The organism is Kitasatospora sp. GAS1066B, from assembly GCF_041262605.1.
In the GTDB taxonomy this organism is placed as follows: Bacteria; Actinomycetota; Actinomycetes; order Streptomycetales; family Streptomycetaceae; genus Kitasatospora.
Map to the genome: position 1 here is coordinate 1 of NZ_JBGCCO010000041.1, position 57,671 is coordinate 57,671.

General features: G+C 71.7%; 63 protein-coding genes (1 of these 63 running past the window's edge). 52 read left to right on the forward strand and 11 right to left on the reverse strand.

Annotated elements, in window-relative coordinates; genetic code table 11:
• The first annotated feature begins 237 nt into the window (after positions 1 to 237).
• Positions 238 to 783: a DUF5655 domain-containing protein gene (locus ABH937_RS33040; RefSeq protein ID WP_370220342.1), complete on the forward strand. Its 546-nt coding sequence runs from the start codon at positions 238 to 240 to the stop codon at positions 781 to 783.
• A 140-nt stretch (positions 784 to 923) separates the two neighbouring features.
• On the opposite strand, the gene ABH937_RS33045 is transcribed toward ABH937_RS33040, so the two are convergent.
• From ABH937_RS33045 to ABH937_RS33095, 11 genes are all read right to left on the reverse strand, one after another.
• The gene (locus ABH937_RS33045; RefSeq protein ID WP_370220343.1) at positions 924 to 1,799 is read right to left on the reverse strand and encodes a hypothetical protein; all 876 of its coding nucleotides are present in this window, start codon (positions 1,797 to 1,799) and stop codon (positions 924 to 926) included.
• Positions 1,800 to 1,995: 196 nt separating this feature from the next.
• Complete coding sequence (locus ABH937_RS33050; protein WP_370220344.1) at positions 1,996 to 2,694, reverse strand: hypothetical protein; 699 nt, start codon at positions 2,692 to 2,694, stop codon at positions 1,996 to 1,998.
• On the reverse strand, positions 2,691 to 3,146 hold the full coding sequence (locus tag ABH937_RS33055) for a hypothetical protein (protein ID WP_370220345.1): 456 nt from the start codon (positions 3,144 to 3,146) through the stop codon (positions 2,691 to 2,693). The genes ABH937_RS33050 and ABH937_RS33055 overlap by 4 nt, the downstream gene beginning before the upstream one ends.
• Before the next feature lie 53 nt (positions 3,147 to 3,199).
• Positions 3,200 to 3,481: a hypothetical protein gene (locus ABH937_RS33060; RefSeq protein ID WP_370220346.1), complete on the reverse strand. Its 282-nt coding sequence runs from the start codon at positions 3,479 to 3,481 to the stop codon at positions 3,200 to 3,202.
• Positions 3,478 to 4,149 carry a hypothetical protein gene (locus tag ABH937_RS33065; protein ID WP_370220347.1) on the reverse strand — a complete coding sequence of 224 codons (672 nt, stop codon included), beginning with the start codon at positions 4,147 to 4,149 and terminating at the stop codon, positions 3,478 to 3,480. Before ABH937_RS33065 ends, ABH937_RS33060 begins: the two co-directional genes overlap by 4 nt.
• Positions 4,146 to 4,871 (reverse strand): DUF317 domain-containing protein, encoded by a 726-nt coding sequence (locus tag ABH937_RS33070; protein WP_370220348.1) that lies wholly within the window; start codon positions 4,869 to 4,871, stop codon positions 4,146 to 4,148. The genes ABH937_RS33065 and ABH937_RS33070 overlap by 4 nt, the downstream gene beginning before the upstream one ends.
• Before the next feature lie 262 nt (positions 4,872 to 5,133).
• Positions 5,134 to 5,658 carry a hypothetical protein gene (locus ABH937_RS33075; RefSeq protein ID WP_280666984.1) on the reverse strand — a complete coding sequence of 175 codons (525 nt, stop codon included), beginning with the start codon at positions 5,656 to 5,658 and terminating at the stop codon, positions 5,134 to 5,136.
• A 243-nt stretch (positions 5,659 to 5,901) separates the two neighbouring features.
• Positions 5,902 to 7,305, reverse strand: a complete 1,404-nt coding sequence (locus ABH937_RS33080) for a DUF317 domain-containing protein (protein WP_370220349.1) — start codon at positions 7,303 to 7,305, stop codon at positions 5,902 to 5,904.
• Positions 7,306 to 7,549: 244 nt separating this feature from the next.
• Positions 7,550 to 8,410 (reverse strand): DUF317 domain-containing protein, encoded by an 861-nt coding sequence (locus tag ABH937_RS33085; protein WP_370220350.1) that lies wholly within the window; start codon positions 8,408 to 8,410, stop codon positions 7,550 to 7,552.
• A gap of 87 nt (positions 8,411 to 8,497) precedes the next feature.
• Complete coding sequence (locus ABH937_RS33090; RefSeq protein WP_370220351.1) at positions 8,498 to 9,259, reverse strand: hypothetical protein; 762 nt, start codon at positions 9,257 to 9,259, stop codon at positions 8,498 to 8,500.
• A 162-nt stretch (positions 9,260 to 9,421) separates the two neighbouring features.
• On the reverse strand, positions 9,422 to 10,210 hold the full coding sequence (locus ABH937_RS33095) for a site-specific DNA-methyltransferase (RefSeq protein WP_370220352.1): 789 nt from the start codon (positions 10,208 to 10,210) through the stop codon (positions 9,422 to 9,424).
• Between the two features lie 690 nt (positions 10,211 to 10,900).
• On the opposite strand from ABH937_RS33095, the gene ABH937_RS33100 reads away from it, so the two are divergent.
• From ABH937_RS33100 to ABH937_RS33350, 51 genes are all read left to right on the forward strand, one after another.
• Positions 10,901 to 12,070 (forward strand): C40 family peptidase, encoded by a 1,170-nt coding sequence (locus ABH937_RS33100; protein ID WP_370220353.1) that lies wholly within the window; start codon positions 10,901 to 10,903, stop codon positions 12,068 to 12,070.
• A gap of 89 nt (positions 12,071 to 12,159) precedes the next feature.
• The gene (locus ABH937_RS33105; RefSeq protein ID WP_370220354.1) at positions 12,160 to 12,468 is read left to right on the forward strand and encodes a DUF6112 family protein; all 309 of its coding nucleotides are present in this window, start codon (positions 12,160 to 12,162) and stop codon (positions 12,466 to 12,468) included.
• Positions 12,468 to 13,172 (forward strand): hypothetical protein, encoded by a 705-nt coding sequence (locus tag ABH937_RS33110; RefSeq protein WP_370220355.1) that lies wholly within the window; start codon positions 12,468 to 12,470, stop codon positions 13,170 to 13,172. Before ABH937_RS33105 ends, ABH937_RS33110 begins: the two co-directional genes overlap by 1 nt.
• Before the next feature lie 80 nt (positions 13,173 to 13,252).
• Complete coding sequence (locus tag ABH937_RS33115) at positions 13,253 to 14,638, forward strand: type IV secretion system protein (RefSeq protein ID WP_370220356.1); 1,386 nt, start codon at positions 13,253 to 13,255, stop codon at positions 14,636 to 14,638.
• Positions 14,639 to 14,788: 150 nt separating this feature from the next.
• Complete coding sequence (locus tag ABH937_RS33120; RefSeq protein ID WP_370220407.1) at positions 14,789 to 16,246, forward strand: SCO6880 family protein; 1,458 nt, start codon at positions 14,789 to 14,791, stop codon at positions 16,244 to 16,246.
• A gap of 15 nt (positions 16,247 to 16,261) precedes the next feature.
• Positions 16,262 to 16,705 (forward strand): DUF6238 family protein, encoded by a 444-nt coding sequence (locus tag ABH937_RS33125; RefSeq protein ID WP_370220357.1) that lies wholly within the window; start codon positions 16,262 to 16,264, stop codon positions 16,703 to 16,705.
• A gap of 39 nt (positions 16,706 to 16,744) precedes the next feature.
• Positions 16,745 to 18,232, forward strand: coding sequence for an ATP-binding protein (locus ABH937_RS33130; protein WP_370220358.1), 1,488 nt, complete (start codon positions 16,745 to 16,747; stop codon positions 18,230 to 18,232).
• A 110-nt stretch (positions 18,233 to 18,342) separates the two neighbouring features.
• A complete protein-coding gene (locus ABH937_RS33135; protein ID WP_370220359.1) occupies positions 18,343 to 19,020 on the forward strand; it encodes a hypothetical protein in 678 nt (225 codons plus the stop codon).
• A gap of 80 nt (positions 19,021 to 19,100) precedes the next feature.
• The gene (locus tag ABH937_RS33140; protein ID WP_370220360.1) at positions 19,101 to 19,547 is read left to right on the forward strand and encodes a hypothetical protein; all 447 of its coding nucleotides are present in this window, start codon (positions 19,101 to 19,103) and stop codon (positions 19,545 to 19,547) included.
• Between the two features lie 73 nt (positions 19,548 to 19,620).
• Positions 19,621 to 20,118, forward strand: a complete 498-nt coding sequence (locus tag ABH937_RS33145; RefSeq protein ID WP_370220361.1) for a hypothetical protein — start codon at positions 19,621 to 19,623, stop codon at positions 20,116 to 20,118.
• Positions 20,115 to 20,861, forward strand: coding sequence for a hypothetical protein (locus tag ABH937_RS33150; RefSeq protein ID WP_370220362.1), 747 nt, complete (start codon positions 20,115 to 20,117; stop codon positions 20,859 to 20,861). Before ABH937_RS33145 ends, ABH937_RS33150 begins: the two co-directional genes overlap by 4 nt.
• A gap of 111 nt (positions 20,862 to 20,972) precedes the next feature.
• Positions 20,973 to 21,350 (forward strand): hypothetical protein, encoded by a 378-nt coding sequence (locus ABH937_RS33155; protein WP_370220363.1) that lies wholly within the window; start codon positions 20,973 to 20,975, stop codon positions 21,348 to 21,350.
• Positions 21,351 to 21,476: 126 nt separating this feature from the next.
• Positions 21,477 to 22,559 (forward strand): hypothetical protein, encoded by a 1,083-nt coding sequence (locus ABH937_RS33160; protein ID WP_370220364.1) that lies wholly within the window; start codon positions 21,477 to 21,479, stop codon positions 22,557 to 22,559.
• Positions 22,560 to 22,589: 30 nt separating this feature from the next.
• Positions 22,590 to 23,090 carry a hypothetical protein gene (locus ABH937_RS33165; RefSeq protein WP_370220365.1) on the forward strand — a complete coding sequence of 167 codons (501 nt, stop codon included), beginning with the start codon at positions 22,590 to 22,592 and terminating at the stop codon, positions 23,088 to 23,090.
• A 340-nt stretch (positions 23,091 to 23,430) separates the two neighbouring features.
• On the forward strand, positions 23,431 to 24,294 hold the full coding sequence (locus ABH937_RS33170) for a hypothetical protein (RefSeq protein WP_370220366.1): 864 nt from the start codon (positions 23,431 to 23,433) through the stop codon (positions 24,292 to 24,294).
• Positions 24,295 to 24,310: 16 nt separating this feature from the next.
• Entirely contained in the window at positions 24,311 to 24,937 is a 627-nt protein-coding gene (locus ABH937_RS33175; RefSeq protein WP_370220367.1) for a hypothetical protein, read from the forward strand.
• Between the two features lie 31 nt (positions 24,938 to 24,968).
• Positions 24,969 to 25,412 carry a hypothetical protein gene (locus ABH937_RS33180; protein WP_370220368.1) on the forward strand — a complete coding sequence of 148 codons (444 nt, stop codon included), beginning with the start codon at positions 24,969 to 24,971 and terminating at the stop codon, positions 25,410 to 25,412.
• A 67-nt stretch (positions 25,413 to 25,479) separates the two neighbouring features.
• Positions 25,480 to 26,193: a hypothetical protein gene (locus ABH937_RS33185; RefSeq protein WP_370220369.1), complete on the forward strand. Its 714-nt coding sequence runs from the start codon at positions 25,480 to 25,482 to the stop codon at positions 26,191 to 26,193.
• A 172-nt stretch (positions 26,194 to 26,365) separates the two neighbouring features.
• On the forward strand, positions 26,366 to 28,135 hold the full coding sequence (locus tag ABH937_RS33190; RefSeq protein ID WP_370220408.1) for a type IV secretory system conjugative DNA transfer family protein: 1,770 nt from the start codon (positions 26,366 to 26,368) through the stop codon (positions 28,133 to 28,135).
• Between the two features lie 62 nt (positions 28,136 to 28,197).
• Positions 28,198 to 29,031: a hypothetical protein gene (locus ABH937_RS33195; protein ID WP_370220409.1), complete on the forward strand. Its 834-nt coding sequence runs from the start codon at positions 28,198 to 28,200 to the stop codon at positions 29,029 to 29,031.
• An 81-nt stretch (positions 29,032 to 29,112) separates the two neighbouring features.
• Positions 29,113 to 29,934: a hypothetical protein gene (locus ABH937_RS33200; protein ID WP_370220370.1), complete on the forward strand. Its 822-nt coding sequence runs from the start codon at positions 29,113 to 29,115 to the stop codon at positions 29,932 to 29,934.
• Complete coding sequence (locus tag ABH937_RS33205) at positions 29,931 to 30,116, forward strand: hypothetical protein (RefSeq protein ID WP_370220371.1); 186 nt, start codon at positions 29,931 to 29,933, stop codon at positions 30,114 to 30,116. The genes ABH937_RS33200 and ABH937_RS33205 overlap by 4 nt, the downstream gene beginning before the upstream one ends.
• Complete coding sequence (locus ABH937_RS33210; protein ID WP_370220372.1) at positions 30,113 to 31,306, forward strand: DnaB-like helicase N-terminal domain-containing protein; 1,194 nt, start codon at positions 30,113 to 30,115, stop codon at positions 31,304 to 31,306. The genes ABH937_RS33205 and ABH937_RS33210 overlap by 4 nt, the downstream gene beginning before the upstream one ends.
• A gap of 44 nt (positions 31,307 to 31,350) precedes the next feature.
• Positions 31,351 to 31,917 carry a hypothetical protein gene (locus tag ABH937_RS33215; protein ID WP_370220373.1) on the forward strand — a complete coding sequence of 189 codons (567 nt, stop codon included), beginning with the start codon at positions 31,351 to 31,353 and terminating at the stop codon, positions 31,915 to 31,917.
• Positions 31,918 to 32,022: 105 nt separating this feature from the next.
• Entirely contained in the window at positions 32,023 to 32,637 is a 615-nt protein-coding gene (locus ABH937_RS33220) for a hypothetical protein (protein WP_370220374.1), read from the forward strand.
• A gap of 64 nt (positions 32,638 to 32,701) precedes the next feature.
• On the forward strand, positions 32,702 to 33,271 hold the full coding sequence (locus tag ABH937_RS33225) for a hypothetical protein (RefSeq protein WP_370220375.1): 570 nt from the start codon (positions 32,702 to 32,704) through the stop codon (positions 33,269 to 33,271).
• The gene (locus tag ABH937_RS33230) at positions 33,271 to 33,744 is read left to right on the forward strand and encodes a hypothetical protein (RefSeq protein WP_370220376.1); all 474 of its coding nucleotides are present in this window, start codon (positions 33,271 to 33,273) and stop codon (positions 33,742 to 33,744) included. Before ABH937_RS33225 ends, ABH937_RS33230 begins: the two co-directional genes overlap by 1 nt.
• Before the next feature lie 8 nt (positions 33,745 to 33,752).
• Complete coding sequence (locus tag ABH937_RS33235; RefSeq protein ID WP_370220377.1) at positions 33,753 to 34,427, forward strand: hypothetical protein; 675 nt, start codon at positions 33,753 to 33,755, stop codon at positions 34,425 to 34,427.
• A 62-nt stretch (positions 34,428 to 34,489) separates the two neighbouring features.
• A complete protein-coding gene (locus ABH937_RS33240) occupies positions 34,490 to 35,110 on the forward strand; it encodes a hypothetical protein (protein ID WP_370220378.1) in 621 nt (206 codons plus the stop codon).
• A gap of 20 nt (positions 35,111 to 35,130) precedes the next feature.
• Positions 35,131 to 36,360 (forward strand): DNA cytosine methyltransferase, encoded by a 1,230-nt coding sequence (locus ABH937_RS33245; RefSeq protein ID WP_370220410.1) that lies wholly within the window; start codon positions 35,131 to 35,133, stop codon positions 36,358 to 36,360.
• Between the two features lie 93 nt (positions 36,361 to 36,453).
• On the forward strand, positions 36,454 to 37,092 hold the full coding sequence (locus ABH937_RS33250; RefSeq protein ID WP_370220379.1) for a DUF4913 domain-containing protein: 639 nt from the start codon (positions 36,454 to 36,456) through the stop codon (positions 37,090 to 37,092).
• Between the two features lie 29 nt (positions 37,093 to 37,121).
• Positions 37,122 to 37,874 (forward strand): hypothetical protein, encoded by a 753-nt coding sequence (locus ABH937_RS33255; protein WP_370220380.1) that lies wholly within the window; start codon positions 37,122 to 37,124, stop codon positions 37,872 to 37,874.
• Positions 37,871 to 38,368, forward strand: a complete 498-nt coding sequence (locus tag ABH937_RS33260; RefSeq protein WP_370220381.1) for a hypothetical protein — start codon at positions 37,871 to 37,873, stop codon at positions 38,366 to 38,368. The genes ABH937_RS33255 and ABH937_RS33260 overlap by 4 nt, the downstream gene beginning before the upstream one ends.
• Positions 38,369 to 38,418: 50 nt before the next feature.
• Positions 38,419 to 39,270 (forward strand): winged helix-turn-helix transcriptional regulator, encoded by an 852-nt coding sequence (locus tag ABH937_RS33265; RefSeq protein ID WP_370220382.1) that lies wholly within the window; start codon positions 38,419 to 38,421, stop codon positions 39,268 to 39,270.
• 111 nt (positions 39,271 to 39,381) lie between these two features.
• On the forward strand, positions 39,382 to 40,242 hold the full coding sequence (locus ABH937_RS33270) for a DUF317 domain-containing protein (RefSeq protein WP_370220383.1): 861 nt from the start codon (positions 39,382 to 39,384) through the stop codon (positions 40,240 to 40,242).
• Positions 40,243 to 40,286: 44 nt separating this feature from the next.
• The gene (locus tag ABH937_RS33275) at positions 40,287 to 40,811 is read left to right on the forward strand and encodes a hypothetical protein (protein ID WP_370220384.1); all 525 of its coding nucleotides are present in this window, start codon (positions 40,287 to 40,289) and stop codon (positions 40,809 to 40,811) included.
• Positions 40,812 to 40,934: 123 nt separating this feature from the next.
• The gene (locus ABH937_RS33280) at positions 40,935 to 42,074 is read left to right on the forward strand and encodes an MFS transporter (RefSeq protein ID WP_370220385.1); all 1,140 of its coding nucleotides are present in this window, start codon (positions 40,935 to 40,937) and stop codon (positions 42,072 to 42,074) included.
• 27 nt (positions 42,075 to 42,101) lie between these two features.
• Positions 42,102 to 42,800, forward strand: coding sequence for an HAD family hydrolase (locus tag ABH937_RS33285; protein ID WP_370220386.1), 699 nt, complete (start codon positions 42,102 to 42,104; stop codon positions 42,798 to 42,800).
• 66 nt (positions 42,801 to 42,866) lie between these two features.
• Positions 42,867 to 44,093 (forward strand): DUF4259 domain-containing protein, encoded by a 1,227-nt coding sequence (locus ABH937_RS33290; protein WP_370220411.1) that lies wholly within the window; start codon positions 42,867 to 42,869, stop codon positions 44,091 to 44,093.
• 41 nt (positions 44,094 to 44,134) lie between these two features.
• Positions 44,135 to 44,665 carry a hypothetical protein gene (locus tag ABH937_RS33295; RefSeq protein ID WP_370220387.1) on the forward strand — a complete coding sequence of 177 codons (531 nt, stop codon included), beginning with the start codon at positions 44,135 to 44,137 and terminating at the stop codon, positions 44,663 to 44,665.
• Positions 44,666 to 44,824: 159 nt separating this feature from the next.
• A complete protein-coding gene (locus ABH937_RS33300) occupies positions 44,825 to 45,520 on the forward strand; it encodes a hypothetical protein (RefSeq protein WP_370220388.1) in 696 nt (231 codons plus the stop codon).
• Entirely contained in the window at positions 45,459 to 46,325 is an 867-nt protein-coding gene (locus ABH937_RS33305; protein WP_370220389.1) for a glycosyl hydrolase, read from the forward strand. The genes ABH937_RS33300 and ABH937_RS33305 overlap by 62 nt, the downstream gene beginning before the upstream one ends.
• A gap of 461 nt (positions 46,326 to 46,786) precedes the next feature.
• Complete coding sequence (locus tag ABH937_RS33310; protein WP_370220390.1) at positions 46,787 to 47,626, forward strand: hypothetical protein; 840 nt, start codon at positions 46,787 to 46,789, stop codon at positions 47,624 to 47,626.
• Positions 47,627 to 47,722: 96 nt separating this feature from the next.
• Positions 47,723 to 48,607: a hypothetical protein gene (locus ABH937_RS33315; RefSeq protein WP_370220391.1), complete on the forward strand. Its 885-nt coding sequence runs from the start codon at positions 47,723 to 47,725 to the stop codon at positions 48,605 to 48,607.
• Positions 48,608 to 48,652: 45 nt separating this feature from the next.
• Positions 48,653 to 48,973: a DUF317 domain-containing protein gene (locus ABH937_RS33320; RefSeq protein WP_370220412.1), complete on the forward strand. Its 321-nt coding sequence runs from the start codon at positions 48,653 to 48,655 to the stop codon at positions 48,971 to 48,973.
• A 65-nt stretch (positions 48,974 to 49,038) separates the two neighbouring features.
• Positions 49,039 to 50,085 carry a hypothetical protein gene (locus ABH937_RS33325; protein ID WP_370220392.1) on the forward strand — a complete coding sequence of 349 codons (1,047 nt, stop codon included), beginning with the start codon at positions 49,039 to 49,041 and terminating at the stop codon, positions 50,083 to 50,085.
• 35 nt (positions 50,086 to 50,120) lie between these two features.
• Positions 50,121 to 51,635 carry a DUF317 domain-containing protein gene (locus ABH937_RS33330; protein ID WP_370220393.1) on the forward strand — a complete coding sequence of 505 codons (1,515 nt, stop codon included), beginning with the start codon at positions 50,121 to 50,123 and terminating at the stop codon, positions 51,633 to 51,635.
• A gap of 47 nt (positions 51,636 to 51,682) precedes the next feature.
• A complete protein-coding gene (locus ABH937_RS33335; RefSeq protein ID WP_370220394.1) occupies positions 51,683 to 53,158 on the forward strand; it encodes a DUF317 domain-containing protein in 1,476 nt (491 codons plus the stop codon).
• Between the two features lie 401 nt (positions 53,159 to 53,559).
• Complete coding sequence (locus ABH937_RS33340) at positions 53,560 to 54,972, forward strand: DUF317 domain-containing protein (protein ID WP_370220395.1); 1,413 nt, start codon at positions 53,560 to 53,562, stop codon at positions 54,970 to 54,972.
• 798 nt (positions 54,973 to 55,770) lie between these two features.
• Positions 55,771 to 55,992, forward strand: a complete 222-nt coding sequence (locus tag ABH937_RS33345) for a hypothetical protein (RefSeq protein WP_370220413.1) — start codon at positions 55,771 to 55,773, stop codon at positions 55,990 to 55,992.
• A gap of 548 nt (positions 55,993 to 56,540) precedes the next feature.
• On the forward strand, positions 56,541 to 57,671 hold the 5' portion of the coding sequence (locus tag ABH937_RS33350) for an AAA family ATPase (protein ID WP_280667035.1). The gene runs 96 nt beyond the window's last position; only the first 1,131 of its 1,227 coding nucleotides appear in the window; the start codon lies at positions 56,541 to 56,543; its stop codon lies beyond the right edge, outside the window.

Here is a 57,671-nt window from a genome sequence, read left to right on the forward strand (position 1 = left end):
GTGATGACAGACCGTCACGGACATGTAGTCTATGAATCGTCGCAGTTCAGAGCTGGTATCCGAGCTCCTGCGGTCGGTAAAGTCGAGTACAAGCGTGCCCGTGGTGAGAGCATCGTTACTCAAGGGCTCTATTATTTGGCCTGGTTGAGGGACCATAAGTCGGAGTTCGAGGCGCTCGTGGCGAAGAGGCTCGGTGCCGATGTCTCTGCCCGCGTTGATTGGAGTAGCCCTCGGGTCGTGTGCATCGCGGGCGACTTCACGCGCTACGACGCGCACGCTGTTCAGGAGATCGGCCGGCGAGTGGACCTGGTCCGGTACACGAGCTTCAACGACGGGATCCTCGCACTCGAGACGTTGGTCTCGGTCGCCGGGACGACCGATGCGTCGTCCAGCGTGCCCGGTTCGGCCGACAGCTCGCCTTCGGCCGGCAAGACGAAGACCGTGACGGAGGTCCTCGCACAGGCCCCACAGTCGCTCCAGGACCTGTATGCCGACCTGGACGCTCGGCTACTCGCGCTGGGCGATGTCCACAGCGTTCCCTTGCAGCTGTACTTCGCCTACCGGCGCTCGGGCAACATCGCCTGTGTGAAGGTGCTCCCGCGCGAGCACACGCTGCTGGTCTTCCTCAAGGTTGACCCGTCCACGGTGAAGCTGGTCGACGGCTGGACCCGCGACGTACGCGAGATCGGGCACCACGGCACGGGCGACCTGGAGGTGCGGATCAAGTCGGTGGAGGATCTCGCTCGCGCGGGCGAGCTGTTCGAGGCCAGTTACGCCGCGTAGCGCGAATTGCGAAGGCCGGCGGCGGACTCAGAAGCGTCCACCGCCGGCCTTCGTGTTGCCACCGCCGAGGGCCGAGTGGTGCCCACGCCGAGTGCTGGGCACCGACCGGCGGACTTCCGAGGTCGGCACCAGCCGCAGTGCTATCGGGGAAGAGACGTGATCAGGGTCCGCTCGCGCACGAGGTCTGCGTGGAACTCCGGCGCGTTCGGCGCGAGCGCCTCCATCGCGTTCTCGACCGTGGCCAGTGCCTCGTGGCGGCGCCCGAGCATGCGAAGCGCACTGGCGGCGCGGAAGAGCATCACCGGGTCGTCGTCGGCGAAGATGGATCGAGCGGCCAGCCGCAGGATCTGCTCGGCTTGGCCGGGCAGGGCGTCGCCGAGCCACAGACCATGCAGGAGCGCGTGGCAGACCTGCGGGTTGTCGCCGGCCTCGTCGAGGCTGTGCTGCATCACGTTCAGCCCATCCGGGTTGGACTGGCCGAGGAGGGCGAAGGCTCGCAGGGCTCGGGTGTACGGATCCCAGTGAGCGCGGCGTGATTCAGGAACCTGGTCGAGGAGCTGCTGGATGCTCCGGCAGCGGAAGTCGTAGCGCAGGGCCGCCAGTTGCAGGTGGACGAGGGCCTGTGCGTGGACATGGTCCGTTCCCGGCCTCGTCAGGTGGTCTGCGCTGGTGAGGTAGATGCTGGCGCTATTGCCGCGCCGACGGGCGTACCAGGCGAGGTCGTTGCAGAATCGGGCCGATGTGCGCCAGTCGGAGTCGGCCTTGCTGAGCCAGTCGGCAGCGGCGTGGGTCCACGGTTCACCGGCGTCGATGCGGCGCTCGACCAGGGCGCGGGCGACCTCCAGTGCTGCGGGGCGTAGATCAGACCTGGTGAGTGCGGGCGCGAGCGCGTTCTCGGTTCCTGGGGCGTCGAGCAGTCCTCGGATGATCAGCCGTGCGGTGGCGCTGGGATGTTGGCTGATGCGGGCGAGCTGGGCGAGGCCCAGCTCCAGCGTGTTGCCAGCCGGTGCGGTCACAGGGTCCTTGGGGTCGGGTTGCAGTCGTCGGTCCGTCGAGCGGTGGCGGCGGGCGGTGTGCTGGTTGGTGCCGTTGAACTGGCGGCGATGGCCGCCTGGCGGGGGGAGCCGCCGCCGCCTGTCGTGACGCCGGCGTCGGGAGAGCGGCGGATCGTGATGGTGCGAGCTGGCACGTAGGACGTCTCCTGGCAGGCATTCACACCGGGCGGCGGGTGGGAGCAGCAACTGCGTTCGTGGGAGTCGGGCCGGGGTAGGAGTGGGTGCTGGGCCGCCCGAGTGACGCATCAGCCCAGGGCGATGAGGCCGTTGCGGCGCGCCGGCGGTTACCGGCGTGGATGTCGATGGTGCGCAGGGCGGAGGACCACCGGGCGAGACCGGCGCTGCTCTCCCCGATGCGGCCCGCATCGGCAGTGATCCGGCCGATCAGGTCGTGCTGCCCGGGGTCGGTGGTCGTACGGACAGCCTGTGCGCAGGCGCGCAGCATCTGCTCCAGTGCGTCCATCGCGTTTCCCCGCCCCGTGGTGAGCTGGCCTAGGAGGTCGGCCAGCTCACCCGGATGCTCTGTCTCTTCGGCCAGTGCCTGCAGTTCGGCGAGTCTGGCGCTGATGCCGGCCAGCATCTCCATGGCGCGTTCACCGCGCTCTGAGGTGTGAAGCGCCGGGTGGAGGTCGACATGGTGGCCGGCCTCGCGCAGGCGGCGGGCGGCCTGGCCCGCGACGGCCTTCTGCTGCGCCGGCCCATCCAGCGAGTTCAGGCGTACCGGGCCTGGTCCTTTGAGCGGGGCTCGGAAGCCGAGCGGGGCGATCACCTCGAGGGCCGCCGGTCCGGCACCGGTAACCTGGACAACGCCGTGCAGGCCCGGATGGATGCTGATCTGGTCCTGTGCCGGGGTCACCGCGACAGCCCGGTAATGCGGGCCTGGGCGATGGCAGCCTCGGCTTCTGGGGGGCGCGTCGGGAACGTCGGCCATTCGGCGGTCCGTCGGTGTGCCGCCTCGACACGGGGCGCGCGGCCTACGGCGGCGGGCTCGGGGCGGGCGAGCTGTCGGGAGAGTCGCTCGACGTCGTCGCGTAGCTGGGCCGTTGTCGCCGTGGCGGCGCCGAAGCCCTTGGCGATGTCGTCGAGACTCAGACCAACGTCCTCTCCGACGGCCTGGTTGGCGAAGTCGAGCTGCTCCTCAAGTTCGTTGAGCATGGGAAGGAGCGCGTCGAGCGCCGCCGAGGTGGATGCGGCCGACCTGCTGCAGTGGAGGGAATAGCCGATCCGATGCACAGCGGCGGCGGCGATGATGCCGTCGCGCAGCTCGTGCGGACTGGTGGGCGTGGTAGGGACAGTGGGGGTGGGCAAGGGAGCTCCTGGTCTTGGCGGGGCGGGAGCCGACCTGACGTGCGTCAGGTGCGTCAGGTGCGGCTGGTCTCGGCAGTGCACGGGGGCACGATCGGCGCGGGCACCGGCGGGGACTCGGCGCGCAGGACCTGCACCATCAGCGACGAGGCCGCGGACAGGAGCCGGGGGCGCACGGCTGAATCGGCGTCGGCGGTCGACCGACCGGGGCCCGCCAGCCGACCGGGGCCCGCCAGCCGACGGGGTGCTGCCTGGACACCGGCGAGTGGGGGTGTGGTGATGTTCTCTCCTTCGGCTGTGGCCGGGTTGTCGCTGGCGGCCTGGGGCTGCGGCGTCATCGGGTGTGCTGGTTACTGGCTGCAGCCGGGGGCACGAGCGTGGTCTGCTGTGCGGCCAGTGGTGTGTTCGGCGCGTTGCGGGTGAGGGCGGGCAGGCGGTTGGAGCGGACAACTGCTGCTTGGCGCGGTCGGGAGGGTGGCGTGAGCATCTCGGTGGCCGTGCGCGCCAGGTCGTCGCCGATCTCCTCCAGCAGCTTCCTGGCCTCCGCGAACTTCGTGGCCCGGTCGTTGTCGTGGCGCTCCCACAGCCGGTTCTCGGCGTACTCCAGGAACCGGTGCAGCTGGGCGAGCGCACCGTCGTCGTGGTCGACGACCTGCGAGACGACGCCAGCGAACTCCACCGGCCCGTCAGTCCAAGACACCAAGGTGGCCCAGTTGTTGATGCTCTCACCGGAGGATGGGGGCGCCTGCTTGCCGTGGCGGGCGAGGACGGACGCGAGGCCGTACTCCATCAGGTCGTCCTCGGCGGCAGAGCGGGTCTGTTCGGCCAAGGCCACCTCGTCGGGCTCGTGCGGCTCAGTCGGCTCGATCTCCGGGTCGCCGAACCCCAGCTCGTCGATGCGGATGCCCAGGCGGCCCAGCGACGACAGGTCGTAGGAACAGGAATCGAGATCCTGGGCACGGGCGAGGGCCTCATCGAAACTGGGGGCATCCACGACCAGGGTCACGGCGCTGGGCAGGGCTGTGAAGGTGAATGCGGGGATGGCATCGTCCTCTCTAGGCGGCACTGTGACGGGGTGCCGGCCGAAACGGGGAGGCTGGTGCTTCGGCCGCGCGCGGCATCAGCGCGTTCCGTGCGGGCCCCGGCGGGGCGGTCCGGGTCGGAACCGGCTGTCAGGTGATGGCCGGGGGCGGGGATGACGGTGATCCTGGCCGCTTGGCGGGCGGCGTGGGTGAGTGAGGAGGAGCGTCGCTCGACCGGCTCCGAGGTGGCCATGGCCGTGGTGAGGGCGGCAAGGATCGGCACCGGTGTGACCCGCGACAGGTGCCCGTACCAGCGGTCACCGCCCGGTACCCCGGCCGCGAAGGTCCACGTCTCGTCGTTGCCGAGGTAGGTTCCTTGGCCGAGGGTGAGGGAGTGCTTCCAGTTGATCCTGGCGTCGCCTACGGGCGAACTCATCACGGCCAGATCGGCGAACCGTTCGGAGGTCCGCCGCCACCCGGCGGTGGTCAGGGGCTCGTACACGTCGTCCATGTCGTGGTCGTAGTCGTACTTCAGGGCGTCGGCGGTCCACAACTGAGCGAGTGTTGTCGCCAGCGAGGTCATGAACTCGCTAGGCGTCAGCGCGGTGAAGTGGCCCGACCACGTCACGTGGCCGGCGAACGGGTCCTGGGCCACCGCGACCTTCCAGCGCCGCAGGCCGCCCTCGGCGACGCTGGCCAGGCGCACTCGGTGGTCGGGGGTGGCGAGGTAGGAGTTTCCGGCGCCGTCGTTGGTCAGGACGGCGCCGACCTCCAGGAGGGGGTGCAGGGGGCTGAGGTAGTCCTCGGCGGGGCCGGCGAGGTAGGCCGGCGCGATCCGGACGAGGCCCTCGGCCTCTTCCCCGAGCTGCTGCTGGATGGGCGGGCTGGGCAGAGGTCCGTTCCTTACGGTTGGTGCTGCTGGGCTGGCTTCGCTGGAGGCGGGGCCTGACGTGAGCCGCTTTGAACGGTCAGGTCCTGCTGCCGCGCCGGGCGGCCGGCGGGAGCGAGGCGGCTGTGACTGCGGGTGTGATCGGGGCTGTCTGCGCGGTCGTGGACGTGGTGGCCGAGGAGGTCCGGGCGGACTGGGCCCGCGAGTTGATCCGCACGCGCGAGCGGGCGGCGGCCGGCTGCGGCGTTGTGTCCGCGAAGAGCGCGAGGTACTCGCCGATGGCCTCCCGGATCGGCCCGGGTTGCAGGCGCCCACTCCTGTTCAACTCGGCCAGACGGTCCAGGTCGCTGTGCATCTGTCCCGGGGATCGCTGCGGGATGGTGCGGTAGGAGTCGAAGTCGAAGGTGTTGGCGCCCAGTTCCACGCCGCTGGGTCGCAGCACGACCCGCACGTGGACGCCGCGGTAGGTCTCCGCGTGCCTGCCGTTGGCCAGCTGTGCGGTGATGAGCAGGTCGTCGCGGCGCGCGACCTGCTGGTGGCCGGCGGTGGTCCCATCGGCGAGCGGCGCGAGGATGCCGAGGACCGTCGTCTGGTCGGTGGCCATGGTGCTCCTGCGGGAAGGGAGAGGCGGTTAGCGGCTGCCGGGGCAGGCTCGGTTGGACTGCGGGCTCCTTGACCGGGGCGGCTAGGGTGCTGCGGGCGCAGGCTGCCGCGGACCGGTCAGCGTCCAGCAGTGGAACTCGAAGTCCGGCAGGGAGGTCTCCTCGCGTCGTCGGGCGCGGTGGTGATCGCGGTCTGCGGCTCGGTGCCGAGTCGCGTGTGTGGTCGTCAGCCGCCTGGGCTGCGGTCAGCGACCACGTCTGGCTGGTTCCGGCGGCCCGCTGTCGGCGTGGTGGAGCGGCTGCGCCGCAGAGGGCTGCGTGACTGCCGTGCGCAGGGCGGCGGCGCCAGCGCGGGTGGGCGCCAGAGCCTGCGTCTTGCCGACCGTGTTCAGTGGCTGGACGTCGAGATAGATGAGGTGCTCGTCGGTGAGGTCCCGGCCGAGCCGTTCCACAGGGGTGCGGTCGGCTACCGCTCCGGTGACTGCGGCAAGCAATTCGGCGGGTATGCGGGCGGAGAGCTGGGCGTACCAGCCTTCCTTGGGGCCAGGACCGAGGACTCCACCGCTGAGGACCCAGTCGTCACTCTTTCCGGCGGCGAGGCTGCCCGGGTCGGTGCACCGGCCGATCGTTGCGATCTCGGCGCTCGGTTCGGTCCAGGCGATGTAACCCGGGACGGTTTCGGCGAACCATCCGGCCGTGCGTAGCGGCGCCAGGCCGGCGTCCGGAGGTGTGGACGGGTCGAACAGCGCTCGCGGGGCAGTCGCCAACTGGGTGGCGATGGCGGTGTGGAGAGCGGCGACGATCTCCGGCGGGGTCTGGGGGTCGAACTGGGCGTGCCAGATTTCCCTGCCGGTGAGCAGGGCGTGGCAGCTGGTTGTCCAGGTCGTATCAGTGCCAGTGCTGGTGTCGGTCGTTCGGGCTTCGGCGCGCACGCGTCCGCACGGGCTGGTGTAGCGGGTAGCGCCCTCTCGTTCGGCTCGGATCCAGGCGGCGAGCTGCAGCGGCTGGCCGGGCAGCATCGGATTGTGGCCGGGACCGGCGAGGAACGGCGGCGCGACGTTCGCGATGGGGGCGGGTCGCGGCTCCGGGGCGAACAGGGTGCCGACGAGGTCGCGGGCTTCGTAGAGCAGCTCGTAGACGCGGACCTCGACTGGCTCCCGCTGATCCTGCGGCAGGGTGCTCCACTTGCGGGCGGTGACCGGGTTGCCGAGGGTGCTCTGGATGAACTGGCCGTCCATGGTGGCCCAGATGTCGGAGGCGTCGTCGCTGGCCCACGCGATCTGCTTGGCAGCCACGCGGACGGCCGCGGTGAGGATGTCGTCGCTGGTGAAGGGCAGTTCGGCCAGTGGCGTCAGGACGGGCGTCGTGGTGGGGCTGGCGACGCGCGGCGCGTCGGGGGCCGGTATGTGCCCGACGAGTTGTTCGGCGCGCCAGGCGGCGTCCAGGACCAGGTCGGTGGCCAGCTCGTAGGCGAGGTCTCGCTGTGCTTCGGGCAGGGAACCCCAGGTCCGGGGGTTGTACCCCTTCGAGCTGGGGATGACCTGGTCTTCGAGATGTTCGACGACATGCTCGGGCAGGTCAACGTGCTCCAGAGCAGCCGCGCAGTGCTCGGCTGCCGCTGCGCGAAGGTCATCGTCGGTGTACGGCACTGCGGTTGGGATGGTCTCTCCGTTGTGGGTTGCGGGTACGAAGGTTGGCGGGCGGGTGCGGCGCCTGGTCGCGGCGGTGGGTTCCGGGGTGTCGGCCGTTGCTGGCCCGGCGCGGTCCGGTCAGGCTGTGAATCGGGCGCCGCGGGCTCGAGTTCTCCGCTCCGTTGGAGGTCGTGGAACGAAGATCACGGGCGGGTCCTCGGCGGCGGCAGGTCGGCGGAGTTGTACGTCGGCACGGTCCTCCTCAACGGCGGTGGAAGATGGCGTGGGAATCGGCGGAGGGGACAGTGCTCAGCGGGGGGCCGCTGACGATGACTTTCGCCGCAGGGCCCGCTGCTGCCAGGGCCGGGCTCGCCCCGGCTGCCGCAGCTGCGCGCCGGACGGGGGCCGGGGCGAGCGGGGTCACGGTCAGCCGGGCCGTCATCTCCTGTCCGAGGTAGGTGCTGTTGCGCAGCAACGGTTCGGGGCTGGCGGCAGCGGCGGTGAAGGCAGTCAGGATCCGCAGCGGGGTGTTGGCGGTGAACCGGGCCTCCCAGCTCGTCAGGGATTCGCCCGTCGTGCAGCTGACGAGGAGGTAAGGGCTATGCCACGGGCCGTCCTGGTGCAGCGGGGGGTCGGTGAGGCGTAGGCGTGCAGTGGCGAGGCCGTCGGGCGAGGTGAAGGTGCACGTGCTGGCGGTGACGGTCTCCGTCCAGTCCTGCTGGGCGAAGGGGAACAGGACCCGCAACCCCGAGCCGCCGCAGGTAAACGCGCGCTCGTCGTCCTCGGCCAGGGCTGCGGCGACCTCGTCGAGAGCTGCGGCGACCAGCTCCGGCGGGGTCTGCCAGCCGAAGGCGATCTGCCAGTCGGCCAGGCCCCCGGAGTAGGCGTCGCTGCGGGCGACGAGCTGCCAGGGGTCGTCGTACTCGTTGCGGAAGCCCAGCCGGATCCGCTCGCACGGCGAGGCGAAGGCGGTGAAGTCGCGGTCCTCGCTGCTGTGGGTGTACCAGCCGTACGCCTTCGGGATCGCTTGCAGGACGGTGTCGATGCCGTGCTCGGCACCGGCCAGGTGGCGCGGGGTGACGTGGACCATGTGGTCCGCGTCGTACCAGTCCTGGGTGTGCACGATGTCGTCGGTGAAGATGCGCGGGGTCAGGGGCGGCCTTTCGCGAAGGTGTCTAGCTGCAGGGAGCGGCTGCCGCCGGCCGCCTGGTCAGCGCTCGCGTGGTCGGTGCGGCCCGGCGGCAGGCGGGTACGCGGGCTGGTCACCGAGACCGGCGGGCCCACGAGGAGCGCTCGGCCGGCGGTCGAGGCGGGCGGCGTCGGCGCGGGCTTCGCCGCGGCGGCCGGGCTTCGGCAGTGGGGCGTTGGGGTCGCGGGTCCAGGTGTAGGCGTCCTCGATGTTGTCGAAGTGCCCGAACCGGAGGGTGTACGTCTCGTTGTCGGCCTGCCTGCGCCCGACGAAGACGGCCACGGGCCGGGCGGGGTCGGGGGCCTCGCTGTCGGTGGCGATCACCCAGGTCACGTACGACGCGTCGGCTGATGACGCCGAGTCGTGGACGTCGAAGCGCGTGCCGGAGTGCCGCAGCAAGTCTTCCGCCGCCTCGGTTTCGGCGTCGGCGGCACCAAACTCGCTGCCCCGAATGCGCTCTCGCAGCCGGTCGGGGTCGGCGCCACGTGCGATGAGCCACGCCTCGGCAAGGACCGGCATCGCTTCCTCGCGCACGGCGGCGCGCACCAGCCGCGCGTTCACGTCGCACTCCAGGTGGACGCCGAGGAAGAACGGCTTGCCCTGCACCGCCATCTGTTCGTCGTGGGCGAGGTAGAAGTGGTCTGACCTGCCCGGCTGCTGGGGGCGAGGCTGGTCGTAGCTGGCCAGCGCGATGCAGGGGTCCTCCCAGTCGGCCAGCCGCGAGATGACGCGGGAGGTGTGCTCGTCGGCGGGGTCCAGTTCGTCGAGGTCCAGGTCGGACACGATGTCGGTGAACGGGGCGTAGTACAGCAGGGTCTCCGGGTCGAGGTGCCGGCGTCCGGGGTGGAGGTGGAGGCCGTTCGGTGGGCTGTTGTGAGGGTCCGTGCCGGTGAGTCCGGGGTGGGCCGGGCCACCCGTGGCGGGCGGCCCGGCGCGGGGGCGGATTCAGGAGGCGTCCGGCCGTTCGTCCTCGGCGGCCGGGTCGGCGGTGCCGTCGGCGATCTGCTGCGCGGCGAGTTGGGCCTCGCGCAGCCGCTGCTCGGCGACCGCCGCATAGTGAGGGGTCATTTCGATCCCGACGAAGGAACGGTTCTCCAGGAGCGCCGCCACACCCGTGGAGCCCGAGCCCGCGCAGAAGTCCAGGATGGTGCCGCCCGGCGGGCAGATCTTGACCAGCTCACGCATCACCTCGACCGGCTTCTGCGTGATGTGCTGCCGCTTCGACCCTGACGGCTGGCTGGCGGAGAGCAGGCCCGGCAGGTACACGGGGTTGCGCGAGCCGTCGATCGCACCCTTGCTGCCCCACAGAATGTACTCACAGTTCTGGGTGAACCTGCCCTTCTGCGGCCGGGCCTGGGGCTTGTGCCAGCTGATCGCGCCGCGCCAGATCCAGCCGCCAGCCTGCAGCGCATCGCTCGTGATCGGGAACTGGCGCCAATCCGTGAACAGCAGGGCCATGCCGCCGGGCTTGGCGACGCGGTACGCCTCCGTCATCAGCTGCGTCACCCAAAAACCGTACGACCTTTGGTCCTTGTTCTCGCCGGGGAAGTCGGCGAGGTCGTGCTGGGATCCCGCGGTGGTGTACTTCTCGCGAGCCGAGCGGGTAGTGCGCTCCTTGGCGGTCGTACCGCCCGAGTTGTAGGGCGGGTCGGTGATGACGGTGTCCACGCTCGCGGAGTCGAGTGCGGCAAGGCGGGTCAGGGCGTCGCCCTGATAGAGGGTGTAAGAGGTCAAGAGGGAGAGGTCCTCCGGTAGGGGGCGGGTCCGGCCGCGTCGGTCGTGGTCTCGACGGGCATCGCGCAGCGGCCATCCACCAGGCGGGATCCCGGGATGCGGCAGCTGCGGAAAGGGACGCTAAGGGCAGCACCGGCCGTTTTCCAAAAAATGGACGGCACGCACCGGTTGCTGCGGATTTTTTGGAAAACGGCCGCCCTGCTGCGTAGCGTCTTGCCCTGTCGACGACGAGACGGAAGTCCGACCCGGCCGGATTTTTTGGAAAACGGCCGCAGGGAGCCCTACCGTCGTCGAACACCGCCAGGAAGTGACCCCTGCGAGACGGGCAGGGCCGGTTTTTTGGAAAACGGCCGGCCCCGGATCTAACGTCATCGACCAGCCGGTATGCCGGATCCACCCACTCCCATCAGGGGACTCCCATGCCCGTTTCGCACTGACCAGCTTTTCCGCCGATCTCGACCTTGCCGTGCCAAGCGGGCTCCCGTCCCGCACCCAAGGTTTCCTTTCCGCATTCCAGCAAAGAGGCCCCGATGTCATTTGACGGGGCCCTTCCCGGCATGCCAGAAACCCTCGAACCGAACGATCGGAGATCGCTATTTCTATCGTCCAGCCGCCGGTTACCGGCCTGTCCGTCGCCCGCCCGCCGGATATATCTCCGCATCCTCTGGGGGGTGTCCTGGCGGGGAACCGATGAGCGGCAAGACGGTCGCGGCCGTGGTCGGGGTCGTCGCGCTCGGCCCCGTCGCGCTCGGCCTGCCGGTGGTGCTGATGGTGGCCGGGAACGCCGCCGCCGCGTGCTCGTCGTCCACAGGTGTGACTTCTCCTGTGGACAGCACCGCGGTCGACGCCGCGGTGAAGGCGATCCTCGCCGGGCAGTCGCCCGGGTCCACCGCCATCCAGGGCCTCGACCTGCCGTCCGTGCAGATCCCCTTCGCGCAGGTCATCGTGCAGACCGGCATCAAGTTGCAGGTGCCCGCTCGCGGGCAGGTCATCGCGTTGGCGACCGCGCTGCAGGAGTCCGGGCTGCAGAACCTGCCGGGCGGAGACCGGGATTCGATCGGCCTATTCCAGCAGCGGCCCTCACAGGGCTGGGGAACTCCCGCGCAGATCAGCCAACCGGACTACGCCGCAACGGCGTTCTATCAGGCGCTGCTCAAGGTCTCGGGCTGGCAAGACCTTCCGTTGACCCAGGCCGCCCAGGCGGTGCAGCACTCCGGCTTTCCGGACGCGTACGCGAAGTGGGAGAGCTTGGCGAGCGCGTTGCAGCAGGCCCTCGTGAAGGCGATCGGCCCGACCGCCGCCCCTTCCAGTCCATCGCCCTCCCCGTCCGCGGGCGCGAGCAGCGTGCCGAGCGCGCCCGCCGTCCCGTCCTCGGCGGGCAACTGTCCTGCGCCGGACGGCTCGACGAAGTGGGGATCCATCCCACCCGGCCTACTGCCGGCCGGCTACACGATTCCCACCGACGCGCCACCGGCCGTGCAGAACGCGATCCGCTTCGCCCTCGGCCAGCTCGGCACCGCCTACCAGTGGGGCGGCAGCTGCACCGCCGCGCACGGCCCCGATCCGATGGGCCGCTGTGACTGCTCGAGCTTGACGCAGCAGGCGTACAAGGCGGCCGGCGTGACGATCGGCCGCCAAACGTACGACCAGGTCACCGAGGGCAGTGCGGTCAGTGCCGACCAACTGCGACCAGGGGACCTGCTGTTCCTCGAACCGGGCCCCCGCGGGCCCGAGCATGTGGGTATGTACATCGGCTCCGGCCTGGTGGTGCATGCCCCGCACACCACCGACGTGGTGCGGATCGCCCCGCTCACCGAATGGTCGCCCGGGCTCGTTGCCGCCCGCCGCATCGTCGGCTGACCTCTCCCACTCCCCTCTTCACCTTCACCGGCTCGCGCCAACTCGCGCCCTGCCGCGCCCTCTTACCCCCAGGAGTGCCCTTTTTGTCCATGATTCTCGCCGACGCGGTGCGCCAGCTCGCCTATGACCCGGGCATCGCTCCCGCCGAGGGCGGCCTGCCGGGCCTCAGCGTGCTCAAGACCGTCGTCAACTCCATCAACCTGTTCGCAGTGATCGCGGTGGTCGGTGCCATGTGCGTGTCCGGCCTCGTGTGGGCCTGGGGCCACCACAGCGGTAGCCACGGAGCCGAGGCCAAGGGCAAGCAGGGCGCCATGACGGCCGCCGGCTGCGCCCTGCTGCTCGGCGCGGCAAACGGGATTGTGGCGTTCTTCAGCACCATGGGAACGCAGGTCCACTGATGCCCAACTCCCAGTTCGGGCAGGGCGATGGTGCGATCGTCCGCCGTCGCATGCTGATCGGGCTGGGTGTGCTGCTGGTCGTCGCTCTGCTGGCCGGGCTCGTCGCCCGGCTGGCGGGCGGCGGCCACACCGGCCACCCCGCAGCTTCCGCCTCGCCCGCCTCCAGCCCCACCGCCGTCTCCTCCCCCGCGGCGCCGTCCACCTCAGCGGCGCCGAGCGGCGCACCGTCCGACGCCGCCGTCCCGTCGGTGCCGCGGCCCCCGCACACCACGTCGCCCACCGATTTCGCCAAGGCGTTCGCCACCGTGCTGTGGTCCTACGACACCCGCCACCTCACCCAGGCCCAGCAGGTCAACGGCCTGCGGCTGTGGCTGACGCCGGAGTCGAAGTACGCGGACCCGGCGTCCGTCGAGGGGCAGGTGCCCGACCCGGTGCTGTGGAGCCGGATGGCCGACAACGGCCAGTACGCGACCGGCACCGTTGCCGAGGCGCATCTGCCGGCCTCGTTCCAGGCGGCCATCGCCCAGAACCCGTCCGCCCTGATGACCGCGTACATCTACGCGGTCACGGTCACCGGATCGCAGGCGATCACCTGGAACGGCGGCGGGAATGGCGCGGAGGACCGCGCCATCACCGTGGCCGTCCAGTGCCGACCCTCGCAGGACTGCGCGCTCGCGGCCATCGCCCCCACCGTCTACCTCTGACAACTGTCCCCTATATATAAGGAGGTGAATCCGCCATAGGGTTCTGCGACCTGCCCGGTGCCGGCCTGATCTGCGACGCCGTGTCCGGCGGCATCGGCGACTCCATCACCACCTCGATCGGCAACTGGATCGCGAAGTCCTGCGGGGACTTGGCGCAGTCCGCCGTCGACCTGGCCTCGCGCGCCGTCGACAACACGACCTCGATCGACCTGAACGCCTCATGGTTCCGCGACAACTACGCCGTCGTCCTCTCGATGTCGCTGGTCATGCTGATCATGACCTTCTGCTTCCAACTGGCGCGCGCGGCCTGGAAACGCGACGGACAGGCCCTCAGTCAGGCCCTGATGGGCACGGTGAGCGGTGTCATCTTCTCCTTCACCGCCATCGCCTTCACGGGCGTCGCCATCACCGTGGTCGACGCCCTGTCGAAGGGCCTGTTCCAGATCGCCAACTCCTCGACATCCGACGCGGTCAGGCGCATCGTCAAGGTCAGCGAGATCGCCATGACCAACCCGCTCGGCTGGGGAATCCCCGCCGTGGTCGCGCTCGGCTGCGCGGTGGGATGCTTCCTCTACTGGGGAATGATGGTCTTCCGCAAGGTGTCCATCCTCTCCTTGGTCGTGCTCGCTCCGCTGGCCGGAGCCGGCGGCGGCTGGGAGCCGACCCGCAGCTGGCGCCAGCGCTGGATCGAGGCCACCGCCACCCTCGTGTTCAGCAAGCTCGTGATGACGATCATTCTCCTGCTCGGCATCTCGGCGCTCGGCGAAACGAAGTCCACCGACGGCCTCCAGGCGCTCTCGGACGTCATCGCCGGCATCGTCGTCATGGCCCTGGTGCTCCTGTCGCCGTTCGCGATCTACAAGTTCATCCACTGGGCCGGTGACTCGCAAGCGCACGACATGCACCGTTCCATGTCGGCCGGGCTCCAGGTCGCCCAAGGCGCGGCCAAACAGGCCGGCAGCATGGCGATGGGCGCGGGCGGCGCGGGCAAGGCCGCCGCCATCGGATCCCCCCAGGGCCCGGACCGCATCCCCGGCATGGACGCCGCTGGCTCGAACTCCTCGTCCGGTCCGACGCAGACCTCGTTCAAGTTCGGAGCCCCCACCCGCAGCGGCGGCGGCGACGGTGGTCTGCCGCTGATCACCCGGCCTCCGGCGCCGCCCACCGACGGCGACCAGGGCAAGCCCCTGATCACCAGGCCCGGCACTCCCACCGCCGGGGCTGCCCCCGCCCCTGCCTCTGGCGGCGGCTCGGCAACCCGCGCGGGTGCGATCCCGGCGACAGCCGCCGCGGCAGCAGGTTCGGGCGCCCCGGTCGCCGAAGCGTCCTCCCGTGCCCCGGCGGGCGGCTCCGCCTCGCCCGGCCCTGCCTTCGACCCGGTCATCGCCGCACCGCCGGAGCCGGTCAAGGCACCCGCCGCCTCTGGAGCCGGACGCTTCACCTACCCCGGCCCGCCCGCCTCCTGACCTGCCATCGGCAGCGTCCCGTCCGTACCGCCGGGCGCTGCCGCGGCCTCCCCGTCCCGGTTCCACGCCCGGCCGCCTCGGCGCCCGCCCAGCTCCGCGGCGGCCGGCCCCCGCCCCTTCACGTGCAACGAGAGAGCCGCTCTGACCTCCATCGCCCCTGACGAGATCCCGACCACGGTCAAGTTCCCCAGCAGATCGCGCCGCGGCGTGCTGCTCGGCCTCACCGCCCCCCAGCTGATCGTCACCGTCCTCACCGGCACCGTCCTGCTCGCAACCCTCATGACCCGCGGCATCGTGGGCGCCGTCCAGTTCACCCCGCTGTGGGCTGTGGCCGCCGCCATCGTCGTGATCCGCTACCACGGCAGGTCCGTGGCCGACTGGGCGCCGATCGCCATCCGCTACTGGCTGCGCCGCACCCAGGGCCAGTTGGTCTGGCTCGCCCGGCCCTCCACGCGGCCCCGTCGCGAGGGCCTGCTCCATCTGCCTGGCACCGCCGCCTCGCTTCGCGCCGTCACCAACCCCTCGGGGACCATCGGCGCCGTCCACGACCCGAAGGCCGGCACCCTCACCGCCGTCACCCGTGTCAGTTCCCGGGCGTTCGCCCTGCTCGACACCTCGACCCAGAACGCGAACGTGGCCGGCTGGGGCCGCACGCTGGCCGCGCTCTCCCGCTCCGGACACATCCGCACCATCCAGGTCATCGAGCGGACCGTCCCCGACTCCGGCGACTCCCTGCAGCGTTACTGGGCCGAGCACGGCCACCCCGATATCCCCGTCGCCGGTCCCATCTACCAGGACCTGCTCGACGCCGCAGGGCCTGCCGCGGCCCCTCATGAGTGCTACATCGCCATCGCCTTGGACCTGAAGGCGGCCCGTCGCCTGATCGGCCAGGCGGGCGGCGGCCTGAGTGGTGCGTTCGCCGTCCTCTCCCAGATCACTGGCAGTCTCGACCAGTCCCTGCGCGGCGCCGGCCTCGTTCCCGGCGGCTGGCTCACCGCTCAGGAGATCGCCGCGACCATTCGCACGGCCTACGACCCGCACTCCCTGGCCGCCCTCACCCGCTGGTCCGAGAACGGCCATGCCCAGGCCGACCCGGCCGCCGCCGGCCCGGTCGTGCTCGTCGAAGAGCAGACCAAGCTCCGTACCGACTCCGCCCACCACGTCGTGTACTGGGTCGAGCAGTGGCCCCGCACCGAGACCAGCGCGGGCTTCCTCCACCAGGTGCTCTTCGCCTCCGGCGTGCGCCGCAGCCTCTCCCTCAGCTACAACCCCAAGGCCCTTGAGGCCGCGCTGCGCGACGTGCAGCGCCAGAAGGCCACCATCGTCGCCGACGCGGCCGAGCGCGTACGCAAGGGCCAGGTCGAAAGCGAGGCGGACGGCATGGAGTACGCCGACGTCAAGACCCGCGAGCGCCAGCTGATCGCCGGCCACTCGGACGTCGACTTCACCGGACTGCTCGTCATCTCCGCCGACACCGCCGAGGAGCTGCGCGCCGCGAGCGCCTCCGTCGAGACCGCGGCCGTCAACGCCGGCCTGGACCTGCGGCTGCTGGAGCTGCAGCAGGCCGAGGCCATGACCGTCGCCGCCCTGCCGCTGGCCCGACTCTAAAGAAGGGCAACCCCCGTGCAGCACCCGCTCCCCACCGCACCGGACCTGATGCGCTTCGCCACCTCGGCGATTGAGGTCCACCACCACACCAGCGTGCCGGACGACGAGCCCGCCTCCCGCGCCGAACTCGATGCGCTCCACGCCCACGTCAGCACCCTGTACGCGCTGCTCGACGCCCGCACAGACACCACCCGGCCCGTTGCCGAGCGGGCAGGCGACCACCTGCACGCCGCCCGGATCCGCCTGTGGCAGACCGCCGAGCACCTCCACGACGCCTACCACGCCTCCGCGCGCGCGGACGGCCGGCTGCCCACCCGCGAAGCATGCGCCCTGCGCCTGCCCGAAGGCGCTCCTGGACTGACGATCTGCCAGCGCCACATGGCCACCTCCGCCCGCGTGCGGCACGTCGCCACCCCCGCCGACCTGCGCTCAGGGTTCACCGGCCTCGTCCGCCACTGAAAGCCCCCACCCCTCCAACAACCTTGAGGAGAACCACCGTTGCGAGCTAGCGCCAGCGCGCTGTTCACCCCCGCCAAGGCTGACCGCACAGCCCGGCGCCAGGCCAAGAGCGCCCTCGCCGACGCCCGCCACCAGGCACGCGACGCCCGCCGGCCCGTGCGCAAGCGCACCGTTGCCGAGAGCGACCTCGACGTCCGCCCCATCTACCCGGCCTCCGGCCGGCCCGGCCCCGCCTCCCTGCGCGGCGGCAAGCTCAAACTTCCCGCGCACCGGATGACCACCGCCGTCGCGGGCGCTGCCTACCCCTTCATGGCCGAGGGCGGACTCGGCTCGACCGGCATGTACATAGGCCGCGACGTACACGCGGAAGCGTCGTTCGTCTTCGACCCGTTCGCACTCTACGGAAAAGTTGAAGGTTATACGAACCCGAATGTGCTGCTGGCCGGCGTGATCGGCATGGGCAAGAGCGCCCTCGCCAAGTCCCTTGCCCTGCGGTCGATTTCGTTCGGATATCGCGTGTATGTCCCGTGCGACCCGAAGGGTGAGTGGACGTCCGTCGCGGCCGAGTTGGGCGGCCGGACGATCGCGCTCGGCCCCGGCATGCCGGGCAAGCTCAACCCGCTGGACGCGCCGCCCGCTCCCGCCGGGGCGGACGAGCAGACGTGGGACATCGAAGTCCGCAAGCGCCGACTCCTGCTGCTGGCCTCCCTCGCCCGCACGGTCCTGGGACGGGACCTGGCTCCCATGGAGCACACCGCACTGGACATCGGGCTCGACACCGTCGTCGCCGAGGCCGAATCCGCTGGCCGCGTCCCGCTGCTGGGCGATGTCGCCGCCCTGCTCGGCAGCCCGCACCGCCTGGACGACGCGCACGGCGACCCCTCCCGGCGGCTAGGCGCCGCCGCCGAGGACCTTGCCCACGCACTGCGCCGCATGGTGGCCGGAGACCTGGCCGGCATGTTCGACGCCCCGTCCACCGTGACGTTCGACGCGCGGGCTCCGATGATGACCATCGACCTGTCCCGCCTTGGCAGTTCCGGCGACGACACCGGCCTGGTCCTCGCCATGACGTGCGCATCCGCATGGATGGAGGCAGCACTCGCCGACCCCGGATCGGGAAGACGGTGGGTGATTTACGACGAGGCGTGGCGCGTGCTGCGCCACCTGCCGCTGCTGGAGCGCATGCAGTCCAACTGGAAGCTGTCCAGAGGGCTTGGCATCGCCAACATGCTGGTGATCCACCGCCTTTCGGACCTGCTGTCGGCAGGCGATGCCGGATCCCGCGGCCGGGCTATCGCGGAGGGCCTGCTCACCGACTGCTCCACCCGCATCATCTACCGGCAGGAAGCCGACCAACTCGCCTCCACCGCAGGACTTCTGGGTCTGACCGGTGTCGAGACCCAGGCCATCGCCAACCTGAACAGGGGGCGCGGGCTGTGGAAGGTGGCCAGTAGAGGCTTCGTTGTGCAGCACCTCCTCCACCCGGCCGAGCGGCAGTTGTACGACACCGATGCCCGCATGGCCTGAAAAGGCGAATCGGCGGCCGGCGCGGCATAAGGGCCGTGCTGCCCACCTCGCCCGTTTCCCAACGCACCCGGATCGAACCCGCGAGACGGCAGACATAGATCGGAGGGTTCATGAGCCTCGATGTCACCATCGCCCACCTGCCCGAGCTCGGCACTATCGTTGCCGAGCCCGGCGACCGGCGCAGCGCCTACTGGTTGGAGCAGGCCGGTCTGGTGCGCGACGACCGCCTCAAACTGCACCGGATCCGCCGCGACACGGACGATTCGACCGCCGAGCGTCAGATCAACGATGCGCGAAGGCTGCTGGCCGCTGCCGGCTACGGCCTCACCCGCGTCTACAGCACTGTCGAGCAGCGCCGGCGAGTGGAGAGCCGGCCGCCGTGGGTGGAGGCCGGGCCGCCGCAGGCCATTTGGAGCCGGACCGCCTGGGTCCACCTGGTGAGTGCGGACGTCGCCAACGGGCACCTGGTCCTGCACGCCCACCACCAGGGCCACTTCGGTGAGATCGAACTGCTGGGCAGCTACCCAGCCAGCGGCGATTCGGCCACGTTCTACACCGAGGGCGGCGGCGCCTACGGGATCAGCCGGCACCCCGATCTGGACAGCGCCCGAGCCGAGTGGGCCGCCTTCGGGTACGCGAGCACGCCGCCCGTCCCCGGCAGCCCGCGACGCGCCGCTGCCCGCACCGTCTCCTCGCGCAGCACCCAGGTCGCCCTCGCGGCCGAGCAGCCTGCTTCCGCGCTGCCCGCGCCGGCCCGGCCGGTCTCGTACTCGAGGGCTCCGTTCTGACGCTGCGCTGCTCAGCTGCTTCCGGATCCGCTGCCCGCACCACTGCTTCCCATCAACTCCCGCCCTTCTCGGAGGACTTCTTGCCCATCACTCTCACCCGCCTGGACGCCCGCCTCGAGGCCGCGCTCGGCGAGAGCGTCTCCGCCCTGTACGCCGCCGAGGCCCGCGCGGACGCCGCCACCGCCCGCCTGCTCCAGGCCCACCGCTCCCTGGTGGCCGCCGAGACCACAACGGCGTTCCAGCGGGTCCGCCTGATCAACGCCCTCGACCGCAAGCGCCGCGTCGACGACGCCCTGCTGGATGAGGCCGACGCGCAGATGGAGCGGCTGGAGGAAGCGGCCGAGCAGCGCGATGTGCTGGAGGCCGATCTCGCCGAGCTGATCGAGGCCCGCGAGCGCGACGCCGATCGCGCCGGACGCCGCAATGCAGCGGCCCAGTTGGCCACCAGCGCCGACCGATACCGGGTGGGCCTGGTGGTCAGTGCTCTTCCGGCCCAGGTCCCTGCCGTATCCGGCCGTCGGCGCTGAGCCGGGCGGCAGTTCCCCTTTCACCGCGTCCGGGCATCCCTGGCCGACTTCACACCCATCCCCCGGGAGTTCTGTGGCCGCCGCCATCAAACTGACGCCCTTCGACGACCGCCTCACGCGGCTCTTCGGCAGCGTCGACGCCTTCCGGGCACGGGAGGACGACCCCGCCACCGACGCGGCCATCCGCAACCTCATCGAGGCGCACCGCGAGCTCGCCTCCATCGAGAAAGGCTGCGGGTTCTACCGGGGGCAGCTCCACCGGATCACCGACGGCCGGCGGCGGGTGGACGATCCCCTGCTTGCCGAACTCGACGGGGCGCTCTCGAAGCTGGAGGAGTACGTCGCCTACCGCGACCGGCTGGAGCGGGACCTCGACAAGCTCCTGGCGCCGCTGGAGGCCGACCCGCCGAAACCCAGCGCCATCACCGCGCGGCAGGCCGCCGCGACGCTCTCCTCCCCGGCCGCGCCGGCACCCGAGGACAGCACCAGCCTGGACTCGGCCCGGGTCACCCCGGCCCACGCTCAGCTGCCCGTGCCACCGACGGCCACCAGCTCGGGTACGCGACGGTGAGCGGGGCCATCGCCTTCGGCTACCTCTTCGACCGCGGGGAGATCGCCGTCCCTGCCGGGCGACTGAGCCCGCGCGCCGGAGAGATCCTCTACCAGGCCGGGTTCTGGCGGCAGGTCCCCGAGTTCGGCGGCTGGCACCAGAGCCTGCGGCTGGAGCACGAGGAGCAGGTCCGCAACATCGCCCGAGTGATCGACCAGCTGCTGGGCGCCGGCTTCGAGGTCCGCAACTGGCACACGCCCTCGCAGGGTGGAGCCGACCTGGTCCGCCACTACGCCTGGCTCCAGGACACCGGGCCCTTCCCCAATGCCGACGCCCACACCGCGGCGGCCCACTCGCTGGCAGTTAGGGCACTGGCTTCCCGTCGGCTGAGAGAGCCGGACCGGCCAACCGCCGAGGAAGTCGCCCAGGGGCTGCTCGCGGTCGAGGCACGGCACGACTTCGGCGACGGCATCGAGTGGTGGCTGGCGCGTCGCACGGACCAGACCGGCGTCTACGTGATGCTCCGGCACGACACCACCACCGGCGGCCTCAACATCACCGACGAGTACGCCGATTGGTACGCGGGAGCGGCCCGCCGCAACTTCCGCGTCAGCTTCTTGCGCGACACCACCACACCGCCTCCGCTCAGCGCGCGGGCCCTGGCCGCGCGCGGCAGCCGTGCCGCGCGTATGAGCGCGGCACCGTCCACGGTGCCCTTCGCGCCCGGCCGCGCCACTCCGATCCCTGCGTCCGCCCGGCGCTGACGCACCACCAGAACAGGACCTCCTCTGCCCTCCCCCTCCGATTCCACCAACCTGTCCCCCGACAGCGCCCGCCAGGACCCCGGTGCCCCTGCGTGGACCAGCGGCGGGGCCATGTCCCGCGAACTGGCCGCCGACTGGCTGGGCACCGCCGTCGATGTGGAGGGCGGGGCGCTGGCCCAACTCAGCTACATGATCGACGAGGTCGGCATCTGGTGCGCCGACACCCTGCCCGCCGATCAGCGCGGCAAGGTCGTGAACGCGCTGACCGACGCGCACTTCGACATCAACCGCCTGCAGGTACGGCTGGCCGAGGTGCGGCGCGAACTTGTCCCGCCGCCCATCGAGGCAGCCGGTGCCGGCCAACTGGCCCTGAGCGACCGGGCGGTGGCCGCCCGGTCCGGCGCTGTCCAGCAAGGGTCCGGCCACCGGCCACCCGGCCCGGCCACAGCGCCCTCACCGGCCCAGCCGAACACTCTTCCCCGCCGCTGACCTCTCCGCTGCCCCGCCCGTCTTGAGGAGTACCGCATCCCCGCCGAGCCACACTTCGCCGTCACCCGCCACCCGGAACACGGCATCGTCGCCACCCCGATCGCCGACGACCCCGCCGCCCGCCGCGTGCTGGAGGACTTCGGGTTCCGTCCCCTGCCCGACCGCACGGACATGGTCCTGCGCCGCGCCGACCAGAACATCTTCCTGCAGGCCCGCCAGGCCGTCGCCGCGATGCGCGCCCGGGGCGTCAAGGTGTCCGCCGATCCGGCCTTCGACTACACCCCCGCCACCCGCCCGCCGAGCCCCTCGGCACTGGCCGCCGGCCCCGATGCCGTCGTCGTCAGCGCCTCCCCCAGCGCGCACCGCCACGACGTCACCATCGGCAACCACCCGCGGCACGGCGTCGTGGCCACCGTCCCCAGCGACCAGCCCTTCGCCGCCTCGAGGCTGCAGCAGGCCGGCTTCATCCGCGCCGACGACCACATGTACACCGTGGGCCGGGGCCCCGAAGCCGCCGAGCGCGCCACCGACGCGGTGCGCGAGCTGCGAAAGGCCGGGCTGACGGTCGCCACCGATCTGGCGTACGAGCCGCTCGACGAGCCGTACGTGCCCACCGATCCGTTCGCCACGAAGCTGATCGCCGCGATGGACCGCACCCCGCCCTCGCCCACACCTGCTCAGGCCGAGGCCCAGGCGCTGGACCCGTTCTTCACCAGGCTCATCCCCGCGGCCGATCGGACCCCTCGCCCGCAGGCAGCGCCGCAGCAGCAGGCCCCTGCCCTCGACCCGTTCGGCACCCGCCTCGTCCCCGCCGGCGAGCGCGAGGTGCGGCCCAGCGTCGGTGAGCAGCGCGACGATGCCCTGGTCCACGACCGGGTGTCGATGATGAACGAGATCAGCGCGCGGCTGCGAGGCATCGAGCAGCAGCTGCGCACCGACCCGTCCAGCCTCGACGCCGAGCGTGTCGAGGCGGTCATCGCCCAGGCGAGCACGACGCTCAGCACGACGGGCAAGGAGCTGGCCGGCGTCGCCGCCCGCTCCCCACGTCCCGCCCTCACCGCCCCGGCGGCCAGCCCCAGGGCCCGCGCGGCCCTGGCCCGCAGCAGCCGTGTTCAGGTCGGCGCCACCCTCGGCGCCGCGGAAGCCGCGAACAGCGCCGCCGCCGCGCCGGCCATCGACCCCCGCAAGGCGTACGCCAACTACCGCTGACCCCAAGCATCCTGGAGGTTTCCCCTTTCCATGGCAGTGAAGAAGAACTGGACCGTCACCCACTCCTGCGGCCACGAGGTCGATCACGACCTGTCCGAGCGTCCGGCCGACAAGCGCGCCTCGTTCGCACGCTGGCTCGAAGGCCGGGCGTGCCGCGCGTGCTGGCTCGCCGAGAAGTCCGGTGACGAGGCCGAGCGCGCCGAATGGCTCAAGAACAAGCGAGCCGAGGAACAGCAGGCCGCCGCCGAGTGGGCCGAGCAGTACCGGATGCCACCGCTGGACGGCCCCGCCAAGGCGGTTCCCTGGGGCGAGCGGTGCCGCCACCTTCTCGTGACCGGCGCCTACCGCGTCCTGGTGGTCGAGGGCAGCCTCGACGAAGGCGACTGGCAGCAGCTCGAGGACCAGGCCCGCACCGTGGACCGGGCGTCGTGGTGGATCGACCAGCGCGAGGCGAGCCCGGCAGACCTGCCCGAGCTGCTCGCCGCCGCCGTCAACGACGCCGACGCCCGGACCAGCGAAAACCCGTACTAGTGACGCGCATCCGCCCACTGTCGGCCGGAAGCATCACCACAGACCCGGCCGTGACAGCCGCCGCCACTCGTCCCCCGGCCGAACACGCCCGGCGACCGCACGGCGCACGCTGACGGCGTAGCGCCGATGCGGCCAGACGGGACCACCGACACCACCCTTCGCGAGGACCCGTGCCACACCCCGCCCCCGACACAGCCAGCCCCGGCCGTCCAGCCGACCCGCCTCCCGCCCCAACAGGCACCGTCGCGTACAGGCGCGAACGCACCGCTCAAGTCGCGGGCCTGCTGCTGGCCGCCGGCTACCGCATCCCGCTGCCCGACCCGCCTGCCGAAGGGAAGCGTTGACCACATCATCCCGGTCGGCCGACACCGATGACGACAAGTCGACCGCCGCCGAGGCCCTCGAACGCCTCGCCCGGCGCCTGCGAACGGCCAACGACGAACAGACCGCGCACATCCTGAGCGCCGTCTTCGGCGACGAGGGCCTGCTGGACGCCCTGACCAGCGTCGCAGAAGCCGCCGCAGAAACGTTCCGGCGGCGTATCGACGACACCCACCACGACCAGCAGGCCCTGCCCGCCTACCGGCTCTACGACCGCTACAGCGACGTGTGCGAAGTACTCAGCGATGTGCAGCGGGAAGCCGGCGACAGCATCGCGGAAGTACGCACCCTGACCGCTCGCGAGCGCGCCATGGGCCTGCCCCTCTCCGCACCGGCCCAGGAACCGAGACCCACGTCCGCGACCGGCCCAGTGGCCCTCTCGACTCCCGCAACGGCCGAACACGCCGCGGAGGTGCACTTCCGCCGCGACGACAACGGACAGGTGAGAGCGGAGTACGACAAGGCCGCCGGTCCGCAGGTCAGTCATCTCCTCGACCAGGCCGGTTTCGTCGTCGACTTCACCACCGAGTTCCACTTCCCCTACCACCGGCTGCTGTACGGCATGGGCGACGCGTACGACGTCGAGCGCCTCACCCTCGCCGCACGCACCCTGCGCGCGGCGGGCCACCGGCCCACCGCCACTAAGGACATCATCGACCTGGTGCGCGGCCAGCACCTCGCGCCGGGGCCGGACGGCACCGCCCGTGCCAGTGCCGCCGCAGGCCGCACGACGAGTGAGCCGTCCGCTGTCGCTGCCGCCACGGTCCAGGTCCCGCCCTCCACTGCCGTACCGGCCGGCCCGCCCCGGCCGCGAACCCGGTGACCGGAGGACTGCACCAGTGATCCCCTTCATCACCCGGTACGCGAACACCCTCGGTCTGCTGAACGCCATTCACCTTCACTGTGTCAACCGCGGCAACCTCCGGCCCTATGCCATCGCGGCCTGGCGCCCCGATGTCGAGCTCCCCGTTCCCGGCACCGCCCTCATGGACCAGCTCGTCGACGAACTGGAGGGCCCGCTGCGGCAGTTCACCGTCTCGGGCCAGGACGCAGCCCGGCCCGGCCGTGCGCGGCAGGTGTGGCAGTGCACCCTGCGCACCCATCCCGGCAGCGTTCCCCTCAGCGACGGGGCGTGGGCGAGCGCCGTGAGCCGTGTAGTGGCTGCCGCCGGAATCGCTCCAGTGGGCGACGAGGCGGCATGCCGGTGGATCGCGCTTCGGACCGGTGAGCACGAGGTGCGCATCGTCGCCCCGATGATGCGCCTGGACGGCCGCCTGCCGCGCCTGCACAACGATGCGTCGCGGGCCAAGGCCGTCTGCCAGCTCATCGAGCTGGAGACCACCGGCTCCCGGCGGCACGCCGTCGCCCTCGCCCGGAACATCCCGATCTCCGTCCCCGCACCCCTTACACCTGCGGCGGCCATCTCCCGCCAAGTCCCAGGCCGGTTCCCGGCCGCGTCCCGATGAGGCCACCACTCTGACCACCGATCCCTCCGGCATGAACCCCTACTACCGGGCCAGTGACTGCGTCGGCCGAGCAGGCCAGGCGCTCAGCGACCTGCGAACGGCGATGCACGACGTCGACGACCCCCACGACGTCGCCCAGCTGCTCCGCGAGCTGTTCCTCACCCAAGGGCCGATCCCGCGCGTGGCCGAGATCGTGCGCGACATCGCGCTCTGGGCCCACAAGGAAGGACTCACCGAGGACGCGCTGCACACCTCCCTCCTCGACGACTCCACCGCGCTGAGCCGCCTCGCCTGGCGCCTGGCCGACGCCGGCGACCAGGTCGACCATCAGACCGAGCAGATCACCTGCGGCCAGGCCCGCACCCAGGCCGCGCTCATCCGCTCCCCGGTCTCCGTCCTGGCCGGCGGCGCGGCCGTCCTTCAGGGCGACGGCGTCACCGTGACCGCCGAACCCGCCGGCGCCCGCTCACGATGACCCCCACCACCAAGTCCCCCAGTGGAACGGAGCGCCCATCACCACCGTCCCCTCCGCCGGCCACATCGTGTTCGCCCGACTCCCCAACGAGAACACCCCTGGCCAGAGCGCCTGGGCACAGGCTCCCGACCCGGCCAGCTGCGGCATTCTCGGCCGGGCCGGCTTCGTCAACGAGGGCGGCAGCCGTATCTACACCGCCGAGGGCCACGGCACGGCCGACCTCTTCCAGCGGATCCGGTTCGCTCAGCAGATGCTCCAGGACGCCGGATACACCACGCGCGTCGTCCCTCCGCTGCCCCGTGCCCACACCGAGCCGCTCCTCCGCGAGTCGGACTGGTTGCTGTTGGAAGCCCGGCTGACCACGGCCGCCGCCCAGGTCTACAACGCGAACGCCCAGGACATCGGCGAAATCCTCGGCCGGTTGACCGATCCCCAGTACGGACTCCTCGAACGAGTCATCGCGGTCGTGGACACCGCCGCCCAGAAGCTCGCCTCCGAGCCTGATCGCGGCCCCGCCCAAACCCTGTCGGACCGGCTACGGGACGCCAGCGAGCAGCTCACCCAACTCGGCCACGACGTCGCCGCGCTGAGCGAGGAAACCGCCGCGACAGAACCCGACCACCACCCGGTCGAGCCGGTCCTGGCCAACGAGCGTGCGGTTGCTGCCCGTTCACTCCCCACCCGGATCGGTGCCGTCAACCCGCCCGTGCCCTTTCCCGGCGCCGACCGGCCCGCAGCATCCCCCGCATCAGCCCGTCAGGCATCCGCACTGCGTGCCTGAGACTCACCGGCCGCTGGCCTAGCCGCGGCTTTACCACCCCGCGCCGCCCGGTGACCTCCCCCGGCCGGCTGCGACACCGGGCCCTTGGCCCGCATCTCCCACCCCGCGCCCCGCCAACTGGCCCTTCTCGCGCAGGGGTTCCCCCTTCACCGTTCTGCAAGGACCCCCCACCCTGCCTCCCGCCTCCACGCCCAAATCCCCGTCCGCCACCCCCGGCACCGACGCCGTCCTGTACACGCTGATCGGCGCCGGCGTCGCCCTCGCCGTCTACGGATCGCTCGCCTGGATCGGCGGCAACACCGCCAACATCCTTGCCGGGCAAGGCCCGTGGTCCCCTTATCAGCCGGTCACCGCCGCACTCCACCCCGCGCAGCTGTGGCCTCACCTCCACCAGCCGCTGCTGCTCGTCAGCGCCCGCGTCACCCCCGGCCTGATCGCCCTGCTCCTGGCCGGCATCGGCATCGGCCTCTGGCTCAAGCGCCGCAAGCCGACCGACGGGCTCGCCACCTCCCGCGACCTGGCCGCGCTGCTGCCGAAGGAAATCACCGCCAAGGCACAGGACTTGAGGCCGAGCCTGGCCAAGGCCAAGCCCAAGGACATCGCCGCGGACGACACCGGCGTCCTGCTCGGCAGCCTCGGCGAAGGCGGACCCGAGGTCCGCTCCAACTGGGAGGACGTCATGATCGCGATCATGGCGCCCCGGTCGGGCAAGACCACGTCGATGGCCGTGCCGGCGATCCTACGCGCACCGGGCCCGATCCTGCTGACCTCAAACAAGGCCGCCCGCGACGCCTACACGGCGTGCTTGGAGGCGCGCTCCGAGGTCGGCCAGGTCTGGACCATGGACCCGCAGCAGATCGCCCACACCCCCCAGGGGATGTGGTGGGACATCCTGGCCGACGCCAAGGACCTGCCGGGCGCCCGCAGATTGGCCGGTCATTTCGTAGCCGCGGCCGTGGACGAATCGTCGGCCGGCGATTTTTGGAGCACCGCCGCCCAGAACACCCTGTGCGCCCTCTTTCTGGCCGCAGGAATCGACAAACGGCCGATCACCGACGTTCTCTCCTGGCTCGCTCAGCCCGCCGACCGAACCCCGATCGACATTCTCAAGGCCCACGACATGACCGCTGTCGCCAATCAGCTGCAGGGCACGGTCAGCGGCGCGGTGGAGACCCGAGACGGAATCTATGAGACCGCCCGCCAGTACGCCGCCTGCCTTTTGGACCCGCGAATATCAGCATGGGTGACCCCGCAGCCGGAACTTCCCGAGTTCAGGCCCTCGGAATTCGTGGTCCGCAAGGACAGCCTGTTCCTGCTGTCCAAGGACGGCGGCGGCAGCGCGAGCGCACTGATCGCCGCGGCAGCCGATTCCGTCATGCGCACCGCTGTAATCCAGGCGGAGCGAGACGGCGGCCGTCTCGACCCGCCGCTGCTGGCCGTCTTGGACGAAGCCGCAAATGTCTGCAAAATCGGAGACTTGCCCGATTTGTATTCCCACTTGGGAAGCCGTGGAGTCATCCCGATCACGATTCTTCAGAGCTACCGGCAGGGCCAGAAAGTCTGGGGAGAAGCGGGCATGGACGCCATGTGGTCCGCCGCGACGGTCAAATTGATCGGTTCCGGAATCGATGACGCGGATTTCGCGGACAAATTGAGCCGCCTGGTGGGCGACCACGATGTCGAGACCGTCTCCCACTCCACTTCCGAGTCCGGCCGGTCTACGTCAACTTCCATGCGGCAAGAGCGAATTCTGCCGCCCGACCAGATCCGAAGCCTTCGGAAGGGAACCGCCCTGCTCTTCGCGACCGGCACCAAGCCAGCACTTCTCCAGCTCCACCCCTGGTACAAGGAGCCCGGCGCCGACAAAATCGGAGCGGCCTCCTCTCGGCAGACCGTACTCATCACCGAGCGGGCTCTTGCCAAGGTCGGTGAGGCCGCATGATGACCACCACCGAACCGGCGATGCGGATCCTCAGCCTAGGCGCCGGAGTTCAAAGCACCACCCTGCTCCTTCTTTCCGCCCTCGGCGAGCTCCCGAAAATCGACTATGCCATTTTCTCGGACACCGGCTGGGAGCCGGAGAAAGTCTATCGGCATTTGGACCGCGTGGAGCAGGAGATAGCCCGGCCTGCGAGTATTCCGATTCTTCGCGTATCCTCCGGGAACATCAGGAAGGATGCTCTCGACCCGGCACATCGGTTCGCGTCCATGCCGCTCTACATTCTCAACCGGGATGGGACTCCTGGCATGACTCGGCGTCAGTGTACGTCCGAGTATAAAATTAAACCGATTAAGCGCGAGGTGCGCAGGCTTCTTGGTTATCCGCATCCGGTCCGGGTGCCGCGCGGCGTGTTCGCCGAGCAGTGGATCGGCATTTCCACCGATGAGTTCCATCGGGCGAAGGATGCCGATGTCAAGTACACCCAGAACAGGTTCCCGCTGATCGAGCTGGGCCTTTCTCGTGGGGACTGCCTCGGACTCCTGGCGGAGCATGGCCTGGAAAGCACCCCGAAGAGCAGCTGCCTTGGCTGTCCATTTCATGGGAATGCGCAGTGGCGCGCTATTCGCGATGAATCGCCCGAGGAGTGGGAGGACGTGGTCGCCTTCGACCGGGCGATCCGGGCCGGCAACGCGCGGGCGACCGCCGAGGGGCGAGAGCTGCTCGGGCAGGCGTACCTGCACCGCTCGCGTGTCCCGCTCGACGAGGCGCCGATCGACAAGCTGACTCGCCGTGAGCAGCTGGACCTGCAGGATCGGCTCTCCGCTGACGAGTTGGAGTTCGGCCCGGCCGACGGGTGCTCCCCCTACGCCTGCCGCAGCGGGGAGGCGGTCGTGTGAGCAGCAGACGGTGCCCATCTTCCGCTTCTGGACTGGCAGTTGCCCCTTCCGTCCGCCATTCGATCCGCCTTGAGGAGACGTGTGAAGGGCATTCTTGACGGCCTCGACGGCTTCAGCGCGGCGGACCCCGCGTCGCAGTCGGTCTACCGCGACATGCGGCTCTTCTGGGATCTCTACGAGGTCGTCGCCGAGCATCGCAGTGCCGGCGGGCGTGATCGGTTCCTCGTCACCGCGGACCTGACGGCCGCGTCGTCCATGACCGGCTCTCCGCGGGCCTTCGCCGTGCATGTCCACCGCGATCCGCAGGCGGAGACGTTCAGCATCCGCACGAAGTCCGCTGCCACGTTCGCCTGGGCCGGGCACTGGCTGGTCGGCCGGGGCGCGGACCCCCAGGCCCTGGCCCGGCGCCGGGGCGAGGAGGTCGTGGACCCGGTGGACCGGATCTTCGCGTCCGGCGAGCCCGTGCAGCTGCTCGGCGGGCGGGAGTACGCCGATTCCCGGCCGGGTGACCGCACGACCCGCCTGATCGAGAACCGTGTCCGCCGCTCCCGCGACCGCTACCTGCTGCAGGGCTACAACGCCATGTACGCCCAGTACCCGAACGACCGCACCTGGGTGCTGCTGTTGGACCGGCACCCTCGCGCAGCGGGGCGTCGGTTCCTGCTGCAGATCGAGACCGTCGACGAGGAGAAGTCGACGTACACGATCCGCGAGGGGGCCTTCCCCACCAAGCGGCAGGCCAACGACTGGACCGATCAGCACTGGAAGCAGCCGCTGGCGGGCCTGTCTGCGGTGGACCCGGCCACCGGGTTCCCGCTCCACGCGGCACCCGCCGCCCCACTCGCCGCGCCGTCCTTCGTGCATGCGTCCGCGCCTTCGGCCGGGCTGCGGGGACGCCTGTGACGACACTGCTGACAGCCGAGCGCCTGGCCGGCCTGCCGGTCGCCCGGCTTCGCGGCACGTGGCACCTGACGGACGGATCCGACACGGTGGCCGTGGAGGACCCGCAGCTGGTCGCGGACCTCGAGCGACTCTCCCGTCTCCTGGCCCTCCCCGGCGGCGTCGTCTCGTCGGAGGCCGCGTGAACCCCCAGTTGGAGGCCGAGCAGGCGCTGCTCGGTGCGCTGCTCCTGGATCCCCGGCAAGTGGAGTCGGTCGCAGGCTGGTTGGAGCCTCGGCACTTCTACCGTCCGGCCCACGGTGCGCTGTTCGCGGTGCTGCTCGCCCAGCGCGCCGCCGGCCACCGCTCCCTGGCCGCCGATGCTGGCAAGGAGGAGCGCCGCGACTGGGCGCTTCAGGCCATGGCCGGTGCGGCCGAGGCCAGTCGGGGATTCTCGGCGTCCTACGGGCACTCGCTGATCGCCGCCTGTCCCCGCTCTGATCACGCGGCCTCCTACGGGCGGATGGTGCTGGAGACCGCGGTGCGCCGAGCGCTTCAGGAGCACGCCCACCGGCTGCTGGCCGCCGCCGAGGGCGGGTCGGTGGAGGCCACCGTGGAGCTGACCGGGGTCCTGCGGTCGGTGATCCGCCGGCTGGCCGACATCTGGGGGGCGCCCATCGATGCCCGCCGACGCCACCGGCTGCCGGATCCGCCGACAACCGCCCGCGACGAGAGGCGAGAGCGGGCCGTCCTCGGCAACGAGGAGATGCTGCTCGGCGCGCTGGTCGACTCGCCCAGGCAGGTGGCGCAGGTCGCCGCCTGGCTTCAGCCCGCCGACTTCGCCGATGCCGGCCACGCCGCGCTCTACCAGGCGGTGGTCGCGCTCGGCCACCGCGGGGAGCCCGTGGATCCCCTCACCGCCTTGTGGGAGGTCCAGCGGCGAGGCGCTCTGGCTCAGGGTGTGCTGACGGTGGAACGGGTCAGGGCCGTGTGCGCGGGCGGGGCGGCGGCGGACCCGGAGTACTTCGGGGAGCTGGTGTTGCGCGCCTCGTTGATGCGCTCGGCCGCGACGGCGGCGGGCATCGTGCGGGTCATGGCGCTGGACGCCTCCATCTCCGCCACCCGGCTGCTCGGCGCCGCCGCACAGGTCGTGCAGCCGGTCGAGGAGGTCCGCTCCCGGTGGGCCGCGGCCAACGGCGAGCTGCCACCGCGCCCGTCACCGGTCGTCCTCCAGGGTGGCCGCAAGGGCGCCGCTCTGGCTCGCAGCTCCCCGCCGGCCACCACGGCCTGGACGAACTCGCCGCTCGAGCGGAACCGCCAGGAGGCAGCCGCGCCCGCGCCGCGCCGCGCGGCAGTCCCCGACCGCCCGCCTGTCCGCAGTTCCCCGCCGCTGTAAGGAGGTTCCCCCTGGCCACGTCCCCCGACAGCTACACACACGAGTTGCGTGCGCTTGCCGACCGCATCGACACCGCTCGCAACCTCGATCCTGCCCTCTGGCCGCAGGTCGGCGTTCCGGGCGCGACCCAGGTCATCCACCAGCTCGCGGCCCTCGACGCGCTCCGCACCCACGCCGCCAGCTCGGCCTCTCCCGCCGGCGCCGCGCGACCCAGGCAGCGGACAGCGCGCCGCGCGGAGCTGGCCTTCGATGTGGCTGCCGGTCACCTGGCCGGGGCCATGCAGCACCTCTCGGAACTTCTGCACTTGACCCTGGTCGTCGCCCACCAGCACCGCCCGCCCGTCTCGAACCAGCAGGAAAACGCACAGGCTCTCGTCAAGCGCGCCGATATCGCGCTGCAAAACGCGGCGGTGGACCTGCGGGTGCACGCCGATCGCCTGCCCACCGCGGTACCGGAACCGGTTCCCCGCGCCGTCGCCGTTCGGGCGGCAGCCGCCCGCCTGCGCACCGCGATCTTCCCCCACGCGGAACCCATCACCGTCCTATCCCTCGTGAGGCCGGCCCGCCCCGCCGACCCCGCCAACGTCATCCCGCTCCACCGCGGCCAGTGAGACGCCGCGCCTGCCCACTGCGCCGCCGCCCGGTCCCGGCCCACCACCGCGCCGTCCAGCCGGCCCCGTGAACGCCCTGTCCTCCCACCCTCGTCTTGGAGATCCGTGCTCACCGCCGTGCCCGCCCCTTCCCAGCAGCGGCCGGACCAGCGCCTGCTGGCCGCCGCCACCACGATCGCCGGCCTCCAGAGCGCTGTGCCCGCCGCCTACCGCGAACAGGGCCCGCCCGCCCTGACCGAACTTGCCGAGCAGACGACCGCGATCAGCGCACAGCACCAGCTGCTCCTCACCACGGCCGCCGCCCTGGCCCGCTCTCCCCGCACCGGCGCCCACCGAGCGGCCGTCCGGCCCCTGGCCGACGCCGCCGAGAAGCTCGGCAGGGCGGTGGCAACCATCAGCCGCGCCGCTTCGATGGCCGGCCAGCTCTACGAGGTCGACGGCCTCGCCAGCCCGGCCGCACAGCAGAACCGCGAGAAGGCCGGCCAGCAGCTCAACCTCGCCCTGTCCCATACGCGCCTGGCCCTGGGAGAGGCCGTCGACAACCTGCGCACCGACGCCCTCGCCCTGTCGATGCCGCCCTCCGGTTCCCCAGCCAATGCCCGCGGCCCGCGCAGCTCAGCCGCCGTGGCTGCGGGCAACCGCACGCTCGTCGCGATCAGCGCGGCTGCACTGCGGGCCGAGCTGCCCGCAGCCGCCCCCACCGCTCAGCGCAGCCGGTGACGTTCCGGCAGAGCACCACCACCCGGCCGACCTGACAACCCTCCTTCCTGCTCGTGGAGTTCGTATGGCCAAGACGACCCCCGCCCTGCACGTCCTCGGCCTGGGCGACCTCGCCAACATCCTGCGGATGCTCGGCACCCGCGCCGACACCGCCGCGAAGGCACCCGGCACCCCTGTGCCCGACCCCGCCGAGCTGCTCAAGCACACCGCCGGCTTCCAGACCCTCATGCGGCACTGCGCGGACAACGCTGCCCGCCACGCCACGATCGCACCGGAAACCGACGCCGCCGCAGCGGCGATGGCGGATGCCTATCTCGGCGCGCAGGTTCACGCAGCTACCGCCCACCGGCACCTGGCCCTCGCTCTGGAGTTCTCCCTGCGGGCTCTGCGCGGCGACCCCGCGACGGACCCTGCCGCCGTGGCCGCCGTCGCGTACCAGCAGCGCGTGTACGGGGCGCTCACCGCCCTGTCGCAAGCTCACAAGGCTGCCTGGTTCGGCGCCGAGCAGCTCGAGACCGCCGCCCGGCGGCTGCCCAAGCCCGGGCCGGTCGCGTCCGCCGCCGGCACCCAGGCTGCGGGCGTCACCGCGCAGCCCGCCCAGGCCCAGCCAGCTGCCGCAGGTCGGGGCCGCTGATGAGCGATGTGCGTCCCGAGGATGTCGAGCGCCTCGCGGTTCTGGTCCGCGACCTTGCCGAGGTCCGCCGAGCGGCACGGCAGAGCGCCGCCCAGGAGCCAAGCCAGGTGCCGAAGTTGCTCGGCGAGAACATCGACGCCTTCGCCGCCTACATCGCGGGCGCTGCCCGCCTCGGCGCCGAACTGTCCGAGGGGCCCCGCCGTGGGGTGCCCAGCCCCGGGGAGATGTGGGGCCAGGAGTTCACGGCGACACGCGACGCCGCGATCCTGCTGCGGCTCACCGAACTGCTGTCTGGCGCCGGTCGTCTCCGCCCAACCGGCCACCGCCACCGGCGCCGGCGCCGACTGGGAACCCGCCCGGCTCAGCCGCTGAGCGGACCTGCCGCCCCCTCCCCGCACCGCCGACCGCTCGGTGCACCCCGCCCAGTCCTTCCTCTGCCAGGAGCCCGCTCTTGTCCCGTCGCGTCGACCTAGAGACCCGCATGTTGCACGACCTGACCGTCGAACTCGGTGTCCACTCCGAGCGGCTCTTCCACATCTCCACCTACCGCAGCCCGACGCCGCAGATGATCTCCAAGGCGCTGGAGGACCTGACCCGGCTTCAGAAGACGGTGATCATCAATACCGGTGACGGCCCTCTGTCCGGCACCACGTTCACCGCGGACGAGGAAGTCGCCCACCGGCGCTCGACGCTCGCCTACGGCATGGCCGGCGTGCTGATCAGCAAGGCAGTCCTGCGTGCGACCCCGGCCCTGGTCGCCGCCGTCCAGATCAGGGACCGACCCGCCGAGCGGCCCGTCATCTCGCGCGAGCGTCTCACGTCCCACCGGGCGCTGTCGGCCGCGCGGCACATCCTCGACGAGGCAGCCGCCACGGTGGCCGAGATCGCCGCCAACCTGACCGGGCCGGAGCCGAAGGCGCTCCTAGCGATCACCGAGAAGGCCGCGGGCGAGCACGCCCAGGCCACCACCCGCAGCGCGGTCGACGAGTCCGTGCAGGCCCCGCACCTGGTGTACACCGCCCGGCCAGCCGCGAAGGCCGCCACCACTACGCCGTCCCGCTCCACCAGCAGCACCGCCACTGCGCCGCCGGAGGAATCCGCCCTCACCCCGGCAGCCCCCGCACCGGCCCGCTCCCCGGCCCGCGCCGCCCGCTGACCGCGACAGGGGGCGGGCCCAAAGCCGCCCGCCGCGCCAACACACCTGCGAAAGAGAACGATTTGCCCGAGACCACCACTGTTCACACCGACGAGGTGCGCCGCGTCGCCGAGCACGTCGACGCCCTGCGGGCCTTCCTGGCTCTGACCGACAGGGATCCCAGTCCCGCCAACGCGGCCGAGCAGCTGATGGCGGTCCGCCAGGCGCACCGGGACGCGGTGTTGACCGCCTCCGTCCTCAACGGCACAGCTGCGGACAGCCCGTCCGCCACGGAGGAGACGCGGCTCGCCGCCCAGACGCTCAGCCGGGGCGCGACGCTCATCGCCGAGGCCGACACGCATCTGGTCGGGCTCATCGCGCTGACTGAGACCTTCACCAACCCGTACGGCGTCGAGCCGAAGCAGTGGGCCGCCGCCCAGGCGCAGATCCGCCTCGCCGACAAGCCGCTGGCCCTGGCCGCGAAAAACCTGCACAACCGCGCGGCCCACCCGTCCTCGCCCGACGTCAGCGACGGGACGCTACGCTCCAGCGCGCGCTCGGCCGCCGCCCGCCTGCGCTCGGCCCTGGTCGGACGCCCCGCGACGACCGGCCTCTCGCCCGCCGCCGCAGCCGCCGGCCCCCGGGCGTCGGTCGTCGCCACTCCCCCCGCGCACAGCAACTCTTCTGCTGTGACGGGACGTTGACTCTCCTGACCGCACCCGGAGTGCGGATCGGCTCGTTGTGCAGCGGCTACGGAGGGTTGGACCAGGGGGTCCAGGCTGCCTTCGGCGGGTCCGTCGCCTGGCACGCGGAGTCCAATCCCCATGCGGCGGCCATCCTGCGCAACCGCTGGCCGCATGTGCCAAATCTTGGCGATATCACGCAAGTTGACTGGCGTGCTGTCGAGCCCGTGTGCGTGTTGGCAGCGGGGTTCCCCTGTCAGGATGTCAGCGTCGCGGGTGCCCGCAGGGGGCTGATGGAGGGCACCCGCTCGGGCCTGTGGCACACCATCGCCCGTGCCATACAAATCCTCAACCCGTGCTTGGTGGTGATCGAGAACGTTCGTGGAATTCTCTCAGCGCCCGCTGCTGCGGCAGCCGATGGCGATCTGGAGTTCTGCCCGTGGTGTCTGGGAGACACAGGAGCTGAACCTGCTGTGCGGGCACTCGGCGTTGTTCTCTCGGACCTGGCCGGCCTCGGGATGGATGCGCGATGGACGATGCTACGCGCCTCTGACGTCGGCGCGCCACATCGACGAGAGCGGATCTTCCTCACCGCCTGGCCGCGCTCTGCCCACGCCGAAGGCGAGGGACGCCAAGGGGCCGGACTCGGTTCGCGAGGACCTGGGGCATGCCGTCACGCTGCTGAAAACTCCGACGTCGAATTTGGGCAGCATCGGGGGCAGTCAGCACCCGGATCGCAGGCGGGAAGGCGGGCACGGTCCGAATCTCAGCGACGAGGTGGAGCATCTGCTGCCGACGCCGAAGGCGAGCGACGGGACGCACGGCGGCCCGAACTCGCGTGGCAGCAAGGGCGACCTGACGCTGCCGAGCGCGACGGCGCGGCTGCGGCCGGGATCGCGACCCGGCAGCAGGGTGACGGCGACGCCGACCACGGGGTTGGACTGCTCACCCCCGTTGCCGATCTGGACGACGTCGGAGCCCGGGAGCGACTGAGCCGGTGGGGACCGTACGGGCCGGCCATCACCCGCTGGGAGCGGGTCACCCGCCCGGCGCCGGACCCGACCGATGCGCGCGGACGGCTGGCCCCGGCCTTCGTCGAGTGGATCATGGGCGTCGAGAAGGGCCTCGTCTGCGACGTCCCCGGGCTGAGCCGGGCCGCACAGCTCACCGCTCTCGGCAACGGAGTCGTCCCCCAACAGGCAGCCAGGGCACTGGAGTTGCTGTCCCCGCCAGCGGTCCTGTGCGGGGCTCACCGCCATCGCGAAGCGTGAGCGGCGCCGCCTTATACACCCGCAGGTGGCCGTTTTAAAACGGCCGCTTCATCAGCATTCTCGTGTCTATCGCCCCCAACGCCAGGAGCCCGCTTGACCAGCCACGATCCCGACCACACCCCCGCCGAGGAGACAGCGCCGCCTGCCGCGGACCCGGCAGTCGCCGCGCCGCTGTTCACCGCCGAGCCGGTGGCGGGCCTGAGCGAGGACCAGGTCGAGGCACTGTCGGCCCGCCTCAACGCCCTGGCCAGTGCCTACGAACTGCAGGCCGAGCAGCTGGCCAGCATGACCAGTGCCGAAGCGCCGCCGCAGGAGACTGCAGCCGAGGAGGCCGAGCCGGGCAGCGAGCCGATGTACATCGTCGCGTTCGACGACCCCGAGTACTACGCCGAGTTGGAGCTGATGACGCCGTGGGTCGACCAGATCCTGTCGGCCATCTTCGGTGCGGAGGTGACCGCCGGCCGGCCCTGGTGCCTGCGCTGGCCCGAGCATCCGGACGCGGTCGCGCGCATCCACGCCTGCTGGCTGGCCTGGCAGGCCGCGATCGACCCGCAATCGGGCCCGGCCGGCCCCTCCTCCTGGCTGCGCGACCACCTCGAGCCGCTGCTCGGCAAACTCCGCAGCCCTGACGGCCCGTTCGCCGCCTGCTCGAGCCTTGGCCACATCAGCCACCGCGTGCTGGACCACCCCGGCTTCACCGACCCCGACGCGCTTCTCCCGGCCGCCGCCTGAGCCTGCCCGCCCCCAACCGCCCGACGAAGGTGTCCGCCCTGAACGACTACGACTTCCCCAACCTCAAGCCCGCCGACGCCGAATCGGCCGGCATCCAGCTGCGCCTGCAGGCCGCCGAGGAAGTCCTGGGCTTCCTCGACGCCCAGTACGGCGATCCCGACGAGTACCTGCTGTTCGAGGACCGCGTCGGTTACCTGGACTCCGACATGGCCATCCACGCCTTCCACATCCGCTACGACCACGATGCGGGCACCATTCGGCTCAGGACGGCGGCGCAGCCGACCATCGCCCTTGGCATGGCGTGGCTGGTCGAACACGGCGCCAGCGTCTCGTACTTCGTCCAGCACGGTGAGGACCAGAGCACCCCGGCCGACGCGAAGAGCGCCGCCATCGCCCGGCGCATCATCGCCAGCCCCGGCCGCTACGACATCGTCGACCACGGCGTCGAACTCTCCGAGAGCTGGGCGCTGCTGCGCGACAGTGACCCGCGGGCTGCGGACAGGCCGTACCTGCTGCACATCGAGCACATCCGCGACGAGGGCGGGTTCACGCTGCGGGAGGGCTCCTTCGGCAGCCCGCAGGAGGCGCAGGCGTGGCTGGAGGTCCGCGACCGGTCGCTGCCGGCGGCGCTGGCCGCCGACACGGTGGTGCAGGTGTCGGCTGCGGCGAGCGCCGCCCGTAGCCGCTCGACATCGGCTCCGACCGTGCGCGCGACGTCCGGTGTGCTGCCCGAGCCCGTTCGGGTGTCTGCGGTGCCGGCGGCCGGAGGCCCGCACCGGTGAGCGTGACGGCCGCGCGGGCACTGGCCGAGGTGAGCGTCCACCCCGAGGCGCTCACCGATCTGCTGGCGGTGCCCGCGCACGTCCGCGAGCTGGCCATCCGCTACCTCGACCGCCTGGTGCGCTCCGAGGTACGCGGGCCCGTCCTCGAAGACCATGTCGGGCGCGAGCTGTCCGCGGCCCGAAAGATCTACCTGGACGAGCGCAACCTGTACCGCCTGGTCTACACCGAGCGCCGTGCCCAGGCGCACCCGCGCCACCTGCAGGCCATCCACGTGATCGCGGTCGGCGAGCGGCGGGACCTGGCGGTCTACGAGACCGCCGCCCGCCGCCTTCGCCCCACCCCACGGGGGCTTCCGCCCCGCTTCCAGGCCGCGCTCGCCGCCTCCCGGACCACCGGCGACCACCGCCCCGCCACCGCCTCGGCGGCGGCGGCAGTACGAGGAGCCGCGCCGCCACTCGTGATCTCCGCCAGCCCCGCCGCCCGCCTCACCTGAGTCCTCACCAGCACCAGCCCTGGCCTCCCGTCACCGAAAGGCGCACCTCCGTGCCCGCAGCCCCCGCCGTCTCCCCCCGCCCGGTCCGCGACCAGGCGCACCAGGCCGGCCCGATCCAGCGCAGCGTCGAACTGGTCTCCCCCCGCTGGAGCGTGTGGGTCCTGCAGTCTCTGGCCGGCGCCGACGCGATGCGCCACGCCGATCTCCAGGCCGCGCTGCCGATGGTCAACGACACCACCCTTCACCGGCGTCTGCAGCAGATGGACGAGGCCGGCCTCGTTCACCGCAGCCGCCAGGGGCGCACCAGCAGCTACGCGCTCACCGGCGCGGGAAAGGCTCTGGAGCCGGTCCTGGACACCCTCTGGGACTGGGGGCGCCTCCACCAGGGCGCCCACCAGCCCAAGGCCAGGGCCCAGGTCATCGAGGAAGCCCTCGCGCCGCTCAGCTACAGCTTCGCCACCGACATCCTGCTCGAACTGGAGCACGGGGAGGCGTACTGGTCGGACATCCTGCAGGTGCTGCCCGCCGGCTCCGCCGGTCACCGGGTCGCTGCCTTGGAGCAGCAGGGCCTGGTGGCGCGCGACGGCGAGCCGCGCAACCAGCGCTACCACCTCACCTCCGCCGGACGCGCGCTCGAGCCGTTCTTCGACGCCGCCGAGGACTGGGCCCACGCCCACCTGCCCGGCGCACCACGCCCGCCCGCCGCCAGCCCGGCCATGGCCGCCGCCCTCGCCGTGAGCCGACCTGCGGCATCGCCGGCACCCACCGAGCAGCGGGCCGAGGCAAGCAGGGCCCAGGCGGCCCGGCTCCGCTCCGCGACCAGCCGCCTGGTCTTCTCCCACCAGCCCGAGCCCCAGCCCGCCCCGCTCATCATCAGCGCGGCCCCCGCCCGCCAGCGCTGACCACAACCACGTTTCCCAGACGGGGAGTTCGAAAGGAGGAGGACCACGGCATCCCAACCTCGCAGCACCGAGCAGGTCAAGCAGTTCCTGGACCGCTCGAAGGAGTTGGCGGTGGGGCCCGTCCATCTGGCCGGCGAGACCGAGCACGGCGAGCAGCGCGTCATCACGCCGCTGACCGACGACTACGGCTGGAACCGCCAGATGATCGGCGGCGCGGACAGCATCCTCGACAGCCCCTGCCGGCGGGTGCGCCTGGCCCACGTGCCCTCCGGCTCGTTCTACGCGGCGGCGTGGATCATCAACGCCGCGCCGGGTCCGATGCACCAGCCGGTCTGGCAGGGAGCCTTCGACTTCGGCACCCCGCCCGAATTGGTGGCCGCCCTGACCGACCGCCTCGCCGCCGACCTCGCCGACGGCGGCCTGCTGGCACTCCACGGCAACCGCCACCCCCATCAGGCGATCGGCCGGCTGGAGCGCGCCGGCTGGAACCGCTCACGCGACCCCGACGGCACCGGCCGCGTCCTCACTCTGGACGAACTGTGGGACAGCGACCTGCTGTACAGCTCACCCGACGAGCTGCTCTCCGTGCGTCGCCGCTCCCATATCGGCTCGTGGGAAGACGAATTGACCAGAGGGCCGGAGGCGTGGGAGATCACCGCCGGCCCCGCGGCGGGACAGGATTCGGCGGGCCGGCTGTGGCGGGCCACGTTCACCTCCGCCACCCCCACCCACCTCGTTCGCGAACTCACCGCCGCCCTGACCAACCCCATGCCCGTCTTCCGCGACCAAGCCGACCTCAACCACCGGCCGGAAGTCGAACCGTTCCTGGTCACGACCGCCAACTTCACCCGCACCGCAAGCGATCGAGCCAAAGCCGCGCGCGCTACCCGCCTCTCCGGCCCGGTCACCCCGGCCGTCGGCGCCGCGCACCAGCACCCGCCAACTGGCCACCAGCCCAAGCAAACCCGCTGACCGTGCGCCCACCCGCCAGCACGACGACGAAGGACACCGCCGCCTTGAACCCCGACCACCAGACGCTGTCCGAGCCGAGCGACGCCTTCCCGACCGGCGACCCGTGGGCCGACCTGGCCACGGCCGCGACCTTCCCGGCCGAGCTCGCCCAGACGATCAGCGGCGACGCCGAGCACCTCGTCGGCCTGGCCGACGTGCTCGACCAGGCCCTCGACGACGCCGAACCGGCCCGCCAACTGGGCGCGGACCTCCTGACCGCGCTGGTCATGCTGAGCATCACCTGCGCCAACGCCGCCGCCATCGCCGACCTGTCCAGCCCGCCGACCCGCGAGGCGATCAGCGCGCTGCGCAGCCTGGAATCCGCCGCCTGCGGCGTTCTGGCCGCCGCCGGGGTTCTGACCACCGGTCTCGAACAGGCCCCATCCGGCGCTGCGGCCGGCGAGGGCGTCCGGGAGCTGCGGGCCAGGGCCGCGGGGATCGTCCGGCAGGCACACGGACACGTGATGGCCGCCGCCACCGCGCTGGACCCCGCTCTCCCACAGCCCGCGGGCCCGTACTGCCGTCTGTGACCCCGCCACCTCGACCCTTGGAACGCGCCCCTGCTCCCCGCATCCGACACCGCCGCCCCAACCTCCTCTGAAGCTCGGCTCGTTGAGCGGCACGGCTTCCGTTCCGTCCTGGCCACCCGCTACGTGGCCCCGCTGCTGCTGGGCACGCTGGTGGGCCGGCTGCCCACCGCGATGGCGCCGATCGCGCTGCTGCTCGCGGTGCGCGCCGCCGGCGGCGGCATCGCGCTGGGCGGCACCATGGCCGCCCTGTACGGGCTGGCGGCAGCACTCGGCCAGCCGCTGCTGGGCCGCCTGGTCGACCGCACCGTCCTGGCCCCGGTCGCCGCCACCGGGGCGGCGGTCAGCGGCGCGGCATTCATCGCGCTCGCTGTCACCGACCCGGCCCGCCACCCGGTGTGGGCGGGCGCCCTCGCGGCGCTCGCCGGTCTGTTCACCCCGCCGCTGGAGGCTGGGCTGCGTGCCAGGTGGGCCCACCTCGTCCCGGACCCCGTCCGGCAGCGGGCCGCGTACACGCTGGACTCCACCAGCCAGGAGATCGTGTTCGTGGCCGGCCCCCTCGCCGCGACCGCCCTCGCCCAGCTGCTCTCGTCGAGGGCCGTGCTCGTGGCGTGCGCGATAGTCGGCCTGTACGGCGCGCTGACGGTCGCCTTCTGCCCGCCGTCCTACCGGTGGCGGCCCGAGCGCCATCCGGCGCACTGGCTCGGGCCACTGCGCTCGCGCGGCCTGCTGCTGGTCCTGGCCGCGATGGCGTTCCTCGGCACCACCTTCGGCTCCTTCACGATGCTGGCCCTGGACCTGGCCACACGTCAGCACAACGGCTGGCTGACCGGCCTGCTGCCCGGCGCGTTCTCGGCCGGCAGCCTCGCCGGCGGCGTCCTCTACGCCCGCCGGACCTGGCCCGGCTCTACCGCCCACCACCTGGTGCTCGCCTCGGCCGGCTTCGCCGCGGGCTTCCTGCCGCTGCTCGCCCCTCTTCCGTCGGCAGCCGCCGTCGCGCTGGCCGTGCTGCCAGGTCTGTTCCTGGCGCCGATGCTCACCACCGTGTTCGTCCTGCTGGACCGGCTGGCACCGCTCGGCACCGCGACCGAGGCCGCCGCGTGGATGATCGCCGTGATCGGCATCGGCCAAGCCGCGGGAACCTCCCTGGCCGGACACCTCTGCGCCGACGGGCCGCTCGCCGCCGCCGCGGTGCCCGCTCTCGCCGCTGCCAGCACCGCCTGCATCCTCGCGGCCGGACGCCGCCTGCTCACCACTTCTTCCTGACCCCAACTCTGCGACAAGGGAACCTGCTTGACCCATTCGACCGGCACCACCATCGCCCCGATCCGCATTGTCTGGGACTGGAACGGCACCTTGAGGGACGACCTCGACGACCACGTCGCCGCGCTCAACGCCACGCTCCCCGCCCTCGGCGCCGCCCCCGTGTCCCGCGAGACCTACCAGGCCGAGCACCGGGTGCCCATCCCGCGCTTCTACGAGGCGCTGCTCGGCCGGCCGATCACCGAGGACGAGTGGAAGGCCAGCGACGCCGCGTTCCTCGACGTCCTCGCTCGGCGGCCGGTCCGCCTGCGCAGCGGTGCGCGGCAGCTGATGCTGCGTCTTCGGGCCCGCGGGCTGGGGCAGAGCCTGCTGTCGCTGGCCCCGCACGAGGTGCTCGTCAAGGAGGTCGCGCAGGTCGGGATCGGCGGGCTGCTGGAGCGCGTCGACGGGCGCACCAGTTCCTCCGGCGGTACCAAGGGCATGGCGCTGGCGGCCCATCTGGAGGCGCTCGGGCCGCACGTCGACCCGTCCCGGGTGCTGGTGATCGGAGATTCCCTCGACGATGCCGCCGCCGCGCGCGCCGTCGGCGCATTCCCGGTGCTGTATTCCGGCGGCCTGCACTCGGCCGAGCGGCTCACTGTCGCCGGCGTGCCGCTCGTGGACACGCTCGAGGACGCCGTCGCCACCGGCATCGCCGCCCTCGCCCACCAGCAGCTCACTGCCGCCTGATCCAGGCCGCCGCTCCACCGCGCCAATCCCGACACGACTTCAGGAGTTCCCATCGGTACCTGGGGAATCGGCCCCTTCGACAGCGACCACGCCGGCGAGTTCGCCACCGAGGTCGACACCGCCCCCGCGCAAGACCGCGCCGCGGTGATCCGCGGCCGGCTCGCCCGCGTAACCTCCGGGCCGCCGCTGGTCGACTCGTGCGAGGGCGACGAGGCCGTCGCCGCCGCTGCCCTGGTCGCCGCGCAGTGCCCGGGCGGCACCCCGGTCACCTCGGGACACCGCCCGAGGAAGCCGATCCCGGCTCTGCCGCCCGAGCTGCGCCCGCTCGCCGCCAAGGCCCTCGACCGTGTCCTCGCCGACGCGCAGGGCCGCGTCGACTCTTGGACCGATGCCGTGGACCTGGGCGAGCGCTGGCTGAGCTCGGTCGTACGGCTGCGCATGGTCCTCGACCCGGAGAGCAGGCCGGTAGTGGCGTACACGCCGCGGCCGGTCAAGCTCAAGGCCACCGACGTCGGCACCCGGATGGTCCACCAGACGCTGGGAGTCGACCACATCCGCTCCCTTCCGGGTACCGACGACGGCGGCCCGCTCGGCGAGCTCCTCGAGCAACTCGCCCGCACCGCCGTCCGTATGGACCACGTTCAGGACAACCTCGTCAGCCTCGCCAGGATGATCCAGCGGGACATGCAGGCGGTCATCGACGGCCGGGACGTCGACCAGCCGCAGACCCGCGGCGTCGTCGGCTCCGCCGCGCTCTCCCTCGACCTGCTGGTGGCCCGCCGCGCCGAACTCCACGAACGCCTCACCGGGCTCACCGAGACCTACCGCTCCCTCTCCACCTGGACTGCCGCAGCCCAGCCAGCGGCGCCGGCCCCAGCCGAGAAGGCGAGCGCGAACAAGGCACCGGACAATCCGGTCACGCTCACCTCGACCCAGGAGAAGGCGCTGGCGGCCATCGCCACGGGCAACGTACTGCTGCACGAGGGCGGTCGCCTCGGCGCCTGGATCGTCCACGCCCCGCGCGGCGTGCGGATCACCAACGCCACCCTGAACGCCCTGTTCAGCAAGGAGCTGGCGAACCGCGACACGTCGACCAGCCTGTACGTCGGACAGAAGATCTACCTCACGCCGGACGGCCACGAGCGGCATGCGGCGCTGTCCGCATCGACCCGCGCCAGTGCCGCCCGCACCCGCTCAACCCAGGCCCCGAGCGGCCCCGGGACGCAGGAGGAGCTGGCCGTCGTCTCCGCCACGCCCGTCCTGTCCCAGGCCGTCGAGCGGAGTGCCCGTTGACCGCGACCGACACACCTGGCAGCTCATCACCGACCCCGACTGTGGCCGGGCCGCCGGCGCTCGCGGGGCGCCGCATGGTCCAGGACAAGCTCGGGATCGACACCCGGGATCTTCGGCGCCTGCACCCCGGACTCGACGGCCCCGGCGCGCTGGCCGACCACATGGAACGTCAGGCACGGGATCTCGACCAACTCGACCACCAGCTGCGCAGGCTGGCGTCGGACGCCCTGGACCGCCTTCGCGCGATCACTCGGGGCGACCATTCACCGATCCAGTCCCACGGTGTTCTGCGAATCCTCGGCTCGGACATTGAGACCACTGGCGCACGGTTCGACCAGGCCCGGGATGGGCTGGAAACAACGATCGCCTTCTACCGGCAGGCCACGGCCGAACAGCTGGCACCAGCACCTCTCGGCCGCCCAACCGCAATCGTCCAGGGCCGCAGTACTGCCGCTCTGACCCGCAGCACGCCCGCTGACCTGCCCACCGCGACGGCACTCGGCGCCGAGGGCACCCAACTCCGGTCGCCTCAGCCGCAGCAGGCCGGCCCTCCGGGCAACCGCCAGCACTGACCGATCCGACGTATCACCCAACCGCAAGGAGCGCTCCCTCTGCCCACCTATCCGGCCCGGCACATCCAGCAGGCCCTGCACATCCTCGCCCCGCCCAACACGGTCCGCGTCATCCTGGCCGTCCGCGACCGGGAGGTCAACGGCCGAAGCAGTCCCGCCGTGGACCCCAGCCGCAGTCCCGACTACTCCACCGGTCTGGGCCCCGACGAGACCGCCGACCACGTCCGGCGCCTGCAGCACCACGGCCTGCTGACGGCCACCAGCGCCACGGGCAGCGGCGACGTGCTGGACCAGCAGGCCACCACCCAAAGCGCCCGCGAGCTGTGGCAGGTTTGGACGAGCGCCTACGTGTGGGCTCACAGGTACCGCGCTCCCGTGGAGCCCGGCCCGCTCGCAGTCCCGATCGAGGACACCCTGCGGCTGATCGACCATCCGCTGACCAGCGCGCTGCTGCCCCAGCTGCGGCAGGCCCCGGCCACCGAGGAGGATCTCGTGAAGCCTCTGACCACCGCCGGCCTGGCCGAGTTGGACGGCCACCTCGACCTGCTGCACGAGGCGTCGGTCATCAGCAGGCCCTCGCGGCGTTTCGCCGGGCGGCAGGCCCTCGTCCGGATCACCGATGCCGGAATGGGATTGGCGGACCTGCAGGTGCTCCTCGAGGACTGGTGGCACCAGCACGCGATCTCCACGGCCCCCGACATGGCTTCAGTTCTGGACGCTCTGGTCAGCGCGACCAGGGCAGACAGCGCCCTTATCCGCACCGTCGGCGTCTTGGCTGCGCACCCGCCCACCGGTGAACCGGCGCCCGCCATCATCTCGTCCGGCCGCGGTCAGCCACCGGCGCAGCGCCGCTGACCCGACGTACCACTCCGGCCCAGGACTTCGCATAGACCTCGACGAACTCGACCTCCGCCTCGACGACCTCACCGCCGCTTCCCAGGCGGATGCCGACACCGAGAGCAAACTCACCCTCAGTGCGACGGAACTGCACGTGCTGGCTGAGCAGCACACCGCACATCCGCACAGCGCCGATCTGACCGACAGCTACCTGGTTGCCTTCGACAGCGCCGCGATCTACGGCATGTTCCCCGGAGCGCGGCAGATCGCCGCCATTCACATCGCCCGGGACCTGGCCGTCGGCACCTACCGGGCCGATGTTGCCTACCTGCCGTTCGAGTCCCTGGCCCAGCACTGGCTCATCCAGCGCGGAGCCGCGCCGGACCGGTTCCGCGCCAACGAGGACATGGTCCAGACTCCGGCGGACGCCACGACCCGCGCGATCGAGCAGCGGCTGCGCGACTTCGGGCACCGTTACCGGATCGTCGACGACTACACCTATGAGAGCTCCCCGTTCACGACGTGGATCATGGCCGAGGACGCCCACCCCGACGACCCGGCCTTGCCGTTCCGGATCTTCGTCCAGGAGCTCGTCGAAGGCACCGACAGCTACACGCTGCGCGAAGGCGTCTTCCCCAGCCAAGACGCCGCCCGCGACTGGCTGGACGACCCGAGCGCGCCCCTTCCCGTCGCGCCGGCGACGCCCTCCGCCCGCTCCATCGCTGCCCGCACGCGCACCGGCCCGGTCCTGCAGGGCACACCGCGCCCAGCACCGCTCACCCCACCCGCCGCGACCCGCGACCCCCGCCCACCGCGCCGCTGAACGCCCGCCCCGCACCCGCACCCGCACCCGCACCCGCACCCGCACCCGCACCCGGAAGGACCATCAGCCATCACCCACCGCAGCGACGCCGACCAGCAGACCCCGCCCGCCACCCTCAAGCGCCGCCCCCGGACCCGGGAGAGGCGAAGCATCCGGCGCAGCGCCGGCTTCACGCCCGCCGCGTTCGAGGTCATCTGCGCCCGCGCGGCCCAAGAGGGCCTGGCACCGTCGGGGTTCATCGCGGACGCCGCGCTGGCCACAGCGCTGTCCGCCGAGCCGCTCCGCCGGCCGGAAGCCGACCCTCGCCGCCCGCTCGTCGAGGCCCTGGAAACGGTGGCGTCCGAACTCCGCTGCGCCGCCCAGGCCGTGGAGGCGTCTAGCGGTGAGGGTGACACCGTCGGCGTGCTCGCCTCGGTTGCTCGGCACACCTACGACGTGCTCGACACCGTGATGGAGGCCGCGTGATCCCGGACGTCTCCACCGGCAACAGCGTCCGCCCGCTGCTCGCGTACCTGTACGGCCCCGGCCAACGCGAGGAGCACGAGGACCCGCATCTGGTGGCGGCCTGGGACATGAACGGGGCCCCCGACCCCGGCCGCGACCGGGCCGCCACGCTCACCCGCCTCGCCGCGCGCCTGGACCAGCACGCCGTGCTGCGCGCCGCCGAACTCGGGGCGATGCCGCCCAGCCGGGTCTGGCACTGCGCGGTCCGCACCGCGCCCGAGGACCCGTACCTGGACGACGATCAGTGGGCCGAGGTCGCCCGGCGCGTCGTGCGGGCGACCGGGGTGGCGCCAGACGGTGAGCCGACGTGCCGGTGGATCGCCGTACGGCACTCACCGCACCACATCCACCTCGCGGCAGTCACCGTCCGCCCAGACGGGCAGCGCCCCCGCCTCTACCGGGACGGAACCCGCGCCCAGGCCGAGTGCCGGGCCATCGAGACGGAGTGGGGGCTGCGCCAGATCGGCAACGGCGAACGGACCACCACCAGCTACCCGACCACCGCCGAAGTCGTGAAGGCCGAGCAGCAGGGCTGGTCCGAACCCTCCCGCATCTGGCTCCAACAGCAGATGCGCCGAGCCCTGGCCCACGCCGGCGCCCCGGAGGACTACTTCACCTCCCTGGTAGCCCAAGGCGTCCTCGTCCGCTTCCGCACCGGCGACGGCGGTGAAAGGGCCGGTTACAGCCTGGCCCGCCCCGGCGACGAGGGAGCAGGCGGCAATCCGGTGTTCTTCTCCGCCGGCCGCCTCGACAAGGCACTCACCCTGCCCAGGCTCCGCCACGTCCTGACGCAGTAGCAGACCTGCCAAGACACGAACGACCACGCCCGGCGCAGCCGCCGTCCCCACCGCTTACAGCGCCACCGCGGCCAACTCGGCTGCCGTCCAAAGAACATGGAGTACTCCATCAACCAGCACCAGGCCGTCCCGCCGCAGCTCTCCCCCGAGTCGTACACCCGTGCCCTGGCCGCCTACCTCCCGGGCCCCTGGCACAGCCGCATCGTGGACATCAGCGACGATGAGGAACGCTTCCACCTCTCCCGGCGGATCGTGGACTTCGGCGAGGCCCGGCAGTCCTTCGAGCAGCTCGACTACGACAGGGCATGCCTGCTCACCAGCCCCGCCCGCGAACTGCTGGTCATCCCCCGCCCGGCGCCCCACGAAGGCCAGTACCTGATCGCGCCCATGCGCGTTCTCAACCTGCCCTTCACCCGCGACATCGTGCTTCCCTCCGCCGTCGTCGGCAGGAACGTGGCCCAGGCCGCAGCGGTCGTGGCCGACGAACTCCTGCCGCGCTACGAGCGTGCACTGCGCTCGCTGGCCGACTACGTCGTGGGCAGCTTCGACTGCACCAACGCCCAGATGGCCGCCGCCTCAGCCAACGACGACGAGGACCATGAACCGCTCGACGGCTGCCGCTGGCTCACCTACCCCCAGGACACCGCGCTGCTGCGCACCGCCGCAGCGCAGGTCCTCGCCGTCATCGGACTGCGGCTCAGCAGTACCTCCCCGCTCTCCCACGCCCTGACCGGGGTCAGCGAGTTCGTACGCGATGCCATGCAACTGGAGTGGGACCTGGTGCCGTTGATCGAGGGCGAAGCTGTCACCCGGCTGCTCCAGGTCGCCGGCACCCAGCTCGACGGCCTGTTCGACCCCACCCTGCCCTCGCGGATCGCCGAGTTCGACGCCAAGCCCGTAGAGGAGCAGAGCGCCCTGGTCCTGGCCGCCACCGCCGCCCAGGTCGGCCATCTCGCGGCGCCGCCGATCCCGACCTGCTGACGCCGGGCGGCCCGACCCGAAGGGCCGACTTCGACCTGTCTCGCCCTGGAGGGCTACGCCCCGGCGACGTGGACGCTCGCCTCCAGCCTCCGCCACGCCGGCTGGCACGCCACGTTCACCAGCCGGACCCCGCTGCACCTCGTCACCGCCGCAGCGGAGGCGATGAGCCTTCCAACAGCCGTGCCGCGCGCCGAGCGCTCCCTTTCTCCGGACGTCAAGGCCCACCTCGACATCGCCGTCTTCCACAGGCAGACGAGTCGGACCGAAGCGGCCAGGGCTGGCACCGGCCTTCGCCCGCTACCGGCCCTGCCTGCCGGAGCGCCCGCCCCCACCACGGCCACGGACACTCCGATCCACCGCCGCTGACCCAACGCCAGCCTCTCCATTCATTGAGGAGAGTCCCTGCCAACTGTTTCCGAAAGCCACCGACAATGAGCACCGCACCGAGCGACCGCACACCCACCTCCGCCAGGCCGAGCACTCTCCCGACTGCCGGAACTCGCACCGGCCTGCTGGAGTTCACCAGTGCGCTGGCCGGCCAGCTCCCCGGCGAGTGGACCCACTCTCGTTTCGACCTGACCGACCGCACAGCGAAGACCTACGTGGACGAGCAGCTGTGGGATCTGGGCCTGGCCCACGGATCGCTGATGCACGGTGCCCATGAACGCGCAGGCCGACTGCAAGGCCCGGGCGACCGCGACCTCGTCGTCCTGGCCCGACCCGGCCCGCACCGCAACGCGTTCCTCGTCGCCGCCCTGCTACCGCCCATGCTCGGCGTCAACTGGGACCACGAGGACCTCGCCCCGCACGGCATCGCCGTACCCGCAGACGCCGCACGCGCCGCCGCCCGGCTGACCACCAGGCTGCTGCCCCGGCTCGATGTCGCCCTAGGCGACGCCGTCGCCCGCGAGATCGCCGCGTACACACCCAGCATGAGCGAACTCGCAGGCGACCGCACCACCGCCAGACCGCCCGAACCGGCCGTCGACCTTCCCGACATCCCCTCGGCGCCGCCCACGGTGACAAGCCCTCTCTCCAGCGTCGTGCTGCGCGACGCCGCCCGTGAACTCCTCGACCTGATCTGGGAATCGGGCTTCGAGGACGACGTGGATCGGCTCTCGGAGGCGGTGATCGGCGGAGGAGACTTCATCTGCCAGACGAGACGCCTTCCCGAGAGCGCCGCACCGCTGATCGAAGCCGAGGCCATCGGCCTCACGCTGAACGCCGCCGGCCTGCACCCCCGCGGCCCATCCGATCCCCGCTGGCCGGCCATGGTCGCCACCCTCGACGCCGAGCCCCTCGAAGAGCAGCGTGCCCTGGTCCGCCTGGCCGCCCGGCCTCAGCTCAGCACCGGATCTGGCCGCGTGCACGCCGCCGCAACCCGGACCATTCCGCCGGCGCCGCGCGCCCCCGCCAACCCTGCCGACCGGCCACCACCTGTGCCGCTGCCCAACCGCACCTCTCTGCCCGGCCGTTGACCCGGCCGGGCACCTTGAACCGTTTGTGAGACACCGTGCCCTCCACTACCGCCACCGCCGACGCCGAGCAGCTGCTGGCCGTGATGCCGGTCCACCTCGCCGGCCCCGGCAGCGAAGACGTCCCCTTTCATCTCGGCGCCTACTTCGAGTGGTTCCGCCCCGTGACCGCCGATCCCGACGTCGTCATGATCAGCCCCTGCAAACGGGCCACCCTGTCCCGCTCGCCCCAATCCCCTGCCGGGCTGGGGCGGTTGACCCTGACCGTGCGGGACGACCTGCTCGGCACGTCGTGGTCGGCCACTTTCGACGAGCAGGCCCCGTCCGAGATCACCGCGTCCGTGCTGTACGCGTTCGCCTACGGCCTGGACCAGTGGCCGGGCCTGGTCCTGCACGGCGCCAAAGGACAGCAGGCCGCCTTCGACGTGCTGCGTCAGGCCGGCTGGCCGACCCAGAGTCGAGACGGCCACTTCGCGGCCATGTCACCGGACCGGCTCGCGTCCTTGTCCCGGCCGCTTGATGCCTGGGAAAAGGAGACGGTGCTCAGCGGCAGCGCCGGCCACGGGACCTGGTCGATCACCTTCAGCGCCCAGGCCCCGGCCATCCTCGCCGAGCGGGCCGCCGTCGCGATCACGCGGCGCGCGCCGGTCCTGCGGGGCCGAGGCGAACTGCCCGCCGCCCACCTGCCGCACCTGACCACCTCGGTCGCAGCCGAGCCGCCCGGCCGGGGCACGGTTGCTCCCCGCTACCTCGCCGGCCCCGGCGCCGGGGAACCGCCGCGTCTGATCACCGACCAGCGCTGGCCGAACGAGCCAAGCCGCGACGGCGAAGCGATGACCAGCCCGTGCGGGCGCCTGCGCGTCGAGTACGGCCGCTTCCCGGAGTCGTGGTTGGTAGAGGCATGGCCCTCTCCCCGCCGCGGCCCGATGGACTTCCGGGGGTGGCGGGCTGCTTTCTCCCCGTCAACGCCGAGGGAGATCGTCGAGGAGTTCCTCGACGTCGTAGCCGACTCCCTTGCGGCCGACGCGGACCTGGGGACGGACGCGACCGTGGTCGCCGGGCCGGGCATGTCGCTGGGCGAGACCCTCGAACCGCTCACCGCGGCGGGCTGGCACATGCGCCTGGACAGCGGGATGCTCACGCTCCTCTCCCCGGACGGCCACGCCAGCGCCCACATCGACCAAGGCCACATCGACCCGGCCCTCGGCCTGAACGAGATCCTCGAACTGGAGCGGCACTTCGGGATGTCTATCGACATGACCGGCGCTCCCGAGCACAGCTGGCGGGCGGTCCTGACCGGTGGCACCCCGCTGCACCTGGTGCGCGCGGCGACCGCCGCCGTGGCCAACCCCGCCCCCGTGCAGCGCAACACCCTCGATCTGCCCCAGCAGACCCGTACAGCCATGGCGGTCACCCCTCCCTCTCCCCGGCCGCCGGCACGACCCGCCGCACTCGCCGCCCGGGTGCGCACCATCCCCGCCCAGAGCACCAGTCCTGTCGCCACGGCCCCCGCCACCGCGCTGCCGCCGAACCGCCCAAGCCGAGGCCGCTGACACCCCCAGAACGGAGAACCTCCATCCCGCAGCACCCCGCCCAGCCGTTGATCGAGGCTGTCGAAGCCGCCGTACGCGGCATCCGGCAGGCCGAACTGACCTTCGACGCGATCTCCGACAGCCTGTGCGACGAGCAGGGCTTCGTCGCCGACCACGCTGCCTGGGACCATCACGTCGTCCGCCGTGACCTGTCCGCCTGGACACACATGCAGACCGTGCTGCTGCACGGCTCCGCCTACCTCGACCACGTCCGCCAGAACGCCGTCCGGCTCAATCCCGACGCGGACACCCGCCGCACCTGGACCTACCACCTGCGCGCGCTGGAGACCGCCCTCGACAATGCCCACCGCCAGCAAGCCGCGTGGCCCGCGCCCGGTCCGTTCCTCGGCGACGACGACCGCAGCCGCGAGGACCTCGCCGCCGAGACATGGAGCGACATGAACGAATGGGCCCGACACGGCCCCGTAGCCGCCGATATCCTGCGCCGCGCCGAAAGCCCGGTCGAGGCACCGTCGTTGGCCCAGAGCACAGCAGCGACCCGCACGAGTTCCGGCCCGATTCTGCAGGGCGCCCCGCGCCCTGCACCGCCCAGCCCGCCAGCCGCGCTGCCAGCATCCGAGCGGCCCGGTCAGCTCGTCCTCGTCTCCCCGCTCTACCTTGCCGGCCCTGGCAGCAGCGACGTCGAGTTCGCCGACCGCCTGTTCTTCGAACACGGCTGGACCTGCCCCGAGGACGCGGCCGAGGAGATCGTGCTGCGCAGTCCCTGCCGACAGGTCAGCCTCGCCCTGGAAGACGGCGCCACGCCCGGCGACAGCCGGTGGGCGATCATCGCGCACGCCTCTGGCAACGCCGCCCCGCTGTGGCGCGTCACGTTCGACGATCTCACTCCGGTCGAGATCACCGACGCGTTCGCACAGGCGACCGCACGTCTCATCCGTGACGATCCCGAGGAAGCGCTGCACGGCGCCCCCGCGCCCGAGGCGTCGTTCGATGTCGTGAGCTCGGTCGGCTGGACCGTGCAGGACACGCCCCTGCGCCTGCTTGCGACTTCGCCCGACAACAAGGCCGCGTTCGTTCTCGCCGACCGCACCGATCCGACCCAGCCGCTGGTCCTGGCCGCCGATTCGGGCGTTCCTGGCCGGTCCTGGATCGTATCGGCGTCCCAGAGCACGCCGGCGCCACTGCTCGACACGCTCATGAAGACCGCCGCCGTCAGCGGGACAGCACTCCGTCGGCGTGCCGATATCCCCACGACGCACCTGCCGCACGTGACCTGTACCCCCTGGCCTGCGAAGCGGTCCACGGCAGAGCCGGAAGCTCCGTCCTCCGGCGACGCGTACCGGGCCGATTCGGCAGCAGGCCACGCCCAGGCTCGAACGAGTGCCGCCCTCAACGCCGGCCAGGCCCCGGTCCCTGGGCAGGCAGCGCCGGCCGCCGAGTCCCGTCCGACACAAGTCCGCCCGGGCATCGCGCCGATCGCGAGTAGTGCCGGGCCTGTTCCACCAGCCCGTAGGAGGCGCTGATTCCCCGCCAGCCGATGCCCCGGGCGGGCGCCGCCCTCGACCTCTACCCCTACGGTCAGCCAACCTGAACATCAGGCGTGGGCTGCTGGCCGGTGGGGGCCCGTGCCGCCCCGGGCCCGGATTCGCGTGGCTGGCGATGCGAGCGGACGTCGAAGACGATCCGCCGAACCGCCATGGATCGCCCTACGATCGGAAGGCCCCGTCCCCCGCCCACTTGACCAACCTTCGGCCCGCTCGCCGGCCGCATCATCGCCACGGAGTCCCCGATCGCCGCACCCGCTTCCTCCGAGCAGCTCGTCCTCGTCCGGCCGATCTTCTATGCCGGCCCCGGTACGTACGCCTTCACCGACGTCCTCCTCGCCGAGCACTGCTGGAACCGCAAGGACACACCCAGCGGCACGGTGCTGACGAGCCCCTGCGGACGCCTGGACCTGACGCGCCTGCCCGCCGACACCAGCGGCCGAAGCCACTGGCTGCTGGCCTCCCGCAGCCCGCACCGGGACACGCCGATCTGGTTCGCCGAATTCGACGACCAGGTCCCGAGCGAGATCATCAGCGCCGTCGTGGTGAACACCGCCGTCCTGCTGAACGACGACGCCGACACCATCGCCTATGGCACCAAGGCAGTCGACATGCCGACCGAGATAGTCCAGGCCGTGGGCTGGAGCACCTACTGCGGCGGTCTGGATTTCGTCAGCGTGGCCAGGGACACCGCAGCCGCCCTGTACCACTCCGACAGAGACCCCGACATGCCGATGATGCTCTCCGCAGGCCCGCCCAACCTTGATCGCGACTTCAACGACTACCCGGAGCTGGACGACGAGCACAGGCTTCCCGGGCACCTCTGGTCCGCGACGATCAGCAGGCAAGCGCCGGAACCGGTCCTGCTGACGTTCGCTGCGGCAGCCAGCGGACGCTTCCCCGTGCTGCGACGCCGCGACGAGCTGCCCCAGGCCAACCACGCCCGCACCAAAACCACAGCTCTGCCCAAGGCCGGCCCCGGCCTGAGCGCCGTCACTCCGCGCCATCTGGCTGGCCCGGCAAGCCAACTCGAACGTCCCGGCTTGGTCTCACGCTATTCCTGGCCCCACTTCACCAACAGCGAGCGGGCTGTCATCACCAGCCCATGCGGGCGTCTGCGTGTCGGCGTGGACTTCAGCCCGGCGAGATGGCGGATCCTGGCGGCCGAGTCTGCGAGCGCTCCGACCGACTGGAGCGCCGAGTTCTCCGCAGGAACCCCGCAGGAAATCGTCGAGGACGTGCTCGACGCCCTCGCCGCAGCCGTCCACGACGACTCCGCCCGCGCAGGGAGGACCGCCCTCGACCCCGGTGTGACGCTCACCGGCCAAGACGTGCACGACGCCCTCGACAGCACGGGCTGGCGCGCCCAGGCCAGCGAGAACGGCATCATCGCCATCGCCGATGACGCCCGCAGCATCGTCACCATCCGCAACCGCTTCGGCTACCAAGGGCGCGACCCCTACAAGGAACTCGACCGGCCGCTGCAGCATGCCGGAATGACCATCCGCGCCATGGCGGGCACCGGGTGGCACGCCACCTTCAGCGAAGGCACCCCTGCGTTCCTCCTACGCGCCGCCGCCCAGGCCCTGACCAGCGCCGATCCCGTACAGCGCGACCGCCAGTCCCTGCCGCTCGATGTCATCCCGCATCTGAGAACCATCCGCGCTCCGCGTACAACCCGTCAGAACGCGGCCACCGCCCGCAGCCAACACCGGCCCGCTGCACCAGCCCAGACGACCACGCCCCAGCCGACCGCGCCTGCTGGCGCCCCCCGAAGCGGGCTCGGACGCTGACCGCGCCCTTGCCGAAGGGTGCCGTCCTGCCACTCTCGGCAACCCCTTCCACCTCATCCTGACCAGCCCCGGTGCCCCCACCAACGGGTGGAACTGGCTTGCTGTCAGCACTACGGCTGTCCGGTCTCGGTGACGGTTGCGGAGTCACAGGCCCTGGCGCGCGGTTCGCCGTGATCGATGAGGCGGATGGACTGCGATTCGTTCGTTGATCATGGCAGTTCTGCTCGCTGCCCGGTCGCGCCGCTGCGGGCACCACGGTGCCGGCGGGCCGCCCGGGCTCCGTTCCCCGCCCCCCGCAGGGGTGAGACCCCCAGGCCCCGCACCGCCGAGTCCCGCACCCCGGAACACGGCTGGCACCGGCCGCCCAAGCCCTCCAAGCCCCGAACCGAACATCACGGAGAAATCCTGACCTCGCATCCTCTCGACTCCGTCGCCAACGTCAAGGCCAGCGCCGCGACACTGCGCGAACTCGCCGCCCACCTCACCACAGTCGACACCGATCAGCTCGACCAACTCCTGGAACACCTCCTGCAGGACGGCGGCCTGCTCCACGCCGCCGAGCGGCTTCTCGCCCGTGCCCGTACCGCGGTCAACCCCGACCTCGACGAGACTCACCCCGACCCGGACTCCGTCCCCGCGTACACGCTCATGCACGCCCTGGCCAGGATCGACGAGGACCTGAACGACCGCCGCATGGAGGCGCTCGAATCCCTGTCGGCGGCCCGCACCCTCGTCGTCCCGGGGCCCTCGCCCGTCCACGAGGCGGCGGCGCCAGCAGAGCGCACCGCCCAGCCGTTCGTGACGATCCGGCACACCAACACCGGCGAGATCACCACCACCGGCTACAACGCCGCCGCCCGGCGGATCCTGCTCCAGGCCGGCTTCGAGGAGACTCCTGGCGGCGCCTGCCCAGCGCCGGAAACCAGCACGGACCGGACGCACGGGCCTGCTCGGCAGCCAGCGAGCTGCTCGCCGCCAGCCACCCCGTGCGCCTGCACCGAGCACTCGGCCAGCCGGTGAGCGCCGACGGTACGCCCCTTCCGGGCACACCCGTACAGACCCGCGACAAGACCTCCCACGCCGAGGCCGCCCGCACCGCCCGGCCCAGCCGGGGGCCCGGGGCCCGGGCGAACCGGCCCAGACAGACCCCGTGAGCGGGCCGACCTCGCCCCCCACGGCCCCGGTGATCCTCCCGCCCCTGTACCTCCGACGACTGTCCCTGCCCGCTTCGGTGACCGGCAGGAGCGCCCGGACCGGCTCGAACCCACCAGCAGCCTCGCCGTGACCGTGCCCCTGCTCCTGGAGACCTCCTTGCCCACCGATACCGATATCGACCCGCTGGTCGCCGTCCGCCCGTTGGAACTCGCCGGCGCCGGTACTCCCGCTCAACGCGCTCGGGGCCGTGCCCTCGAACACCGGTGTCTTCCGCCTGCGTGAGCGGACGGTCCGGTGTACCCCCTGCCGGGCCGGTCGCCGACGTCGGCACAGTCCGTGATCCGCTCCGAGAGCGGCCCGCCTTCCAGCACATTGCCAACCGCCCGCACGCGAACCCGTTGAAGGATCTTGCTTTGACCACACCCGGACCGCCCGTCAAAACAGCACACGCCAGGCCCGGCGAGCTGCGGGCCAAGGTCGCCCGAATGTTGGCCGACCGGCCGGCGGACACGCTCACCATCGGGGAAATATCCAAGGCACTGGGCCACTCCCACGGTGCTGTCCAGCAAGCGGTCAACACGCTGGTACGACGCGGCGAGGCCGACCAGCCCGGTGCCGGAACGAAGTTCCGCGCGAACGCGAAGACTGCCGCCGCCGCGCAGGCCGCGGTGATCAGTCCGCCGGGAACGCACTCTCCCCGCGCCGCCGCGGCCACGGCCCGCACGACCGCTCCCGCAGCGACCGCGCCTGCAGCGCCCGCGTCCAAGCCGGGCGGCCCGATCCGCCGTGCGGGGGGCCAGCTCTACCACCCCCGGGAGCTGGCCGACCTGCCCGACGTCGAGGCGCTGAATCGTCTACGCGACGCCGACGTGCCGGTGCTGCTCTACGGTCCCCCGGGCACCGGCAAGACGAGTCTGGTCGAGGCCGCGTTCCCCGATCTGCTCACCGTCGCAGGCGACGGCGACACCACGGTCGGCGACCTCATCGGCGAGTACACGCAGGACGACGGTGGAGGCTATGTCTTCCAGTACGGTCCGCTGATCACAGCGATGACCGAGGGCCGCGCCCTGCTGATCGACGACGCCACCTTGATCTCGCCGAAGGTGTTGGCGGCGCTGTACCCGGCGATGGACGGGCGCCGCCAGATCCAGGTCAAGGCCCACCGGGGCGAGACCATCAAGGCCGAGCCGGGCTTCTACGTGGTGGCGGGCCACAATCCGGGCGTACACGGGGCGATCCTGACGGAGGCGCTGTCGTCCCGGTTCAGCGTGCAGATCCAGGTCGGTACGGACTATGACCTCGCCCTGGCCCTGCGGATCGATGCCCGGGTGGTCCGGGTCGCCCGAAACCTCGCCCGCCAGGTCGAGCTCGGCGAGATGGGCTGGGCCCCCCAACTGCGGGAGCTGCTCAGCTACCAGAAGACCGAGGCCGTCCTCGGCACCAAGGCCGCGCTCGCGAACTTGATCGGGATCGCTCCCCTGGAGGACCGCGACGCCGTCGCCACCGCCGTCGGCAAGATCGCCGGCGTCAAGGACGTCGCGCCC

Excerpts from the sequence above, each read along its gene's own strand:
- ABH937_RS33325 (WP_370220392.1), top strand. The coding sequence starts at position 49,039 with ATGAGCACCGCACCGAGCGACCGCACACCCACCTCCGCCAGGCCGAGC.
- ABH937_RS33155 (WP_370220363.1), top strand. The coding sequence starts at position 20,973 with ATGTCCCGCGAACTGGCCGCCGACTGGCTGGGCACCGCCGTCGATGTG.
- ABH937_RS33105 (WP_370220354.1), top strand. The coding sequence starts at position 12,160 with ATGATTCTCGCCGACGCGGTGCGCCAGCTCGCCTATGACCCGGGCATC.
- ABH937_RS33235 (WP_370220377.1), top strand. The coding sequence starts at position 33,753 with ATGTTGCACGACCTGACCGTCGAACTCGGTGTCCACTCCGAGCGGCTC.
- ABH937_RS33060 (WP_370220346.1), bottom strand. The coding sequence starts at position 3,481 with ATGACGCCGCAGCCCCAGGCCGCCAGCGACAACCCGGCCACAGCCGAA.
- ABH937_RS33075 (WP_280666984.1), bottom strand. The coding sequence starts at position 5,658 with ATGGCCACCGACCAGACGACGGTCCTCGGCATCCTCGCGCCGCTCGCC.
- ABH937_RS33135 (WP_370220359.1), top strand. The coding sequence starts at position 18,343 with ATGAGCCTCGATGTCACCATCGCCCACCTGCCCGAGCTCGGCACTATC.
- ABH937_RS33230 (WP_370220376.1), top strand. The coding sequence starts at position 33,271 with ATGAGCGATGTGCGTCCCGAGGATGTCGAGCGCCTCGCGGTTCTGGTC.
- ABH937_RS33100 (WP_370220353.1), top strand. The coding sequence starts at position 10,901 with ATGAGCGGCAAGACGGTCGCGGCCGTGGTCGGGGTCGTCGCGCTCGGC.
- ABH937_RS33315 (WP_370220391.1), top strand. The coding sequence starts at position 47,723 with ATGGAGTACTCCATCAACCAGCACCAGGCCGTCCCGCCGCAGCTCTCC.
- ABH937_RS33165 (WP_370220365.1), top strand. The coding sequence starts at position 22,590 with ATGGCAGTGAAGAAGAACTGGACCGTCACCCACTCCTGCGGCCACGAG.
- ABH937_RS33225 (WP_370220375.1), top strand. The coding sequence starts at position 32,702 with ATGGCCAAGACGACCCCCGCCCTGCACGTCCTCGGCCTGGGCGACCTC.
- ABH937_RS33180 (WP_370220368.1), top strand. The coding sequence starts at position 24,969 with ATGAACCCCTACTACCGGGCCAGTGACTGCGTCGGCCGAGCAGGCCAG.
- ABH937_RS33110 (WP_370220355.1), top strand. The coding sequence starts at position 12,468 with ATGCCCAACTCCCAGTTCGGGCAGGGCGATGGTGCGATCGTCCGCCGT.